This window comes from Sphaerisporangium melleum, from assembly GCF_014646695.1.
In the GTDB taxonomy this organism is placed as follows: domain Bacteria; phylum Actinomycetota; class Actinomycetes; order Streptosporangiales; family Streptosporangiaceae; genus Sphaerisporangium; species Sphaerisporangium melleum.
In genome coordinates this window covers 1-52879 of the sequence record NZ_BMNT01000010.1, presented here as the reverse complement: position 1 = coordinate 52879, position 52879 = coordinate 1, and the positions used below count along the sequence as shown (strand labels likewise).

Below are 52879 nucleotides of genomic sequence, written 5' to 3'. Positions count from 1 at the left end.
CTCGCCCAGCGGCTGGGCCTGGAACCCCCAGGGAGTGATCGCCGCCGGGGTCCCCGCGGGCAGCGGTGGCACCATGACGGCGCCGGGCGGTCAGATCCACTTCGCGGACATCAACGGCGACGGCCGCGACGACTACCTCGACATCGTCCCCTCGAACGGCGCGGTCTGGGCCTGGACCAACACCGAGCCTTTCTGAGCAGGGGAACAACGACGGCGCCGTCCGCGGGGAGAACCCCCGCGGGCGGCGCCGCGTGTGCTCGATGGCCCGGCGGGACGCGGCGCCGTCCGGCCCCGTCCGCGTGCCTCGCGTGGTGCGGCCGGACGGTGCCCGGCCGCGTCCGCGTCAGACCTGGCCGGCCTTCTCCAGGGCCTCGCAGCAGGTGCCCACGATCAGGCGGGTGACCACGTACGGGTCGACGTTGGCGTTCGGGCGGCGGTCCTCGATGTAGCCGTGCTTGTCCACCTCGACCTGCCACGGGATGCGCACCGACGCGCCGCGGTTGGACACGCCGTAGCTGAACTCGCTCCACGGGGCGGTCTCGTGCATGCCGGTGAGCCGCTTCTCGATGCCCGCGCCGTAGCCGGCGATGTGCTCCTGGGCCTTCTCGCCCAGGGCCTCGCAGGCGGTGATGATGGCGTCGTAGCCCTCGCGCATGGCCTTGGTGGAGAAGTTGGTGTGCGCGCCCGCGCCGTTCCAGTCGCCCTGCACCGGCTTGGGGTCGAGCGTGGCGGAGACGCCGTAGTTCTCGGCGATGCGGTAGAGCAGCCAGCGCGCCACCCAGAGGTGGTCGGACACCTCGAGCGGGCCGGCCGGGCCGACCTGGAACTCCCACTGGCCGGGCATGACCTCGGCGTTGATACCGGAGATCGCCAGGCCCGCGGTCAGGCACGCGTCGAGGTGCGCCTCGACGATCTCGCGGCCGTACACCTCGTCGGCGCCGACGCCGCAGTAGTAGAAGCCCTGCGGCGCGGGGAAGCCGCCGACCGGGAAGCCGAGCGGGCGGCCGTCCTTGAAGAAGGTGTACTCCTGCTCGATGCCGAACCAGGAGTCCTGCTCGGCGAAGCGCTCGGCGACCGAGGCGAGCTGCGCCCGCGTGTTGGTGGGGTGCGGGGTCATGTCGGTGAGCAGCACCTCGCACATGACGAGGACGTTGTCACCGCCGCGGATCGGGTCCGGGCAGACGAACACCGGCTTGAGTACACAGTCGGACGCCTTGCCCGGTGCCTGGTTCGTGCTGGAGCCGTCGAAGCCCCAGATCGGCGGCTCGGCTCCGTCTGCGAGAATCCTGGTCTTCGACCTGAGCCGCGCGGTCGGCTCGGTGCCGTCGGTCCAGATGTACTCGGCCTTGTAGGTCACGACGATCCCTTCAGCAAGGCAGACCCCACTCGTGTCCGCAACGCCGAGATTTCCAATTCGCCGTTTCCGACCTGTTGCCCGATTATGAACGCCATGTGAAATGGTGGGCGGGAAGGGTGGCCTTGCTCACATAATCGCGCTGGTCAGCCGATGTGATCCCGATGAGTGCCACCTCTATGAGATTACGGTCCGGCCGGGGGACACTGATCGCTCGGGTCCTCGGTCCTCGATCAAAGGACTAAGTACCCTCAACCCGAGCATGACCGCCCAGAGATGCTTCAGGCACGTGAACGCTGCCCGAAGGATGTGACCGGCGATGACGACCACCTCCGCCCCTGACGTGCTGCCCGTATCCACGGGCGCGAGGGTCAGGGCACTGGTCCTGGCCACCGTCGCGTTCGCCGTGAACTTCTGGGCGTGGGCGCTGCTCAGCCCGCTCGGCCCCGTGTACAAGGACCTGCTGCGCCTCAGCCCGCTGGAGGTGTCGGCCCTGGTCGCCGTGCCGGTGATCGTCGGATCGCTCGGCCGCATGGTGTTCGGCGCGCTGACCGACCGGTACGGCGGCCGGCTGATGTTCGGTCTCGCCAGCCTCGCCGGGGTGGTGCCGGTCGTCTTCCTCGCCTTCACCGACGACTACCCGGGCCTGATCGCCGGCGGCTTCGTCCTCGGCGTCGCCGGAGCCACCTTCGCCATCGGCGTGCCGTACGTCAACGCCTGGTTCCCGCCCGAGCGCCGGGGCCTCGCCCTCGGCCTGTTCGGCATGGGCACCGTGGGCACCGCGATCTCCGGGTTCGTCACCCCGTGGCTGGCCGGCCGCTTCGGCCGTCCCGTCCCGTTCCTCGTGGTCGCCGCCGCCCTGGTGGTGGTCGGGGTGACGTTCCTGGCCGCCGGCCGCGACGCGCCGGGCGTCCGGCCGGCCGCCGAGCCGTTCCTGGCCCGCTTCCTGGCCGCCGCCCGGCGGCGGGTCGTGGTGGAGCTCGCCGGCATGTACGCGCTGAGCTTCGGCGGCTTCGTCGCCTTCGGCGTCTACCTGCCGCTGTACCTGCGCTCGGTGTACGGGCTGACCATCGCCGACGCCGCCGCCCGGTCGGCCGGCTTCACCATCGTCGCGGTCCTGGCCCGCCCGGCCGGCGGCTGGCTCGCCGACCGCGTGGGCGGCCTTCCCGTACTGACCGGCACGTTCGCCGGCGTGGCCGTGTGCGCGGCCGTCGTCTCCTTCGCCCCGGCGATGCCGGTGGCCACGGTGGCGTTCCTGCTGATGGCCGCCGCCCTCGGCGGCGGGGCCGGCGCGGTGTTCGCGATCGTCGGCCGGGCCGTCCCAGCGGGCACGGTGGGCAGCGCGACCGGCGTGGTCGGCGCGGCGGGCGGCCTCGGCGGCTTCCTGCCCCCGATCGTGATGGGCCTGATCTACCAGGCGACCGGCACCTACACCATCGGCCTCCTGATGCTCGCCGCGGTGGCCGTCGTGGCGCTGCTCTACTGCCGATTCATCATGCGCGTGACCGGGTAGGGCCTACCTCTCATAGTCACCCGCCACATCTCCGGCCTCGCGAAATCCCGGGAAAGAGGAGCTTCATGTCGGTAATGGACGGGCCGTTCGAGGACGCCCTGATCCGGTTCGGGAAACACCTGCGCCCCGGAAAGGTGGCCCCCGACCTGCGGACGCTGCACCAGATCGGCGGCCGGCAGGGTGATGTGTTCTACCGGGACCGCTGGAGCCACGACAAGGTGGTCCGCTCCACGCACGGCGTGAACTGCACCGGCTCCTGTTCCTGGAAGGTGTACGTCAAGGACGGCATCATCACCTGGGAGACCCAGCAGACCGACTACCCGAGCGCGGGCGGCGACCGGCCGGAGTACGAGCCGCGGGGCTGCCCGCGCGGCGCGGCGTTCTCCTGGTACACCTACTCGCCGACCCGGGTGCGCTACCCGTACGCCCGGGGCGTGCTGGTCGAGATGTACCGCGAGGCCAGGGCGAGGCTGGGCGACCCGGTCGCGGCGTGGGCCGAGATCACCGCCGACCCGGACCGGCGCCGCCGCTACCAGTCCGCGCGCGGCAAGGGCGGCCTGGTGCGGATCACCTGGGACGAGGCCACCGAGATCGTCGCGGCGGCCCACGTGCACACGATCAGGACCTACGGCCCCGACCGGGTGGCCGGTTTCTCCCCCATTCCCGCCATGTCGATGGTCTCGCACGCCGCCGGAGCGCGGTTCATCTCGCTCATCGGCGGCTCCATGCTGTCGTTCTACGACTGGTACGCCGACCTGCCGGTGGCCTCGCCGCAGGTGTTCGGCGACCAGACCGACGTGCCCGAGTCGGCCGACTGGTGGGACGCGGCCTACCTGATGCTGTGGGGGTCCAACGTCCCGGTCACCCGTACCCCCGACGCGCACTGGATGGCCGAGGCGCGCTACCGGGGGCAGAAGGTCGTCGTGGTCGCCCCCGACTACAACGACGCGGCGAAGTTCGCTGACGAGTGGCTGGCGCCGCGTCCGGGCACCGACGGGGCGCTGGCCATGGCGATGGGCCACGTCATCCTCAAGGAGTTCTTCTTGGACCGGCCGGTCCCCTACTTCCTGGACTACGTCCGGCGGTTCACCGACCTGCCGTTCCTGGTCCGCCTGACCGAGCACCCCGGGCCCCGGGGGAACGCGGAGACTGGGCAGCTCGGGCGGGCGTACGTGCCCGGCAAGTTCCTCACCGCGGCCGACCTGGGCGAGGCCGGGCGGGAGGCGGCGTTCAAGACCGTGCTGCTGGACCGGCGGACCGGCGCGCCGGTGGTGCCCGGCGGCTCGCTCGGCTTCCGCTACGCGCCCGAGGGCGAGGGCCGCTGGAACCTGGACCTGGGCGAGGTGGACCCGGCCCTGACCCTGTACGGCGCGGCGCCCGGTGGCGGCGTGGCAGACGGCGATGGTGGGCCGGGCGGACATGGCCTCGGCCAGGTGGCGGGCCTGCCGGGCGCGGCCGAGATGGTGATGGTCGCGCTGCCCCGCTTCGACCAGGCCGGCGGCGGCGAGGTGCTGTACCGCGGCGTCCCCGCCCGCCGCGTCGGCGGGCACCTGGTCACCACCGTGTTCGACCTCATGCTCGCCCAGTACGGGGTGGCCCGCGACGGCCTGCCCGGCGCCTGGCCGGCCGGCTACGACGACGCGGCCGAGCCGTACACCCCGGCCTGGCAGGAGGCGCTCACCGGCGTGCCGGCGGCCAGGGCCGCCCGGATCGCCCGCGAGTTCGCCCGCAACGCCGAGGAGTCGAACGGCCGGTCCATGATCATCCTGGGTGCGGGGACGAACCACTGGTTCCACTCCGACACCATGTACCGGTCGTTCCTCGCCCTGGTCACCCTCACCGGCTGCCAGGGCGTCAACGGCGGCGGCTGGGCGCACTACGTCGGCCAGGAGAAATGCCGCCCGGTCACCGGCTGGGCGCAGCTCGCCTCCGCCCTCGACTGGTCGCGCCCGCCCCGGCAGATGATCAGCACCGCCTACTGGTACCTGCACACCGACCAGTGGCGCTACGACACCTACCGCGCCGATGTCGTCTCCTCGCCGCTCGGCACCGGCGCGTTCGCCGGCCGGGCCACCGCCGACCTGCTCGCCCAGTCGGCCCGGCTGGGCTGGATGCCGTCCTACCCGACCTTCGACCGCAACCCCCTCGACCTCGCCGACGAGGCCGCGTCGGCGGGGGAGGGGGACGAGGCCGCGTACGTGGCCGAGCGGGTGGCCGCGGGGGACCTGCGGTTCGCCTGTGAGGACCCCGACGACCCGCGCAACTGGCCGCGCGTGCTCACCGTCTGGCGGGCCAACCTGCTCGGCTCCTCGGCCAAGGGCGATGAGTACTTCCTGCGCCACCTGCTCGGCACCGACCACTCGGTGCGGGCCCGGGAGGCGGGCCCGCAGGACCGCCCGGCCGGCGTGCACTGGCGGGAGGAGGCGCCGGACGGCAAGCTCGACCTGCTGCTGTCGCTGGACTTCCGGATGACCTCCACCACGCTGTTCTCCGACATCGTGCTGCCCGCGGCCACCTGGTACGAGAAGCACGACCTGTCCTCCACCGACATGCACCCGTTCGTGCACGCCTTCACCCCGGCCATCGACCCGCCATGGCAGACCCGCACCGACTTCGCCGCCTTCCATGCCATCGCGGCGGCGTTCAGCGCGCTGGCCCGCACCCACCTCGGCGTCCGCCGGGACGCGGTCGCCGTGCCGCTGCTGCACGACACCCCCGACGAGCTGGCCAGTCCGCACGGCCGCGCCGACGACTGGCGCGAGACGGGCGAAACCCCGGTGCCCGGCCGCAACTTCCCCAAGATCGTCCTGGTCGAGCGGGACTACGGGGCGATCGCCGAGAAGATGGCCGCGCTCGGCCCGCTCGCCGACCGGCTCGGCGCCACCACCAAGGGTGTGACCTTCGACGTCGCGGCCGAGATCGACCTGCTGCGGCGCACCAACGGCGTCGTACGAGGCGGCGTCGCCGCCGGCCGGCCGTCCCTGGCCCGCGACACCGACGCGTGCGAGGCGATCCTCGCCCTGTCGGGGACGACCAACGGCCGGCTCGCCGCTCAGGGGTTCGCCACGCTGGGCCGCCGTACCGGCACGTCCTTCGATGGGCTCGCCGACGAGCACCGCCGGATCACCTTCGCCGACACCAAGGCCCGGCCGGTGCCGGTGATCACCTCGCCGGAGTGGTCGGGCAGCGAGACCGGCGGGCGGCGGTACTCGGCGTTCACCACCAACGTCGAGCACGCCAAGCCCTGGCACACCCTCACCGGCCGCCAGCACTTCTACCTGGACCACGACTGGATGCACGAGGCGGGGGAGGCGCTACCGCTGTACCGGCCGCCGCTGAACATGACGGCCCTGTTCGGCGAGCCGGCCATCGGCGAGGGCGGGCCGGAGCAAGGGATCACCGTGCGCTACCTCACCCCGCACTCCAAGTGGTCCATCCACTCCGAGTACCAGGACAACCTGCTCATGCTCACCCTGTCGCGCGGCGGGCCGACCATCTGGATGAGCCCCGCCGACGCCGCGAAGGCCGGTGTCGACGACAACGACTGGGTGGAGGCGGTCAACCGCAACGGCGTCGTCGTCGCGCGGGCCGTCGTCTCGCACCGCATGCCGGAAGGGACCGTGTACATGTACCACGCGCAGGAACGGGTGGTGGACGTGCCGATCAGCGAGACCTCCGGCCGGCGCGGCGGCATCCACAACTCGCTCACCCGCCTGCTGATCAAACCGACCCACCTCATCGGCGGGTACGCCCAGCTCTCCTTCGCCTTCAACTACCTCGGCCCCACCGGCAACCAGCGCGACGAGATCACCGTCATCCGGCGGCGCTCGCAGGAGGTGGACTACTGATGCGCGTGATGGCCCAGCTCGCCATGGTGATGAACCTCGACAAGTGCATCGGCTGCCACACCTGCTCGGTGACGTGCAAGCAGGCGTGGACCAACCGGTCCGGCGTCGAGTACGTCTGGTTCAACAACGTCGAGACCCGCCCCGGGCAGGGGTACCCGCGCACCTACCAGAACCAGGAGAAATGGCGCGGCGGCTGGGAGCTGAGCAGGCGCGGCCGGCTGCGGCTGAAGGCCGGCGGACGGCTCCGCAAGCTGGCCACGATCTTCGCCAACCCGCTCATGCCGTCCATCCAGGACTACTACGAGCCCTGGACCTACGACTACGACCGGCTCTTCTCCGCCCCCGCGCAGCAGGACACGCCGGTCGCCCGGCCGAGGTCGCTCATCACCGGCGAACCCACGAAGATCACCTGGAGCGCCAACTGGGACGACAACCTGGCCGGCGCGCCGAAGCTCACCGCCGCCGACCCCGTGCTCGCCAAGGTGTCCGACCAGGTCAAGCTGGAGTTCGAGCAGGCGTTCATGTTCTACCTGCCGCGCATCTGCGAGCACTGCCTCAACCCCTCGTGCGTGGCGTCGTGCCCGTCCGGCGCGATGTACAAGCGCAGCGAGGACGGCATCGTCCTGGTCGACCAGGACCGCTGCCGCGGCTGGCGCATGTGCGTCACCGGCTGCCCGTACAAGAAGGTGTACTTCAACCACCGCACCGGCAAGGCCGAGAAGTGCACCTTCTGCTACCCGCGCGTCGAGGTGGGCCTCCCCACCGTGTGCTCGGAGACCTGCGTCGGCCGGCTGCGCTACCTCGGCCTGATCCTCTACGACGTCGACCGGGTCGCGCAGGCCGCGTCCGTCCCCGACGAGAAGGCGCTGTACGAGGCGCAGAAGAGCGTCATGCTCGACCCCCACGACCCCGAGGTGATCGCCGCCGCCCGCGCGTCCGGCATCCCCGAGGACTGGCTGGAGGCCGCCCAGCGCTCGCCGATCCACAAGCTGATCTTCGAGTACGGCGTCGCCCTGCCACTGCACCCGGAGTACCGCACCATGCCGATGGTCTGGTACATCCCGCCGCTGTCCCCGGTCGTCGACGTGCTCGCCGGCACCGGCCACGACGGCGAGGCGGCCGGCAACCTGTTCGGCGCCATCGACACCCTGCGCATCCCGGTTGCGTACCTGGCCGAGCTGTTCACCGCCGGCGACCCCGAACCGGTCCGGGCCGTGCTGCGGCGCCTGGCGGCCATGCGGTCGTACATGCGCGAGGTCAACCTCGGCCGCCCCCGGGACGAGTCCATCGCCACCGCCGTCGGCATGACCGGCGACCAGGTCGAGGAGATGTACCGGCTGCTCGCCATCGCCGCCTACGACGAGCGGTACGTGATCCCCACGGCGCACGCCGAGCGGGCCGAGGCGCTGGAGGAGTCGGTCACCGGGTGCAGCCTCGACTACGAGGGCGGGCCTGGGATGGCGGGGCCCTTCGGCGAGGCCTCCGGGATGCCCGCGCCGGTCGCCGTCGAGAGCTTCCACGCACTGCGCGAACGCCAGACCGCCGACGAACCGGAGCGGGCCGACGAGCTGCGCGGACGGGTCAACCTGCTCAACTGGGACGGCAAGGGCATCCCCGAAGGCCTGTTCCCCAGCCGCAAGGAGAAGCGATGAACGACCACGGAAACCCGCGTGGGATGCCCGGACGGGGAGAGGCGGCCGTGCGGACGGTGCACATGGCGGCGTCGATCATGCTCGACTACCCCGGCGAACGGCTGGCCGAGGCGCTGCCCGCGCTCGCCGCCACCGTGGCCGCGCTGCCCCGGGGCGAGGCCGCGACCCGGCTGGCCGCCTTCCTGGACCACGTGGCCGCCACCCCGCTCGCCGACCTGGCCGCGCACTACGTGGCGACCTTCGACCTCAAGCGGCGCTGCTGCCCGTACCTCACCTACTACGCCTACGGCGACACCCGCAAACGCGGCGCCGCGCTGCTGCGCTTCAAGCACGCCTACCGCACCGCCGGGTTCGAGCCCGCCGACGACGAACTGCCCGACCACCTGGCCGTGGTCTGCGAGCTGTCCGGCCGGGGCGGCACCGGCCAGGCGACGCGGCTGCTGCGCGAGCACCGCCCCGGCCTGGAGGTGCTCCGGCAGGCACTGCTGGAGGAGGGCTCGCCGTACGCGCACGTCGTCGCCGCGGTGCTCGCCACCCTCCCCGAACCCACCGCGCGGGAACGCGCCGCCGCGGCCCGGCTGGCCGCGCAGGGCCCACCGGAGGAGGAGGTCGGCCTGGAACCCTTCGACACTCTCGCCGACCACCGGCTCGCGCCCCCCGCGACCGGACGTCCGCCAGGACATCCGGCGGAAGGCCGGCTACCAGGAGGAGCACGCCGATGAACGCCCTCGACACGCTGCTGTGGGTGGTCGCGCCCTACCTGGCCCTCACGGTGTTCGTCCTCGGCCACGTCTGGCGCTACCGCTACGACAAGTTCGGCTGGACCACCCGTTCGTCCCAGATGTACGAGTCACGGCTGCTGCGCATCGGCAGCCCGCTGTTCCACTTCGGCATCCTCGTCGTCCTGCTCGGCCACGTCGGCGGCCTGGTGATCCCCAAGACGTGGACCGAGGCGGCCGGGATCGGCGAGGAGGCCTACCACCTGGGCGCGGTCGTGCTCGGCACGATCGCGGGCGTCTGCACCATCGCGGGCCTGGCGATCCTCATCTACCGCCGCCGTACCGTCGGGCCGGTCTTCACCGCCACCACCCGCAACGACAAGCTGATGTACGCCCTGCTCGCGCTCACCATCGTGCTCGGCCTGGCCGCCACCCTGGTGGCCAACGTCCTGGGCGGCGGGTACGACTACCGGACCACCGTCTCACCGTGGTTCCGCTCCATCTTCATCCTCCAGCCCGAGCCGGCGTTGATGGCCCGGGTGCCCGTGCTGTTCCAGCTGCACGCGGCCAGTGCCATGGTGCTGTTCGCGGTGTGGCCGTTCACCCGGCTCGTCCACATGCTCACCGCGCCGATCGGCTACCTCACCCGCCCGTACATCGTCTACCGCAGCCGCGACGCGAAGACCGCCGGCACCCGTGCCCCCCGCCCCGGCTGGGACCCCATCACTCGCCGCTGACGTGGTCAGCCGCCGGGATTGAGGGGCACGCGGAGCCAGGCGGAGGAGCGGACGCCGGGGAGGTAGGGGCTGTCCAGGCGCTTGGCGAGGACGGCCGGGAGGCCCTGGTCCTTCGCCACCTGCAGCACGGCCTTGCCGTCGCCGGGGAACCACGGGGTCGGCTGCCAGTGGCGGTCGCGCAGGGACAGGTGGTCGAGCGTCCTGCGCCGGTCGCGATAGGACCTGCCGAGCAGGTCACCGGTGTTCAGCCGCAGCACGTCGGAGATCATGTACACGGTGCTGCCGCCGATGTCGGCGATCCGGCCGTCCAGCACGGCGGGCAGTCCCCAGGCGGCCTTGCCGAGGCCGTCGAGCCGGTCGAGCCCGGGCGTGGACTCCGGAGTGAGCGGCGTGCCGTCGGCGCCGATGAAGCGCACCTTCCCCTCGCCGAGGATCGCCAGCGCCCGCGTACCGCCGAGGTCGAACTCGAAGCCGTACGCCTCCTGGTCGCGGGGCAGCCGCTTGCGTTCCTCGGCCGCCATGGGACGCAGCTCCGCGGCGGGCGGCAGGCCGTTCTCCGGCGGCGGGTCCATCCGGTGGATCATCCAGTTCTTGCCGTCGGTCGGGAACAGCACGTACCGGCCCGAGGACCGCGAGCCGTGCAGGACGAACTTGACCTCGCGGTCGGTCCACTTCTCGGTCTCGTAGGTGCCGCGATCCCAGATGAGCATCAGCCCTCCGCCGTACTCGCCCTGTGCGATCTCCCCCTCGAACGTCGCGTACTCCAGCGGGTGGTCCTCGGTGTGCACGGCGAGGTGGTTGGTCTTCCGGTCGAGCGGCAGGCACTTGGGGATCGCCCAGGACACCAGCACGCCGTCCCGTTCCAGCCGCAGATCCCAGTGCAGACGGCGGGCGTGGTGCTCCTGGATGACGAAGGTGTCGTTGTGCCCGGTGGGCAGGGGGCCTGGCTCGGGAACCGGCTCGGGGGTGCGTGCGGCGTCGCGCTTGCTCCGGTACGTATCCAGTTTGTCGGGCGACATTGCCGTTCAATACCCACGCGGCGCGACCCGCACCCCGCGCGGGTCGATCTCCGCGATGCCCCGGTGGTGCGAGGGACGCAAGCGCCCTAGGACGTCCCCTTGCCGGTCGCGGTGGTCGCGTCCATGGGCGAGGTGGTGTCGTCCCTGGTCGCGACGGTGTCGTCCCCGGTCGCGGTCTGTTCGCCGGGCGGGGACGCGGGCGCGGGCAGCGGCGTCCACGCGGCGGTCAGCGCCCCGCCGAACAGGCCGAGCACCGCGCCGAGCAGGAACCCGCCGATGTTGGCGTAGAGGATCGACGCGATGGACAACAGGATGGCCGCCACGCCGAGGAACACGCGCTGCGCCGGCTGGCACAGGGTCAGCAGTCCGATGATGATCATCATGATGGAGAGCAGGTACGCGAGCCCCGCCTCGATCGAGTGGATGATCAGCGGCAGCGCGTCCGTGGAGAAGGGGAAGCTCAACAGCTCCGCCCCGGCCAGCAGCGTGAGCGAACCACCCCAGAACGGCCGCGAACGCCGCCACTCCTTCATGGTCCCGGTTCCCTCCCCTCTCCTGGCCGCCCGTTTCGCCCTTCTGCGTGCCCGCTCCGCGCGCCGCCCCGCCCGGCGCCGTCCGCTCGGCGTGTCCGCTCCGTCAGGCGTGTCCGCTCTGCTCTCCGTATCGGCTTCGCTCGCCGTATCCGCCCCGCTCGGCATATTCGCTTTGTCTGGTGTATCCGCTCGGTCAGGTACGTCGCTCAGCCGCCCCGCATACCACCGGTCTGCGCCCGCCCCGGTGGCCGCGTCATCCGGATCCGGCGCCTCAGGCAGGTCCGGCGCGTCCGGCCGATTCGGTGCGTCCGCGGCGGCCCGCGACTCCTCCCGCCCGTTCGCGCCATCGCCCGGCAGGGCACTGGCCTGGGTCTCCGCGCTGTCCCGGGCGCTGGGCACGGACCGCCCCGGTACGTGGCCACCCTCGGGCTCCTGGCCAGGTCCGGATCCCCGCTTCGGACGCGGGTTCGGCTCGTCGGAGACTAGAAGCATTCGTGGACTCCGAGCAGGACGCGCAGCCGGAGGTCCGGCAGGTCGAGTCGCGCCGAGCTCGTCGCCAGGAAGACCTGCCGGGCGTTGCGCGCCACCACGGCGGTCGCCTGCACGCCGGGCACGCCGGCCGGTCCACTGATGCCCGGCACCTGGTCCAGCGTGCTCGCGTCCCGGCCGAATTCGAAGTCGGTGTAGGTGGCGTGGCCCGCCTCGAGCATCGTTGCCTTGGTGACCTGGTGCTGGGAGACGACCGGCCGCCCCTCCGTGCCGGCGACGATCCGGATCGTCACCGGCCCGACCGGGCTCGGCAGCAGGTAGCTCTGGCAGAGGTTGTAGCTCTCGACCCGCCGGTTCGCTACGACATAGACAGGGATCTCCCGTCCGTCCTTGGTCTCCACGAAGCTGCCGAACTCCGCGGCGCCGTACGATTTGACCAGTTCGGCCGACGTCTTGATCGGGGTGCCCGCGACGACGAACGACGCGCCGATCGCGCCCTGCACGGCCGCGCCCACCAGGAACGTCGCCGCCGCCGCCGCGGGCACGAAGATCAACCCGAAGCGTCTCCACCGTACGCGACCCTGTTCACGCATGGCCACACTCCATGTCGCCGGCGACCTGACTGACGGACCTTCCGCCGCGACGAGGGGCGCGGCTCCAGGCGATCATCTGGACCGGTCCGTCTCCGATCAACCGGCCACGCCGGATATCGGCGCACGTTTGCCCAGATCAACGGCAGGTGACGGAGAAATGGCACCACCCCGCGAATACCTTGGCAGCCCCAAGAGTTTCTCCGTGGCGCCGGCGCGGCACCCGCACAGGGAGTCTCGGGAAGTCGCACGATCACCTGCTTACCGGAGACCCGAGCAGGGAGAAATACCACGCGCGGGAGGTAGAGTTGCCGACGGCGAGGGCGCCCGGCTGCCCTGTTACCGCCGTTCCGGGGCATATGGCGCCCCCGGCGAAGACCTTCCCGCACGCCCCGGCCTGCCGACGGCGCGTGCCCGAGCACGACAGGTACGCATCTCCTTGTCTTCTGCTGCCGCGACTCCCGCCGTGCGCCTGCGCGGCCTCAAGCCCGACTGGCTGAGCAATCCGAAGGTCTGGCGCACCGAGGTCCTGGCGGGCCTGGTCGTCGCCCTGGCCTTGATCCCCGAAGCGATCTCGTTCTCGATCATCGCGGGCGTCGACCCGGCGATCGGCTTGTTCGCCTCCTTCACCATGGCCGTCGTCATCTCGATCGTCGGCGGCCGGCGGGCGATGATCTCCGCCGCGACCGGCGCCGTCGCCCTCGTGATCGCCCCGCTCAACCGTGAGCACGGCCTGGGCTACCTGGTCGCCGCCGTCATTCTGGCCGGCGTCTTCCAGGTCGTCCTGGGCGCGCTCGGGGTGGCGAAGCTGATGCGGTTCATCCCGCGCTCGGTGATGGTCGGCTTCGTCAACGCGCTGGCCATCCTGATCTTCATGGCCCAGATTCCCGAGATGACGGGCGTCCCGTGGGCCGTGTACCCGCTGATCATCGGTGGCCTGGCACTGATGGTGTTCTTCCCCAAGATCACCAAGGTGATCCCCGCCCCGCTCGTCTCGATCGTCGTCCTGACCGTCATCACCCTGGCGGCCGGCATCGCGGTGCCGACCGTGGGCGACAAGGGCGACCTGCCGTCCTTCCTGCCCGTGCCGGGCCTGCCGGACGTGCCGTTCACTCTGGACACGCTGACGACGATCGTCCCGTACGCGTTCGCGATGGCGCTGGTCGGCCTGATGGAGTCGCTGATGACCGCCAAGCTGGTCGATGACATCACCGACACTCACTCCAACAAGACCCGCGAGTCGATCGGCCAGGGCATCGCCAACATCGTCACCGGCTTCTTCGGCGGCATGGGCGGCTGCGCCATGATCGGCCAGACGATGATCAACGTGAAGGTGTCCGGTGCCCGCACCCGTCTGTCGACCTTCCTGGCCGGCGCGTTCCTGATGGTGCTGTGCATCGTCTTCGGCCCTGTCGTCTCCGACATCCCTATGGCGGCTCTAGTCGCCGTCATGGTCATGGTGTCCTTCGCGACCTTCGACTGGCACTCCATCGCTCCCAAGACGCTGAAGCGGATGCCCACCGGAGAGATCGCCGTCATGGTGATCACCGTCGCCTGTGTGGTCGCCACCCATAACCTCGCCGTCGGCGTCGTCGTGGGCTCGATCACCGCCATGATCGTCTTCGCCAAGCGTGTGGCCCACCTGGCCGAGGTCACCGCCGTGGTCGACCCCGACGGCAAGACGGTGGTCTACCGGGTCACCGGCGAGTTGTTCTTCGCCTCCTCCAACGACCTCGTCGGGCAGTTCAACTACGCCACCGACCCCGACAGAGTCGTCATCGACCTGTCCGCCGCACACGTCTGGGACGCCTCTTCGGTGGCCGCCCTGGACGCGATCGAGACGAAGTACGCCCAGCGCGGCAAGACCGTCGAGATCACCGGGCTGAACGACCCGAGTGCCGATCTGCACGGCAAGCTCACCGGCGAACTCGCCGGCAGCCACTGACGCGGCACGTGAGCAGCGAGAGGACCCGGCACCTGGCCGGGGGCCTCTCGCTGTTCACCCGACGTCTGGCCCGGCCACACCGAGCGCTCGATGTTCGTGACGTTCAGCTGTGGGGCCGAGGTGGTCACACGTGCGCATGCGTGCGGAAGGCGGGGACGGCAGCCACGGGCGATACTGGCGGCATGGGACAAGAGCGGCTTGCGGTCGACTTCGACGCGTTCGAGCGGGCCGGGTGGCGGGGGCGCAGTGAGGCGTACGAGCGCGGAATGGCCCCGCTGACCACCCATCTCGTCGAACCGCTGCTCGACGCGGCGCGCGTCGAATCCGGCACCCGCGTCCTGGACGTCGGCTGCGGCCCCGGCGGGGTGAGCGCGGCGGCCCTGGCGCGCGGCGCGCACGTCACCGCCGCGGACGCCGAGCCCGAGATGGTCGCCGCCACCGCCCGGCGGCTGCCCGAGGTCCGCGTCCACCACGCGATCCTGCCCGTCCTCCCGTTCGCGGACGGCGAGTTCGACGCGGTCGTCGGCAACCTCGTCATCAACCACGTCGGCGAGCCGCCCGCCGCCGTACGCGAACTGCGCCGGGTGGTCCGCCCAGGCGGCCGGGTGGCGCTGACCTCGTGGTTCTACCCGAAGATGCGCGCCACCGTCGTCTTCGACGAGGCGGTCGCCGCGGTGGGCGTGCCGAGGCCCGCCGACGTCCCGGCGACCAGCCCCTTCCAGCCGTACGGCCACCCCGAGACGTTCACCGCCCTGCTCACGGACGCCGGGCTCACCGGCGCCCGCACCGAGATCGTGGAGTGGCGGCACGACGTGGACCCCGACGCCTGGTGGACGGCCGTCCTCACCGGCACCGCGCGCACCGCCGCCGTCATCGCCCGCCAGAACCCCGCCACCCTCGAACGCGTCCGGGCCGCCTACCTCGACCTGCTCACCCCGTACCGCACCCCCGACGGCCGCGTCTCCCTCCCCGCCGCCGCCCTCCTCTCCTCCGCCACATCCTGACCCCATCCCACCAGCATCCGCGGTCGCCCTTCCTACGGCGTCTCCAACCGCTCGGCGAGCCTGCGTAACGCCATGGCCATCCGTGCGTTCCTGCTCTTCGCAGGACTGCCGAGCACAGGGGTCGCGGTCACCGACTTGTTGTACTCCTCATCGAGGATCGCGTGGAACCGTCGCGCCTTCCGGGTCTGAGAGGTCCTGATCCGCGCTTTGCGGGCGTCCCGCCAGAAAATTCTGCCGGGCCGGGCGCTGAATATGGCCGACGCGCCGTGTCTGAGATGGGTTTCGGAGAAGGTGCCGAGTTCGAATCTGGTCTGCCAGTAGGAGACGATCAGATTCGTGTACATCTGCTGCCGGATCGTTCGCTCGTCGGTCTCCGCGCTGAAAACTCCCCAGCACTCGCGATAGACATCGTTCTCCAGCGCCATCGTCATAAGTTCGTTGTGCGTCGTCCGTGACGCCTGTTCCCGGGCCAACTTGGTCTCCCGGGCCTGCAATACCAGGGAAACGGTGATGGCGGCCAGGGCGAAAACGGAGATGAGAGCGGCGGCTGCCCCATAGGTCTGCCCGATCTCACTTCTCCGCGACCAACCGCCACCGTCATCCAACGCGTCGAGAGCGAGTGGCGAAAGCACCACCAGACCGACCGCCATCAGGACGAGGGCGAACGTCAGGAAGGGAACCAGGTGACGTGCCGAAGACGGACGAAACTTGAACGTGGGGACACGCGGAGGATTCTGGGCTGTCATACCGCCTTTCATACCCCTTGGGGAGCGGGAGGGGGAAGGTGGGCGATCTTTTGGGGGAAGTATCGGAGCAGGTCTTCTCCCTGTTCCCAGTACGTCATGATCTCGTGTCGGCAGATCTTGATGAGATCGGGTTCGGTGAACTTGCGCGCGCCGGCTAGGACGCCGTTCTCGTACTGAATGTCGTACATCACCGGGTTCGCGGAGTCGTGTCCGAGGACCAGGACCTCGGGCAAAGTGCCCTGGGTTTCCCGAGGAGAGGCGGCGGCGGTGGGCAGGACCCTGATCTGCTCGCCGAGTTGAGCCCAGATCACGAGCAGGTGCAACTCCCACTGCAGGTACGGCGTCGGGGGGTCGCACACGAACCGGACGCGGCGCTGCGTGATGCCCTTACGGTCGAGTTCCCGCTGGTGCTCGTGCCTGCCGGCTCGCAGTTCCTCGGCCAACCGGAGCGACTTGTCCCAGTCGCCCTCGGCCATGGCCACCCAACTGGCGGAGGCGGGCTCCTTGAAGGTCACCTGCCGTTCCAGCTTCCAGGTGATATCAGACTTCCAGAAATTCTGGAGAAAGTCGGCCCTGTAATCATCAAGGGTCAACTCTTGCGCGGGTAGGCGAGGAAGCTGGTCAAGCATCTGGGATGTCCGGCTTAGCGGCAATGAGGAGGTGCCTGGGAATCATTACGAGGCGCTCGTCGGCGCGTACGGTCAAGTCATCGGGATGCCTGCCCGCGTAGCTCTCGGTGACGTCCCTGCCGACCACCACGATGTCCCCGTTTCTCATCTCCCATATGTCAGGACAGCCATCGGTGTTGGCGGTTCTGCCCAGTTCGCGCATCGACTTGCCCAGTCTGCGGTTGAACTGGGTCGTCGTCTCGGCTTCCCAAGGTGTTTCCATCGGCTCCCCTTCCCGGCGCGCCCTACCAGCCGGCTGCACCTGACATCCGGCACCCCACGCCTGACTGCCATCAGCGTCGCACCAGCACCGAAATGCGTCAACGTACGAAGGGCGTATGTACCTGGGGGCCGCTGACATGAATTGCAGATATGTAGCACATCCAGAATTATCTGGAGGAAAGTCCAGCTCTATGGCTATACGACCATCCGGCGAGCTGCAACAGCCCTGCTCGGGGAAGCAGGGCTCACCGGGTGCCGGCGCCGAACGCACGCGGGGATGCGGTCGTGAACCTTGGGGGGCGTTCTGGCGACTGTGATCGTGATGGTGGCGGGAGGAGGGGCAGATGGCAGACGAGTTGCTGGTGCTGCGGTGCCGCCTCGGGGAGCGCGAGGCGCTGGCCGAGCTGGTGCGGGCCTGGCACGCGCCCGTCTGGACGTACGTGCGCGGCATGCTCGACGCCGCGCGTGCCGACGACGTGGCGCAGGAGGTGTGGCTGGCCGTCCTCCGAGGGCTTCCCCGGCTGAAGGAGCCCGCGCGGTTCGCGCCGTGGCTGTTCACGATCGCCAGACGCGCGGTCGCCGACCACCTGCGCGAGGAGTACCGCAGGGCCGAGACGGCGGCGACGCCGGAGCTGGGTGAGCAGGCGCCCGGTGAGCAGGCGGACGTGGTGGACGTCGTGGAGGCCCTGGTGGAGCGGGCGGAACTGCTGGCCGCGCTGTCCGGGCTGCCGGTGACGGAGCGGGAGATCCTCGTCCTGTTCTACCTGGAGGACCTGTCGATCGAGGACTGTGCCGAGGTCTGCGCCATCCCGTCCGGCACGGTCAAGTCCCGTCTGAATCGTGCTCGCCGCCTGCTCCGCGAGCAGCTGGCGGAGAAGGGGTACAGCCGATGACACCCGAACCGAACGGACCGAAGAAGCCGGACGAGCCCTGGCTCAGTGCCGAGGAGATGATCGGACGGCTGTCGGGGGTGCTGTCCCCGTGGCAGCGGATCCGCGGTGCCGTCGCCCTGCTGGCCGGGGTGGCCGGAGCGGTCTTCATCGGGTCGCTCTGGGCGACCGAGCCGGGCCCGCTGCCGGTCGGCACCCGGCTGGCCTTCGCCGGGCTCGCCGTGTTCTGCCTGGCCTGGGCCGGTTATGGGGGCTGGCTGGTCACCCGGCGGGTGCCGCTGTTCGCCGCCGACCAGGTGTACGCGGGCCGGCTGGCCCTGGTCGCTTCGACCCTGACCATGGCACTCACCGTGGCCCTCACCGTCCAGCGCGGTACCGGCGTGCTCGCCGCGGTGCTGCTCGGCGCACTGTTCGTCGCCCTCGCTGCCACGCTCACCGTGCGAGCCCACCGCACCCGTGCGGCGCTGCTGCGCCGCAGACGCGAACTGCTCGACCAGCGCGCGACCGGCGACCGGACATCGTGACGGGGCACGAACCCGGCTCGCCACGGTGCTCGAGGCAGGACCGGCTTGGCACGTGACGAAGTGAACGCTCGACGAGACGACTCGATGAGTAAGCAGCGACAGTGAAAAGGAGCACGAGAATGGTGCATAACGCACGTCTGATCCGCCGGCGGTTCGGTCGTACCGCGGTGATCGTGGTCGCCGTGCTGGCCGCGCTGGCCCTGCTGGCCGGACTCGCGCTGCTCCTCACCTGAGCCGCGGTCCGGTCCACCCGCCGACAGGGTTAGCTGGCCTCGCTGATCGGTTCGAGTCGTCGTCGGCGGGGCGGTACGCGACCCGCTAAGCCGCCTGGCGTATTTCGCCTGCTCCGGTGGCGTACAGGAGAAATGTCAATATACGCGGCTTTTGACGTAATTGACCGGAAACTTGATCGCCGGATGGCCGAAACAGATCACGCACACACTTGCCTCCAAAGATCTTGGAGGTGTCTGTGGAGTACAGCAGGCGTGGATTCCTCACCGCGGTCGGGGCCTCCGGAGGCGCCGGCGCGCTCATGGCCACAATGGGCGCGCTGGGCCTCGCACCGACCGCCGAGGCGGCGAGCCGTACCAAGTTCATCCCCCCGCAACCATCCGATTTCACCCTCACCGGCCGGGCCACGAAGAAGGTCGTCATCCTGGGCGCGGGCGTCGCGGGCCTGGCCACCGCGTACGAGCTCGGCAAGGCCGGGTACGACTGCACGATCCTCGAAGCGCTCGACCGCGTCGGCGGGCGCAACTGGACGATCAGGGGAGGCGACCGGATCACCGAGCTGGACGGCTCGACGCAGGTCACCCGGTTCTCCGACGGCATCTACATGAACGCCGGCCCGGCCCGGCTCGCGCAGTGGATGGTCACCATGGACTACTGCCGCGAGCTGGGCGTCGAGCTGGAGGTGTTCACCAACTCCAACGCGCAGGCCTACATCTTCAACGCCGCCGCCGGGATGACCAGGCCGGTCACCTGGCGTACCGCCAAGGCCGACGTCTACGGCTACATCTCCGAGCTGCTCGCCACCGCCACCGACGGCGGCGCGCTCGACGCCAAGCTCGCCGCGCAGGACAAGGAGCGGCTCCTCACCTTCCTGCGCGGGTTCGGCGCCATCGGCACCAAGGCCAACGGGTACGCCTACACCGGCGGTGAGCGCCGCGGGTACAGCGTCGATCCGGGGGCGGGGGAGCAGCCCGGCACCGTCCTCGGCCCGGTCCCGTCCCTGTCGGAGGTGCTCGCCAGCGGCGTCGGCCAGCGCTTCTCGTTCGAGCTGGGCTATGACCAGGCGATGCTGATGTTCCAGCCGGTCGGCGGCATGGACGCGATCCCCAAGGCGTTCGCCGCCGCCATCGGCCGGCACAAGATCATGCTGCGGTCGAACGTCACCAGGATCACCGACCTGCCGGACGGCGTGGAGGTCGAATACCAGGACAAGAACGGCAAGACCCGGAGCGTCAAAGCGGACTTCTGCGTGGCCGCCATGCCGCCGCACATCCTGGCCAAGACCCCGCACAACCTCGGCCCCGACGTACAGGCCGCCCTCGCCACCCCCACCGTGACCTCCTCCGGCAAGATCGGCCTGGAGTACCGCAGCCGCTGGTGGGAGACCGACGAGAACATCTACGGCGGCATCACCAACACCGACCTCGACCTGTCCGTCGTCTGGTACCCCTCCTACGGGTACGGCGGGCGGCGCGGCCTGATCATCGGGTACTACAACAACGGGTCGAACCAGGACTCCTACGCCGCGCTGCCGCACGCGCAGCGGGAGAAGCGCGCCGTCGAGCAGGGCATGAAGATCCACGGCCCGAAGTACCGCGACGAGCTGGCCACCTCGGTGTCGGTCTCCTGGCGGCGCCAGCCGTACATCGAGGGCGCCTGGGTCGGCTGGCCGTCCCGCACCGGCGCCTACCAGCTCCTCAACCGCCCGGCCGGGCACGTCCACTTCGCCGGGGACTGGCTCAGCCACATGATCGCCTGGCAGGCCGGCGCCCTGGAGTCCGCCCGCAAGACCGTCACCGAACTCCACCAGCGCGTCCTCACCCACTGACCGGCTTCCCCGCCGCAGCCGGCCCACCCGTTCCGGACCGGGTGGGCCGGTGGTGCGAGAGAGGAAGGCGGACGGTGATCGTCTAAGGGGTGAACGTTGGCGGACGCCGCCCGCCGGGCGGACGAAGATCGGCTAGGGTCCGCTCTGCCCGTGGCCGGTCACCGTGACCGGCCGCATCCCTTTGAGCCCATGAGGACGCTTGACCACGCAGGAACTCCAGCCGCCCGCCGGTGAGTCGTCGCACCCGCACGGGGATGCCGTACCGGTGGACGTTCTGGGCCACGTCCTCGCCGGCCGCGTCCGGCCCGGCGCGCGGGCCGTCCGCGCCCGTGCCGGGGCGGCGATCATGGCGGCGCTGCTGGCCGTCGCCGGACTGACCGCCGGGGACGCCATCGCCGGGTTCTTCCCGTTCGGCGGGATCTCCCGCAGTGTCAGCGACCTGGGCAACCAGTACGTGCCCTTCTACGCGTACTACTGGGACGTCCTGCACGGCCGGGCCCGTGGCGACCTGTTCGTCAACTGGGCCTCCGGCCTCGGCTCCAGCTACCTCCCCGACCTGTTCTACTACCTGGCCAGCCCGTTCTCACTGCTGGTCGCGCTGTTCCCGCGCGAGCAGGTGGACCTGGCCGTCTACGTCGTCACGGTGGCCAAGATCGCGACCGCGGCGGGCGTCATGGCCTGGTACCTGCGCCGCATCTCGTCCCGGCCGCTGCGGTTCGGCTCCGGCGTGGCGGCCGTCTTCGGCGCCGCGTACGGCTTGTGCGGCTGGGCGGTGACCGACGCCGTCTACAACCCGATGTGGCTGGACGGCCTCATCGCGTTCCCGCTGCTCTGCCTGGTCGTCGAGTGGGCGCTGACCGAACGCCTCGCCGTGCTCGGCGTGGCGTCGGTGGCCTTCGTCTGGATCTGCGACTTCTACACCGCCTACTTCGCGACGCTCGGCGCAGCCGTCGTCCTGCTCGTCCGACTGGTGGCCGAACCCGCGTCGCTGCCCGCCCGGCTGCGCGGCTGCGCCCGGGCCGCGCTGTACGCGGCGTTCGGCATGGGCACCGCCGCACCGGTCGTCCTGGTCGTCTACGCGGCGGCCAAGGACGCCTGGCCGGTCGCGCCGCGGCCGTTCGTCCCGCCTGAGGCCGGCACGCTGCTCGGCCGGCTGCTGCCGGGCGGTTACCAGTTCAGCTCGCCCGCGCTGTTCGTCGGCACTTTCGCGCTGTTCGCCGCGCTCACGCTGCCGTTCAACCGCGCCGTGCCGTTGCGCGCCCGCGCGGCCTGGACGGCGGCGATCGGCCTGGTGCTGGCGTCGATGCTGTGGCAGCCGGCCGTCCGGTTCTGGTACGCGTTCACCAACCCGAACGGCAGCTTCTACCGCGAGGCGTTCGTCCTGTGCGGCCTGCTGGTCGTCGCCGGCTGGACGTCGCTTTCGCGCGGCCTCCCGCGCCCGCCCGCGCTGGCCGGAGCCGCGGCGCTGCTCGCGGGCGTCGTGTGGACCGCGTCGGGCTGGGAGCAGACCACGCCGCGGATGATCGAGCGGGTCGCCGCCGTCGCCGTGGCCGGGGCCGTGCTGTACGGCATGCTCGTGCTCGCCCGCCGCCGCGGGGAACGGGTGCGGCGCGGCGTGGCACTCGCCGCGCTGGCGGGGCTCGCCGCCGTGCAGACCGTCGAGGCCGCGGCGAACGTCGCGTCGGTCGACGTCAAGCGCGCCGTCCACCTGGACGAGCACGCCGCCTGGGGGCCGTGGCACGCGAAGCTGCGGACGGCGGTCGCCGCGGCGGACGGCTGGCCCGCGTATCGCACCGACCCGGGCCGGGCGCAGGTGAGCGCCAACGCCCCGCAGCTCGTCGGCGGCGAAGGCGCTCAGTACTACAGCAGCATGACCTCCGCCGTGCTGATCGACACCCTGCACCGCCTCGGCTTCGGCTGGGCGTCGCGCGGCCGTGCTCCTGCGAGCCTGGACAATCCGGTCACCGACGCCGCCCTCGGCATCGCCGCCCGCGCCCACTCCGTTCCCGCGCCGCCGCTTACGGACAGAGGAGCAGCGCCGTCCTGGCCGGCGGAGGTGTGGCGAACGCTGTCGCAGGCCATGACGCGAGTACGACCCGGCCCTCTGGCCACGACCGGAACGCCGTCGCCCATGACCGTGGCCGAGGGCACCGCTCGGCCCACGCGCACGATCGGTGCGTCGCCCCGGGACGCCGCGGTCACCCTCGTACGGCGGCCCGCCGCGCCCCTGGTCACGGTCCGCCCGCCGTCCCACCCCGTCCCCGCGTACGGGGCGTCGCCGTTCCACAACCAGGAACTGCTGCTGGGGAGCCCGGTCTACGACGTCCCGGACGTGCGCTACCTCGCCCACGACCGCACCGAGCTACCGCCGGACGCGCAGGGGGCGCTGGCGATGACGCCCGACCTCGTCCCGAGCCGCTCCTACCCCTACGTCCTGCGCGCGACCTGCCGCCCTGGCCTCGAGGTGTACCTCAACGCCCCCGAGCTCGCGGGCGTGGCGACGCTGGCCGGCAACGAGCCGGTGCCGTTCGGCGGCGTCGCCGGGCAGCGACGCGCGCCGGTCCAGCGGCTCGGCGTGGTGCCCAAGACGGGACGGCTGAAAGTCAAGCTGCGCCCGAGCCTGCCCGGCAGCGTGCCCCGCCAGGCGATCGGCTGCCTGGACCCCGCCCGCCTGGCCAAGGCCGTACACCGCCTGCGCGACACCGGCGCCACCAAGGTGCGCGTCTCCGGCCACACCCTCAGTGCCACGCTGCCGCCGGGCAGCACGGGCACGGCGATCGTGGCGGTCCCGGCCATCCGCGGCTGGACCTGCGCCCTGGGCCCCGGCCGTCACCGCCCGCTCCGACACCACCTCGGCCTGCTCGCCGTCCCCCTCGACGGCACGTCCACCACTCTGACCTGCACCTTCACCCCACCCGGCCTCCGCACCGGCCTCCATGTGGCTGCCGCCTCGCTGGTTCTGGCGGTGGCCACGCTGCTCATCACCCGGCTCCGGCGACGACGCATCCGGCCTGGACGGCGAAGCGACCGCCTGCACCAAGCCACATCGCATCACCGATCGCATTGACAGCCACCCCCTGGCCCGCGATGCCGTGTCATGAGCGGAGAGGGTTATCAGATAATCTGATTTCATGAAGGTGATGACAGCGACCGAGGCATCTCGGAGCTTTGCGGCGGTTCTCGACGAAGCCGAGCGAGGCGAGACGATCGTGGTGACCCGGGGCGGAAGGCAGATAGCGGTCATCGGCCCCGCGCCAACGGCGCCTGGGCGTATGGTCAAGGCGTTTCTCGCCAGAAGCGCGGGAACATTGGACGCCGACTTCGCCGCTGACATCGCGGAGGCCAGGGAAGCGGTTGACGACGAGATGAGGAGCCTGTGGCCCGACGCTTGATCCTGGACACAGGTGTGCTCATCGCCGCTGAGCGAGGCAGGGCTTCGGTGGACACGGTGATCGGTGACGCTGACGATGTCGCGATCGCGGCGATAACCGTGGCGGAGTTGCTCGTCGGGGTAGAGATGGCTGATGCGGCCCGCCGTCCTAACCGGCAGGCATTCGTGGATGACGTCCTTGCCTTGATTCCGGTCGAGGAGTACACAACCGACGTCGCACGGGTTCATGCCCGCCTCATGGCGCACGTCCGACGAGTGGGAAAGACGCGGGGAGCGTACGATCTGCTGATCGCCGCGACAGCCGCGGCGACTGCCAGAACGATCGTAACGATGGACTCCTCCGCCGCATTCGATGATCTGCCCGGGGTGCGGGCACAAGTCGTCCCGCACTGAACGGTCCCCGACGGCCGGTGGCCGTCCCCATGCCCGGCGTGCGGCCTGCTCACGCCGGACGGCTGATGACGCTCCTCTCGCCGCGCCACGTCAACGTTGAGCAGAGCAGCGGTCCCGCTCAGGGGCGGGCGTAGGCGGGGCGGGCGCCGCGGACGTTCAGCATGATCGCGTACACCGAGGTGGTGGCGGTCATGAACAGCCAGTTGCGCTTGAGGCCGCCGAAGACCAGGTTCGAGGTCTTCTCCGGCAGGAGCAGCTTGCCGATCAGTGTGCCGTCCGGGGCGAAGCAGTGCACGCCTTCGTGGGTGGCGGCCCAGATGCGTCCGGTGTCGTCCAGCCGGATGCCGTCGAACACCCCCGCCGTGCACTCGGCGAGCACCTTGCCGCCGGACAGCGTGCCATCGCCGTGCACGTCGAACACCCGCAGGTGCCTGCGCGGGGTGTCGACGACGTACAGCAGCCGCTCGTCCAGCGAGAACGCCAGCCCGTTCGGCCGGTCGAAGTCGGCCGCGACGACGCGCACCTCGCCGGTGGCCGGGTCCACGCGGTAGACCTGATCCGCGCCGATCTCGCTGTCGGCCTGGTGGCCCTCGTAGTCGCTGACGATCCCGTACGACGGATCGGTGAACCACACGGAGCCGTCCGACTTCACCACCACGTCGTTCGGGCTGTTGAACCGCTTGCCCTCCCAGCGGTCCGCGATGACGGTGACCGAGCCGTCGTGCTCGGTACGGGTCACCCGGCGCCGCCCGTGCTCACACGAGATGAGCCGGCCCTGCGCGTCCAGGGTGTGTCCGTTGGTGTACCCGGCGGGGACCCGGAACGGGCCCACGTGCCCGGTCAACTCGTCCCAGCGCAGCATCCGGTCGTTCGGAATGTCGCTCCACACCAGATATCGCCCGGACGGCACGTACACCGGCCCCTCGGCCCAGCGGCAGCCCTGCGCGATGCGCTCGACCTGCTTGTCACCGCCCACCGAGGCGAACCGTTCGTCCAGCACTTCCAGCTCGGTGGGAATGGTCTCAGTCATGCCGCCAAGCAAATCCCACCGACCCTCATCCCGTCCATCGCATGGGTGCCGGCCCCCAGGCCGTCGTCGCCCACCGCCTGGTCGGCGGGGCGTTCGCGGGCTCGTACGCGGCCGCACGGAGCCGATCACCCCTGGTACGCCGGCGTGTCGGCGATTTCGCACCTGGGAAGCGCATGATCCCCTATTGTCGGACCGACACGCTGGAGGGGTGGATGTCCGACCTGTCCCCGTTACGTGCCGGTGAGCCGGGCCATGTCGGTGACTACCGGGTGCTCGGCCGCATCGGTCAGGGTGGGCAGGGAACGGTGTATCTGGCCGAGTCGCCCGCGGGGGACCGGGTCGCCATCAAGGTGCTGCACCCGCACCAGGCGATGGACCAGGACGCCGAGCGTAGATTCCTGCGGGAGGTCGCCACCGCGCGGCGGGTGGCGACGTTCTCCACGGCGCGGGTCATCGAGGTCGGTACGGCGAACCACCAGCCGTACATCGTCAGTGAGTACGTCGAGGGCGTCTCGCTGGAGCAGCGGGTCCGCGGACGTGGGCCGCTGACCGGTGACGAGCTGGTTCGGCTGGCGTTGGGCACGGCCGGCGCGCTGGCCGCGATCCATCAGGCGGGTGTCGTCCACCGTGACTTCAAGCCGAGCAATGTGCTGCTCGGCCCGGACGGGCCGCGGGTGATCGACTTCGGCGTCGCCCGCGCCCTGGACTCGGTCACGGTCACCGGCAGCGGCGGCGGCGTCGCCGGTACCCCGATGTACATGGCGCCGGAACAGATCGCCGGTGAGCAGGTCGGCCCACCGGCCGACGTGTTCGCCTGGGCGGTGACCATGGTCTTCGCGGCCACCGGCCGTCGTGCCTTCGGCGGCACCAGCGTGCCGGCCGTCCTGCAGGCCGTCCTCACCGCCGAACCCGACCTCACCGAGCTACCCGGGGCGCTGCGTCCGCTCCTCGGCCGCTGCCTCGCCAAGGACCCGCAGGCCAGGCCGACGGCGGCCGAGATCATGCTCCAGTTGGTCGGCCACGACGCGGCCCCGCCGCCGGGCGTCGCGGCCGGCGTCTCGCCCGCCACCAACGGCGCCGCGTCACCGGCTTCGCCGGCGGGGCCCACGGTCGGTCCACCCCAGACCGGACGACACCGCCGCGTCAGGCCGCGCGCGACGGTCCCCGTGCTGAGTGCGCTGTTCGCCCTCGCGGTCATGGCCGGCGTCTGGCTGTGGAATTCGCCCGGCGGCCACCCCGTCGACTCCGCCGGTCCCGCCGCCACTCCCGCTGCCTCCCGCCGAGCCACCGCCTCCTCGTCCGCCGTCGCCGCCGTCGCCGGCAAGCTGGACAAGGTCGGTGTCGCCCTGGACATCGGCGGCCGGGGCGACATGTGGTTCAACGACTCGGCCGTCCAGGGCCTCGAACGCGCCAAGCGGGAACTCGGCGCACGCGAGATCAAGGAACTGGCGGCGAAGGCCGGTGAGACCGAGGAGCAGAAGGCGCAGCGGCTGAGAGGACTCGCCAAGAGCGGGTACGACCCGATCATCGCCATCGGCTACGCCTACTCCGAGGCGGTCAAGGCCGTCGCGACCGAGTTCCCCGGCACCACCTTCGCGATCGTCGACAGCGAGGAGGCGAAGGGCGGCAACATCTCCAACCTGGTCTTCGCCGACCAGGAAGGCGGCTACCTCGCCGGCGTGGCGGCGGCCCTGAAGTCGAAGAACGGGCACGTGGGCTTCGTCGGAGCGGTCAACGACGAGGGACCGATCGAACGGGCCGCCGCAGGCTTCGTCGCGGGCGCCCGGTCGGTCAAGCCGGACATCAAGATCGACGTGAAGTACGTGACCCGCTCCCCGGACTTCGGCGGCTTCAACGACCCCGACCAGGGCGAGACCGTCGCGGCCGGCCTGTTCCGCGCGCAGGCCGATGTGCTCTTCCAGGCGGCGGGCGACTCCAACCTCGGCGTGATGCGAGCCGCCGAGGCGGCCGGCGGGCACGTCATCGGCGCCGATGGTGACGAGGCCCACACCGCGGACGGCGCGATGCGCGATGTCGTCCTCACCTCGATCATCAAGCGCATCGACATGGTCGTCTTCGACTACCTCGAAGACTTCGCCACCGGCTCCACCAAGCCCGGCCGCATCGTCTACGGCCTCCAGGCCCACGGCTTCGCCTACACCACGACCGGCGATCAGATCGGCGACATCACGGCCCGCCTGGACGAGGTGGAACAGAAGATCGCCAACGGCCGGATCGACGTCCCGAAGCAGTGATCGGACACATCGACCCCTGTGACCGCGACGCACCGCCCGTGATCTGAGGCACGGCGAGACGGACAACGGCTTCCTGCCGGACGACGCCGTCTATATCCCGTTTGTCCACTAAATGTGGACTAGAGAGCAATTCGTGCTTGGTTGGGCATTCATCCGCGCCTGTTGTACTTGCCGGCGGCGTCCGCACGATCATCGGCGCCTCCCGCCACACCCTCGACTCCCGGAAAGGGCAACCATGCGTCTGGGTATGAAGCGGCGGCTGCTGCTGTCGCTGTCCCTCGCCGCCGCCGTCATCGCCGGCACCTCGGCGATCGCCTCCGCGGCCGACGACCGGCACGACAACGGGCATCCCGCACGGGACGGCGCCACCGCGCAGCTCCTCACCAAGGTGGCCCGCGGCACCTCCTGGACGCAGAGCGCGGCCCCGCTGAAGCTGAACTTCGAGACCTACCACCCGCAGGGCATGCTCCGGGTCGGCGACCGGTACTACATGTCGTCCGTCGAGATCATCAAGCCGACCACCCCGTGCAACCCGGCCTGCGACGGCTACGACCGCACCCCGGGCGAGGGCCTCGGCCACCTCTTCGAGTACGACCAGGCCGGCAACCTGCTGCGCGACCTGACGTTCAAGGACGGCAACGCCTACCACCCCGGCGGCATCGACTACGACGGCCGGTACCTGTGGATCCCGGTCGCCGAGTACCGCCCGAACAGCAAGGCGATCGTCTACAAGGTGGACCTCGCGAAGTTCCGCGCCACCGAGGTGCTACGCGTCGACGACCACATCGGCGGCGTCGTCCACGACCAGAAGAACAACCGCCTGGTCGGCATCAGCTGGGGCTCGCGCACCTTCTACACCTGGAACATGGACGGCAGGCTCAAGCGGACCGCGAAGAACCCCGAGCAGTTCACCGACTTCCAGGACTGCGACTACCTCGCTGAGGGCAAGGCCGCCTGCACCGGCGTCGCGAGCCTGAACGTCGGCGGCCAGTCGTTCCAGCTCGGCGGCATCTCCCTGCTCGACCTCGACTCGCTGACCGCGATCAACACCGTCCCGGTGACCGCGCTCAGCGCCGCGGGCAACTCGATCACCCGCAACCCGACCTGGATCGAGGCCAAGGGCAACGCCCTCCAGCTCACCGCCGTCCCCGACGACAGCCAGTCCACCCTCCTCACCTACACCACCCCCGCCCTCTCCTGACCCCGGCCGCCCCGAGATCGTCCGCCCGCCTGTGGCCCCGACAGGCGGGCGGACGCCATGGCGCCCGGGATGTGCCGGGCATGCCACGCGACTCGCTAGCCTTGGCCGCGATGAACCGTTTCGCGACGCCGAGAGGTGAGTTCGACCTCACCCGATTCCCCGAGAACCCCCGTGATCAGCTTCGCGCCTGGGACGCCGCCGACGAATACCTGCTGCGGTGGCTCGCGGGGATCGACGGCGAACCGACGGACCTGTCGGGCACCGTGGTCGTGCTGGGTGACCGGTGGGGCGCCCTGGTCACCGCGCTCGCCGACCACCGTCCCGTACAGATCACCGACTCCTTCCTCACCCAGCAGGCCACCCTGGCCAACCTCGCGCGGGGCGGCGTCCCCACCGGCACGGTGCGGCTCACCACGACCGCGGACGCGCCCCCGGACCGCATCGACGTGCTGCTCATCCGGGTGCCGAAGAGCCTCGCGCTCCTTGAGGACCAGCTGCACCGCCTCGCACCCCACGTCCACCCGGGCACCGTGGTCATCGGCGCCGGGATGGTCACCGAGATCCACACCTCGACGCTGAAGCTGTTCGAACGGATCCTCGGGCCGACCAAGACATCGCTGGCCGCGAAGAAGGCCCGGCTCATCTTCTGCACACCCGACCCCGCGCTGCACCCGGGCGACAACCCCTGGCCGCTCGGCTACGCGCTGCCCGCCGGCGTCGGAGCCGTCTCGGTCCTGACGGTCACCAGCCACGCGGGCATCTTCTGCGCCGACCGCCTCGACATCGGCACCCGCTTCTTCCTCCAGCACCTGCCGGAGCGCAGCGGCCCCGAACACGTCGTGGACCTGGGCTGCGGCAACGGCGTGCTCGGGCTCGCCGCGGCACTGTCCAACAGCGAGGCCCAGGTGACGTTCATCGACGAGTCCTACCAGGCGCTGGCGTCGGCGGAGGCGACCTTCCGGGCGAACGTGCCCGAGGGCACCACCGCGACGTTCCTGGCGGCCGACGGCATGTCCGGCGTCCCCGCCGGCACGGTCGATCTGGTACTGAACAACCCGCCGTTCCACGCGCACCGCGCGACGACCGACGAGACGGCCTGGCGCATGTTCAACGGCTCCCGCGCCGCCCTCCGCCGCGGCGGCGAGCTGTGGGTGGTCGGCAACCGCCACCTCGGCTACCACGCCAAACTCCGCCGCCTGTTCGGCAACTGCGAAGTAGCCGCCAGCGACCCCAAGTTCGTCGTCCTGCGCGCCGTCAAGCGCTGACCCCCGCACTCGCCTTGGCTCGACCGCTGCTACGAGGCCCGGCAGCGGGGCACGCGCGGGTCGATCCGCGCCCCACCGGTCAGCCGTTCGACCGGGCCGGCCAGGAGACTCGCGAGCCGGTGCCTCAGGGCAAGGCGTCCGATCATCACCGATCGCCCCTCGGGTGCTTCATGCGCCGGTGTAAAGCCGGCTCAGATCGACAAGTTGAACGGTCGGGTCGCGCCGGGCCACGGCGCAGAGATCGTCACTGAAGCCGGTGCCACTGAACAGGAGCAGTCGTGTGCTCTGGGCGTTGACGCCTTCGCGGGCGCGGAGCAGGTCACGGATCCGGTCGAGCCGCTGCAGATGTCCAAGGCCCATGATGTCGTTCCACTTGCATTCGCCGATGGCGAGGAGTTGCTCGCGGCCGGTCTCGTCATGGCCGAAGGCCGCGACATCGATCTCGTGAGCGGTCCGGTTGGCGGGGTCGGGGACGGTGCCGCCGGCCACGGTCGAGGGGTGGCCGTCCAGGGTGCCGGGCTCGCAGTACCAGCGGGTCCACTCGCGGCAGATGCGCTCGAAGTGAGGCCCGACGACCTTGCTGCGGAAGGTGGGTTGCAGGCGGCGCCAGACGTTCGGCGCGCGGCCGGGGCGTTCCAGTTCGCCCCAGGCGGGTCGCATGACGGCGTGGTAGAAGGCGAGAAGGGGTTCGGCGATCCGGTAGGCGGAGCGGTTGCGGCGGAAGGCGTCCTGCTCGTGGGTGATCATGCCGACGTCCTGGAGGACGGCGAGTGGGTGCGCCAGGTCGGTCGACTTGCGGCCGAGGTAGGAGGCGATGCCGCCGCGGTTGTGATTGCCGTCGGCGATCGCGGCCAACACAGAGTGGTAGAGCGTTGTGTCATGAAGCTCGGGTTCTTCGGCCAGCAGGTAGCGGCCTTCGCGGAAGAGCGGGCGGCCGGGGTTGAGGACGGCACGGATGATCCAGGAGTCGAAGTCGTCGGCCCCGGCGGGCGTGTCCCCTTGGGCGAACTCCCGGCGGTAGGCGGGAGTGCCGCCCACGACGGCGTTGGTCAGCGCGGCGGTGCGCGGGTCGTCGAGCTCCCAGAACCGGGCGGCGAGGCGGAAGTCCAGGGTAGGTACGACCAGTTCGAGTCCGGCGCGGCCGCGCAGCGGGGCGTTGCCGGACAGGATGCGTCCCATGAAGGACAGGGCGGATCCGCACAACAGCAGGCGGACGGGGGTGTTGCCACGCTGGGCGGTGGGATCCAGCGCGCGTTGGATGATGGACGGCAGGGCGGGGGAGGCCTTGGCGAGGAACGGGAACTCGTCGATCACCGCGACCGTCGGCCCGGTGGTGGCGATGCGCAGGAGCCGGGCAATGGCCTCTTCCCAGTTGACGAAGCGGAACGGAGTGGGCTCGCCGACGTACGCGGCCAGCGCGTCGCCGAACTGCCGCAGCGCGTCCGCCTCGGTGGTCTCGGTGCCGGTGAACATGAAGCCGCCGGTCGCGGTGGTGAGCGCATCGAGCAGGAAGGTCTTGCCCTGGCGGAGGCGCCCGGAGACCACGCCCAGGGTCGCCTCGGGCGCCGAGTAGGTGGCGAAGCGACTCAGCTCCGCCCACTCGAAGTCCCGGTCGAACATCCCGCTGGGCTTGTCCATGAACACCTCCATCATGGATAGTCCCAGCTATTATAGCTGTGCTTATAAAACTTATGGTGACCGAACGAGAGCACTCCCGCACCAGCCCATGTCGCATGTACCAGCAGGCCCGAGCCGGTGTGCTGTCGCTTTCTCGCGCGAGGGAGCACCGGAACCCCTAGTGTCGGACCGACACGCTGGAGGCGTACATGTCCGACCTGCCCCCATTACCGGCCGGCGAGCCCGGCCACATCGGCGACTACCGGGTGCTAGGCCGCATCGGCCAAGGCGGCCAGGGAACGGTGTACCTGGCCGAGTCGCCCGCGGGAGAGCGGGTCGCCGTCAAGGTGCTGCACGCCCACCAGGCGATGGACCAGGACGCCGAGCGCAGGTTCCTGCGCGAGGTCGCCACCGCGCGGCGGGTGGCGACGTTCTCCACGGCACGGGTCATCGAGGTAGGTTCGGCGAACGGGCAGCCGTACATCGTCAGCGAGTACGTCGAGGGCGCCTCGCTGGAGCAACGCGTCCGGGACCGCGGGCCGCTCACCGGCGACGAGCTGGTACGCCTGGCGCTCGGCACGGCCGGCGCCCTGGCCGCGATCCACCAGGCGGGCGTCGTGCACCGCGACTTCAAGCCGAGCAACGTGCTCCTCGGCCCCGACGGGCCGCGGGTGATCGACTTCGGCATCGCTCGCGCCCTTGACTCCGTCACGGCCACCGCCAGCGGCGTCGCCGGCACCCCGACGTACATGGCGCCCGAACAGATCGCCGGCGAGCAGGTCGGCCCGCCGGCCGACGTGTTCGCCTGGGCGGTGACCATGATCTACGCGGCCACCGGCCGTCGTGCCTTCGGCGGCGCGAGCATCCCGGCCGTCCTGCACGCCGTCCTCAGCGCCGAACCCGACCTCACCGACGTGCCCGAGTCGCTGCGCCCGCTGCTCGGCCGCTGCCTGGCCAAGGACCCGCAGGCCAGGCCCACCGCCGCCGACATCATGCTCCACCTGGTCGGTCACAGCGCGGCTCCGTCATCTGGGGCGACGGCCGCCGAGCCGGCCCGTGTCCCACCCTCCACCGCCGCCGTCTCTCCGTTCTCGACGCATTCACCGCATGAGACCCTGCCGTCCGCAGCGACGGCGACGACGGCGAAGGCAGGGACGGCGGCCACGGAGGCCGATCCATCCCAGACCGGACGCTCTCGCCGCGTCAAGCGGCGCACGATGGTCCCCGTGCTGAGCGTGCTGCTCGCCCTCGCGGTCACGGCCGGCATCTGGCTGTGGAAATCGCCTGGCGACCACCCCATCGATTCCGCCGGCCCGAACACCACTCCCGCTCCCTCCGGCCGAGCCAGCGCCTCCACTGTTGGCGTCGCCGGGAAGCTGGGCAAGGTCGGCATCGCCCTGGACATCGGCGGCCGGGGCGACATGTGGTTCAACGACTCGGCCGTCCAGGGCATCGAACGCGCCAAGCGAGAGCTCGGCGCACGCGAGGTCAAGGAACTGGCGGCGGAGGCCGACGAGACGGAGGACCAGAAGGCGCAGCGACTGAGAGGGCTCGCCAAGAGCGGGTACAACCCGATCATCGCCATCGGCTACGCCTACTCCTTGCCGCTCGCCACCGTCGCGACCGAGTTCCCGGACACCACGTTCGCGATCGTCGACAGCGTGGAGGCGAGGGGCGGCAACGTCTCCAACCTGGTCTTCGCCGAGCAGGAAGGCGGCTTCCTCGCCGGCGTGGCAGCAGCCCTGAAGTCGGAAAAGGGGCACGTGGGCTTCGTCGGAGCGGTCAACGACGGCGGACCGGTCGACAAGGCCGCCACCGGCTTCATCGTCGGCGCCCGGTCGGTCAAGCCGAACATCAAGATCGACGTGAAGTACGTGACCCGCTACCCGGACTTCGGCGGCTTCAACGACCCCGACCAGGGCGAGACCGTCGCCGCGAACCTGTTCCGAGCGGGGGCCGACGTGCTCTTCCAGGCGGCGGGCGGCTCGAACGTGGGCATTATGCGGGCCGCCAAGGCGGCCGGCGGGCACGTCATCGGCGCCGAAGGCGACGAGGCCCGCACCGCGGACGACGCGACGCGCGACGTCGTCCTGACCTCCATCATCAAGCGCGTCGACACGGTCGTCTTCGACTACCTCAAGGACTTCGCCGCCGGCTCCACCAAACCCGGCGCCACCACCTACGGCCTCAAGGCCCACGCCTTCGCCTACACCACCACCGGCCACCACATCGACGACATCACACCTCGCCTGGACGAAGCAGAACAAAAGATCGCCACCGGCCAGATCACCGTCCCGTAAGGCTGAACGAGGCCTGGCCCGGCCTGCGCAGGGTCGCAGTTCCGGGCCGGGTGGACCAGTGCGAGCAGGACCGGCTGGGCGCGGTCGAGCCGCCGCCGGGGCGAGCCGATCGTCCTGCGGTGGCAGCGGACCGGTCCGGCCCGGTAATTCAGCGTCGAAAAGGACAAATCGCCGGCGGCTCGGTAAAACGGCATCCAAAACCCCTGATTACTGACGGATCGATTATGGCGATCAGTCCGTCTAGCAGGGGTTCTTCTACGTGGTGAGCTGACCACTCATAAATCGATCAGCTGCGATCTCCGGCTCACCGTCCGGAGATGCGAAGCGTTCGCTGAAACCTCATCGCGCTGTCGTTTGGCAGAATCGAAGTGGGGGCCGGACGCCTGTCGTCGCAGTTCCACAGCCAGGGGGCAGCCTCTATCCGTGACCGCTGAGGTTCCTGATGGCGCGAGAGGTGGATATGCGGAAATTCCGGATCTCCCTTGGCCTGGTTCTCCTCGCGCTGGCCGGGATCGTCGTCTGGATAGCTTGGGAACCGAGCGCGAACGCACTGATCGCATGGCTCGCGTTGTGGCCCGCGGCGGCGGTACTCGTCTGGAAGGCTTTCGCGGCTTTCGCGGGCAGGATCACGCCCTCGCGGACCGCTCCGCAGTCACCCCTGCCCACTCGGCCCGGCATGCCTCAGACACCGACAAATCCGCCGTGGTCACCGGGCTCGCCTGATGCCCTTTCCTCCCCTATCGTCTCCCCGGACCAGAAGCCGCTCGACACCGGCACGCCCCCGCCCGCGGTGCGAACGGACTATCTCGATGTCATGCAGGAGGCGGGGAAGGCCGCCAAGAGCGCCCTGATCGTCATGGCTCGCGTCATGGTCGTGCTCGTCCTCTGCATCTTCGTTCCAGGGATACTGATCGTATTCTTCGTCGGGATGAGTTCGCTCTTCCAGGGCAAGATTCCAGAAGCCGCTAGTGCTTTCCTGGTGGTCGGCTGGCTTGGATGGTACTGCTGGGGCCCGCTGCGCGATTTCTGGAACGCCGGCGGCGATGCCGAGACGCGGACCGACAAGCATGAGACGGCACCGTCGGGCAGAACAGTGGCCGTGTCCACCCCGCGGACCGACGGGCGTGAGACGGCATCGTCGAGCAGAACGGCGGCCGTGGACGCCCCACGGATGTCCCTGCCGGAAGAGTTCCTCCTCCTGTCTCACGGCCGACACGGGAATGTCCATGACCACGACCGGAGCGTGGTCGGGTGCGCGGCTGCGGAACTCGGCGAACTGGCGTTGCGCCGCAGACTGCGGCTCGCCCCTCATTGGATGATCAACTTTTGGGGGATCACGTGTTTCTTCACAACCGCCGAGATCCACGTGCTCGACCTCACTCCCACCGGCATCGGCTGGGCCGATGACCTTCTCACCGAGCTGGGCCGTCTCTCGGCTCCTGAAGGCCACCCGGCCTCCGACCCGACTCGAACGGCATCCCCGAGCAGGCCGATACTCCTGCAGAGGTGGCTTCGGCTGCGCGGCGATCGAGCGTTCCTCCTGCACCGGGAGGCAATGATCGAACGTGGCCTGCTGTTCTACAGTCCGGGCTTTCGCCCAGAACATGAAGAACGTCACTATCCGGACGCCGCTCTGCGCACCATGCTGATCGACTGGCTCCGGGCCGTCAACAGCGCAGAGGTCCCTGCGGATGAGCAGTCGCTGCTCCTGCGGGACCTGGTAGACGGAGCCGGGCTGAACAAAGAACTGGGGCTGAACCGCAGCATCCGCCAACTACGCGACCAGATCCGGAGGACCGGGACGGTAGCCGCTGTACCGAAAGATATGGAGAACACCAGCGACTTGCTCACCTTGAGCTTTCCCCGTCGAATGCCTGTCGGGACCAACGCCGATGCAGGTAACGATGACGGCGATGACGGCGGGGAGTAGTCGCCGGCCGAACCTCCGCCGCCCGCCGTCGTAGGCCGCGGCGGATGCGCATCCCCTGCTCGCAGGCGTCGGCTGTCGGCGAGGACGCGTAGCGTACGCCCCATGGCCACACACCGATTCACGATCACCTCGGAGGGCCCGTTCGACTTCGGCTCCGCGCTGCGGTTCGTCGAGGGCTGGCCGGCCACCAGTGCGCTGCCGTCCGACGGGCGGGCGCTGCGGTTCGCCTACTGCGCGGAGTCCGACTGGCTGCCGATCGGCGTGACCGTGACAGCCGCGCCGGGCGGGGTCGCCGTCGCCACGACCCGCGCCGCCGGTCCCGCCATTCGGGGGGAGATCGCGCGCATCCTCTCCCTCGACGTGGACGGCAGCGGCTTCGCCAAGGTCGGCGAGGCCGATCCGGTGCTCGGCGAGCTTCAGCGGCGCAGCCCGGGGCTGCGGCCGGTGTGCTTCTGGAGCCCATGGGAGGCGGCGTGCTGGGCCGTCATCGTGCAGCGCTCGTCGATGCTGGTCGCCGCCCGGCTCAAGCAGCGCATCGCCGAGCGGTACGGCGCGCGAGTGGACGTGGACGGGCGCTCGTACACCGCCTTCCCGCCGCCCGTGACGCTGCTGGACGCCGGTGGGCTCGGCCTGCCGGCACAGAAGGAGGAGTGGCTGCGCGGCCTGGCCCGCGCCGCGCTCGACGGCACGCTCACCACTGAGCACCTGCGCGGGCTCGCCCCGAAGGAGGCCCTGGCCGAGCTGCGCGCCCTGCCGGGCGTGGGGCCGTTCTCCGCCGGGTTGATCCTGATCCGCGGCGCGGGCGCGCCGGACGCGTTCCCGGGCGACGAGCCGCGCCTGTTCGCGATCCTCCGCGAGGCCTACGACCTGCCGGAGGACGCGCCCCCGTCCGCGTACCGCAAGGTGGCCGACGCCTGGCGGCCCTACCGTTCCTGGGCGTCCTTCCTTTTCCGGGCATCCGCGTACGGCAGCACAAACATGGGTGACTGAGGCGGCGAGCCGATCGCCAGAGCATGATCCGTCCACCGAACCGGACGCCGTGGACCCAACACACTGGAGACCCTGTGACCCATCCGAGTCGTGGCATCGACCAGTCAGAGGAGGAACCGCTGGTCGGTGACGGCGTCACCCAAGGCATCGTGCGGGTCGGCGACACCGTACGCCGCCCGGTCCGGCCCTTCACGCTGACAATCCAGGCGTACTTGGCGCACCTGCACGCTGCGGGCTTCTCCGGGGCGCCGGTCCCGCTCGGGCTCGACGAGCAGGGCCGCGAAGTGTTGTCCTTCGTTCCGGGTGACGTCCCCCGTGACCCGCTCCCGCCGGAGACGGCGAGGGACGATGTGCTGGTCGCACTGGCACAACTGATCCGGCGACTGCACGACGCCGCCGAGGGCTGGGTCCCGCCCGAGGACGCGGCCTGGAGCGGGATCCCCGGAATGCGAGCCGGCGACGCAACCCCGGACGGTGAGCCGCTGCTGGTGAGCCACCGCGACTACTGCCCCGGCAACGTCGTCTTCCGCGACGGCCTGCCCGCAGCCCTCATCGACTTCGACCTGGCCAAGCCCACCACGCGGGTCGACGACATCGCCAACGCCCTGTACTACTGGGCACCGCTGATCCACCCCGAGGACCGGGCCCCCGCCTTCCGCGACCTTGACATCCCACACCGCGTCGCGCTGTTCGCCGACGCTTACGGCATGACCCCGGAGCAGCGCCGCGTCCTGGTCCCCGCAGCCACCACGATGATCGGCCGCTTCCACACCAACATGCGCACCGCAGCCGACCGAGACCCGGTATTCCGGCGCTTCTGGATCGAGGGTGCGAAGGATCGGCTACCGCGTGCCGAAGCGTGGATGCAGCAGCAAGGCCCGTCCATCACAGCCGCAATCGCCCGATGACCATTGCTTGATCACGGAGTTGGTGGGGTGCGAGCGTCGCAGTGCAGTCGGTTGGCCTCACAGGGGAACGGGTATCAGGTGATCTGATCATCACGCGTCACGCTCGGTCGGTAGGAAGATCGTCTCCCGGTTCTTTCGAGCGATGCGGGCCGCCAGGATGCGGGCGGCGGTCGCAGTTGTCCTGTCTCGTTGGACGTGAGGCAGTCCCAGTGATCTGAGGTATCCGGCTATTTGTCTCACAGACCTGAGGCGTGATCGCTACTCTCCTGGTCTTCGCGAACGCCTTTGGGCCTCATCCGAACCACCTACCGGGCCCCTTGCAGCCAACACCCGACCGCCCTGGAGCAACCGTCATGACAATGCCTGAGCACATCCCGACCTGGCGCGACGCTCGCTTCGACATGCCTGTGAGCCAACAGTTGGAGCGCTACAACGAGCTAGCGGCCAAGCACACATCGGCTCGCGCCCGGATTGAGCTGGTGGACCGAGGGATCTATGACCCCGCCCGACATGGAGCTGATGACCGGCCTCCACTTACCGCAGCCGAGCACATCGAACTGCTAGCCCTGGCAGAGTGCATCGCACGCACCGTGCGCCATCCCGCCAACGTCCACCACGCGTTGCTGGCCGGAGTCACCTGGGCCGATATCGCCCGCATTATCGACTCCGATGAGCTCACCGTCCGACGGGACTACCAGCAATGGGTTGACGACCAGCACGACCTCAACCGGTACGACCCCAACCTCGGCATGACCGCCGACGAACACGCCGCCGCGACCGCCAGAGCTTCGGAGGGAATCAGGGACACCTTCTTGCGGACCGAGACACCCACAGATCTGCCTCATGATCAATGAGATGCGACCGCATTGATTTGTCTCATCCATTCTGAGGCGCCGCACCTCACGAAGGCCTCATACCTGAAGTTCAACGAGACAGGACAGCAGCGGGCAGCTTGGTGGCCGCCTCCTCCCACGGCCAGAACCGGGCGGCGTCGAGCTCGTCGTCCTGCAGCCGGATCCGGGCGGGATCGGTGACGGTGCCGCCATCGAAGATGAAGTTCATGATCGGCCGCTGCCGATCGCCCATCGCCGGCACCCAATCGACCACGAGCAACGCGCCGGACCGGACCTCCAGGCCCAGTTCCTCGCCCACCTCGCGCGCGGCACACACATGGGGCGGCTCACCGTCCTCCACCATCCCGCCGGGCACCGCCCAGTAGCTGCGGTAGTTGGGCTTGACCAGCAGAACGCGATCAGCGTCGTCAGTGAGCAGCATGCAAGCCGAAACATGAACCGTCGGCAGGCTGGCGTACCACTCGGTCGGCGGCAGGTAGGACCGGGTCACCTCGCCCACGCTATCCCCGCACGCCCCGGCCCGTCGGCGGCCACCCGCCTGTGATGGCGGGTTCTGCTGCTACGGCGCTGCACATTGATTGAACGCACTTGCGGATGTCCGCATGAACATCGGCGGGCATGATGCCTTGACCGAGCCTTGAGGCCCACACCGACTCCCTCGAGTATCGGTCAGGCGCGCTGCGCAAGCTGGGTGTGTGAGCACGTTGCGCACGGCGTAGGCACCGCCGCGCTAGAGCAAGGGCGATGAGCCGCTCCCTCACCGCCGCTTTGGCGTAGCCTCCAGTATGCCGGGATCTGCTAATTGGAGACAGTGGCACGTATGTATGCAGGAAGCACTTCAGCAAGAAACTGTGCTTCAGATTGGGTAAGCCCTCGTGGAAGTTCCAGATGGACTACGCGAGATGACGACGGAATAGCTATTTCTATATGATACTTACTAGATATCTGCGAATCGCCCCGCACTTCTCCTGGAGCCTCCTGCTCCGATGTTTGCTTACGGCTCTGTGATGCCACTGGGCGGCGACTGGCGACCGGAGGTTCCCATCCTGCTGGATCCTCAAGATATTGCAAGAAAGAAGGTACGGCTTTTCTGAAATACCGCTCGTACTGATCTCTGGTGTTCGGAGCAAGGTCGCGACCCGGCCCAGCATGAAATTTCCGGATAGCTTCATCAATATTGAAAGTGCGAAGATCGATCCTGGTCCAGTAGTCATACGATTCAAGCACTTTGACGCATGCGTTCCGTACCGCCGCGGCAGTTCCAGGACCCATCAGATCACCGTGCTCCCGCATGCTGTCCCAGAACTTGATCATGGCATCCGCTGACGTCCTGAGCACTGACACGCTCCACTGTCTCGGTCTAGGGTGGCGCAAGCTTACACACTGATCCACCGACGTAGAAGGTATTCAGCCCTTATAGGCGGAACCGAGACGTTCTGGGGCTTAGATGGTCCCCTAGGACGGATGAACATACCGGCGTGCGGCCTAGAAAGTGTCTGACAATTCGAAGTGGCGGAGCCAGGGCGTCAGGCAGTCGATGGTGGCGCCAGCGAAGTAGCAGGTGGCAATGCAACGGCTTACCACTGCTCGTGCTTGCCGAAGCAACGTTCCACCAGGTTGCGCTGCTTGTAGGTCTCAGCATCGAAGGCATAGGGGCGGCCACCATGGCTGCGCTTGCGGTCGGCGATCTGGTCCTTGCGTTCGGGAGGACCGCCAGGATGCCAAGCCGACGCAGGTGGGTCGGGATCTTCTTGGAGGAGTAGCTCACGATCGCCTAGAAGGCGGTGCAGTCCACCATCCTGCCTGCTGTCTGGTGCAGCGCTATGACAGGCTGCGGGTTCGGTGATCAGTTGGAGTTTGGTGGCAAATCCTCCCCAGGGCGGTCGAGCGCCTGCTGCTTTTGCGACTAATTCGCGTTGACCACCATCTGTCGTCGCCCTTTCCGGTGCCGACGGTGTTATGACGGGCGCAGGAGGCGCGGGAGATGGTGGTCGATGCCGAAGGCCAACTCCACGTTGCCGACTGAGTTGTCCTACATCTACATCTACTTCAGCAGGTGCACCCAGGTGCCGTTGATGTCCCAGCGCTTGGAACCGCGCGTAGCAGGTCTGCCAGGGACCGTAGCGTTCGGGGATGGCGCGCCAGGCACCCGGTCCGTTAACTTATTCTAGAGCGGTACTTTAGGAATTGCTCATGACGCAGGTGGTCGTCTTGGCCGCGGAAAGCCCTAAATTCGCCGAGCTTGTACTTGCGGCTTCGCGGCGATTCCGCGATATCGATCTCGAAATCAAGGGCCAGATGGTTGATATGCAGTTCTATGTCCTTGGGAGTCATAGGTAGTCCGGTGGCCCTCGCGATCTGCGAGAGCGAGAGGTAGGTATCGGCGTCTCGAAGTACCTCATAAACCGGATCGTGCACCGACTGGGTGCGTTGGTATGGCTCCACCTCGCGGTAAAGTGCTGCCTTGATTGATCTGCCAAGTGCCTCGGCAACCGGCGGCGGGAATGCATTCCCAATCTGGCGGTACACTGAGGTCTTACCGCCTTCGAAATGCCACCTATCTTCCGGCTTCCACCCCTGGAGGAGCGCCACCATCTCACAAGTCAGTTTTGGGCCGAAATCATATCGGCTGCCAGGCTGAGGTGGCTCATTAGCGATGCCAAGAGCATCAACGCCCAGCAATTTCCATGCTGCCTTTGCCCGCGTGGGGCCAAGATCGGCCCCTCCGTGCTTCTTTGAACCGCCCACGATGGTGGGAGCTACCTTGCTCGCCTTCTCTGCCCAAGCATCAGCTCCTTCCCATCCGCAGGAGGCCATTAGGTCACGGAGAGTCTCTCCTACCGTCGGAGGGGTGCCCACAGGCTTAGGCCAGTAGAAGTACGGGGCATCCTCCTTCTGCAGAGCGACAAGTACGAAGCGTGGGCGTAGCTGCGGAACTCCGAAATCGGATGCCTGCAACAACTGCCACTCAGCGACATAGCCGAGATTGAGGAACTTGTTCAGCACATGCTGGCGGTAGGCGGCAAAGCGTCGATGGCTGAGGCCACGAACGTTTTCGAGCATGACAGCCCGAGGCTTTAGAATACCTACCTGTTCCACTGCCCACGCAAACAGATCACGTTCGTCGTTGGCTCCGAGCTGCTTGCCGGCGACTGTGAACGGTGGACAGGGAACGCCGCCAGCGAGTAGATCAATCGGATCACGGTCGGGGTTCTCGTCGCCCGGCGCGTAGTCGGCTGGATCCCATACATTGGGATCGGCTACATCGCCTTGCACAACCTTCCAGGCAGGCCGGTTGCGCCGGAGCGTCCTGACGGCGTTAGAGTCCAGTTCGATAGCAAGCTCGTGCTCGAAGCCGGCCTTCTCTAGGCCGAGGGCTTGGCCGCCCGCGCCAGCGCAGATCTCGATGACGCGAAGCTGCTGCTCGCCCACGGTAGGTCCTTTCGCATGTGCTATACCGCATGGCTGGAACGCCATATATCTTGTCGAAGAAAACCGGAACTGGTGAGGCTATAGTGAAGAAAGGTAGGGAGCAGGCCCGTGAAGAGGCGCATGCTAAGGGCCTCTACCCCGCGCCGCTGAACAGTGGACGTTCGCGCAACATGCAGGCGAACAAGAGAGCCAATACCAAGCCTGAGGTCCTGTTGCGGTCTGCTCTCCACCGCTTGGGCTTCCGTTACCGGAAGGACTTCAGGTTGGATGTGGAGGGGCTCAGGGTCCGACCCGACATCGTCTTTACGGCACGCAAGGTGGCTGTGTTCGTTGACGGCTGCTTCTGGCACGTCTGTCCACAACATGGGCGCGAGCCAACAGTCAACGAGTGGTACTGGACGCCGAAGCTGCGACGGAACATAGACCGAGATCGCAGGGTAAACGCGGCTCTTGACGCTGCCGGATGGCATGTGGTTCGTCTGTGGGAGCACGAACCGCTCACGTCTGCGATTGTGGCTGTGGTAGCAGCAGTACGACCCGAACTGCTCGAACATGTTGTCGAATCTAGTCCTCAGGCCGACGCTTAGCGAATTCGACCGCTCATGGCGCGAAGCCGGTGGAGAACCTCCGCCGCCACGAGGCTCGTCAACCTGGGGTCGTGTTCATCGCTGAGATGCTGGCAGGTGAAACCCATGGTGCAGACGGTATCAAGTCCAGTCGGTGATGCCTAACCCTGGAGCCGTATGACACTGGCCGCAGGGACAGACTGATGAGCTAGGCCATCAGCCACACCGGACGAGCTTCGGTGGTTCCGCCGCGCAACAAGTGACCTTCGCCGAAGTGTTCAGCCAGTTCGACGATGCCCTTATGTACTGCGGTTGGGGGGATGTCGAAGCGCGTAGACTCCCAGCGGCCGAGGCTAGACGCGTCACGCGGTACATGCTGCATGATCCAGTCGGCGCGGACCGTTCCGATGGCCTCTGCCTTGCGCTCCTGCCCCACAAGGACAACTACCAGACGCCAGTGCGGATCGCTGAGCATGACTTCGAATTCGTTGCGTGAGACGTACACGGTGAGGCGTCCGCGGCGTGTGGTCGCTTTGACTTCAAGGTTGAGGCGAATGCCGTCGCCCGCCACTGCTACGTCATAGCCCAATCCGTCAGCGTACTCTGCGACATATGTGACACTGAGGCTATTGAGATCTCGCAGAAGGCGCACGAGAGCCTGCTCTCCGGCTGAACCGATGTTCTCCCTGATGCTGGTGTCAACCTTGCCCCAAGCTGCTCGAACTGCCGCCAGAGTTTCCTGAGGGCTCAGTCCCAGAGTTTCGCCGGCTGAGGCGGCATCCTCCGGTAGGTCGTCGGAGTTGAAGATCAGTTGATCGGCATCGCGAAGCCAGAGCGGATCGGCTCTGGCGATCGCGGTTTGGAGGATAGTCAACTCTATCTTGCTGTGAACGGCAGTTAATCTACCCTCGTTAGTCACTAGGCCAGTACGGCGCAACCAGTCCAAGGCAGCCCCATACTGTGTCATGGTGAGGTCCGTGTAATCAGCATGGGACGCGAATACGGCCTGCGAACGGGCTATGGATGAGTGTCGCAGATGGTTCAGCCAGCGTGCCGAAGCTAGCAATACCGGCTCAGGGGTTAATGGGGTCATCGAGATATCCCAGCAAGGCGCGAATATCTGCCATGTCCATGACGCCGCCTACGGCCGGCTCTTCTTCTAGGTCAGCCAACTGCTCGACCTCTGGGTCATCAAGAATTGAGCCCATAAAGCGTAGCTTGGTCTCCAATCGCTGCTCAACAAGCTCATCGATAGTACCCTCAGATGCGAGGATCGTGACGTTGGTGGTGGTCTTCCTCTGCAAACCTAGCCTGTGAATGCGGTCCAAACTCTGAAGGTAACGTCCAGCAGCGAAGTCGCGATCCACGTAGACAGCGTCGTGGCAAACCTGATGCAAGCTGATGCCCTCGCCCAGAGTCGCAGGATTGGAAAGTAGGACCAGGCAGTCAGGATCTTCTCGAAAGCGCTTGATCTGATCTTCTCGATCAGGGGTCCCGCCGTGCACCGTAGCTGGCTGAAATCGGGCGAACATAGCAGACATGGTAGTGAGGCTTCGGACGAACGTCGACCACACGATAGTCTTACGTCCAGATTCGGCGTTGCTGGCCACTATGGACAACGCTTCTTTATATTTCGGAGACATCTCGTGGTCAGGAAGATCTCGAAGCAGCTGGTAGAGTGTGGCGCCCGCCGGTACTTCGATAGGGGGAACTCGATAGCTCAAGGGCTCGTATTTGGTTGTTCCCAACGTAATGAGTGCGGGGCTAGTCGCTGCCATGAGCAGATACATCACCACTCGTCCTAGAGCGTCGAAGTTGCTCTGATTTTCTGCTGCGCGGACACTCATTATGCCGGTGAGAGCCGAGTAGATCTCGCGATGGAGTGGTGGGAGTTCTACTCGCCGTACACGGGTTGTGACAGGCGGGAGATCGAGCTCCTTCTTAGTGGTGCGGGCGAAAAAAGGTCTGAGTGTTTGGCTGGCATATCGGAGATCTCCGCCAGCAACGGCCCGACTGACAGCTTGGCGGCCCTGCCCAGGCAGCACGAAAGCAAAAAGGTTTTGGATATCTTGTACGCCGTTGGGTGCGGGAGTCCCGGTGAGGATCAGACGCCTTTTGGCTCGTGGTCCCAGCGCGAGACACGCGGCGCCGTAAACTCCCGAAGTGCCGCGCTTCATTCGGTGAGCTTCATCCAAGATCATCACGGACGGCTCGGCTGATAGCCATTTTGCCAGCGCAGTCTCGTTGACTGATAGCCTTTCGTAGTTTACAAGAATTAATTCGGCGTTCGGATCGGCTTTACCGTCCAAAATTTGCAAGCGAAGTGGTCGCGAGAAGCACGTCCTGTTCTCGAACTGCCAGCTTTCATACGCCGCCTTTGGGCAGACCACTAGAAGGCGCTGAACTTCTCCTCTGGTACGGAGCGCCTGAAACGTCGCCAAGCCAACTCTGGTCTTGCCGGCCCCCGGCACGCTGAAGTTGGCGCCGTGTCGGAGTGACAGCAGCTTGATGATGTCCCGGGACTGGAAGGCGGTAAGTTCTCCTGTCCAGTCAGCACCTAGGGCTTGCCGGAGCTCTTCGTCCGACATAGGTTCCCGGGCGTTGGCCCTGTCTTCGAGTTGAGCCTCTGCCTCAACTGCTGCCTGCAAGCTGTCTTTTACCAGCGCGGCTAGCTCGGGCTGCCACTCCACATCTTCCGTGGGCCAGTGACTGAGTTCCCGGAGATTAACAAGAAGGTCATCGAGTTCCAGCTCGACAATACCCGGCCCTCTTTGTACTGCCGTACGAAACCGTGGCGTGAGCTGGCGCAGCTCGACCAAGTAAAGCTCTGAAGCCTTCAGGAGAACGGCGGTCCCGGATGCCTCAAGTTCGAGTAGGAGGCTTGTCACGCTTGCGCTACCTCCGGTCCGCGGTAGCGTTCTGGATCCAGATAAGCCCCTCGCCTGGATCGCTGACACCTCGCGATGCTTGCTGCGCAAGCTTCCGAAGTGTATCCCGCAGGCCTAGAATTGCGTCATCGAGGGCTTCGTGGTCGAAAAGACCCTGGCTGCGTGCCTGGACAATGTCGTCAATACACAAGAGCAGCAGGTCGTTCACGTCACTGAGTCTCTCCGGCGCAGCCAGCTTGCGCTTTCGCAACCTGATGTCACGGCCGGCTGTCGTTAGCCCGGACTCCACTGCGTTTTCGGCTGCTGAGATGATCCTATTGGCCTCAGAGCTTTCCTTTGGGGTCAGCCGGGCCGCGGCTGTCGTCTGAGCTGTCGCTCTGAGAACCATGTCCGTAGTTGCGCGTGCCTGTTTGATTTTGGTCGAAGTATCGCGGACGTTGATGTCTAGACCCGGAACCTTGACCGTGTCCGATCCTCTTATCCCCTCGGACTTGAGTTCGGGAGCCAGCCTGGGCTCAAGGTACCTCTCAAGGAAGTTCTCCTCGATAAGGCGCACGTCCGTCTTGCTCTTACCTAGGATAATCGCCAGTAGTCTCGCTTCCTTTAGGGCGTCTGCCTTCTCCTGATCCTTAATGTTTGTGTACACGCGGTGCAACTCTTTGAGCTTCTCTTGGTCCTGCTCGAAATCGACCAATCGCATGCTTACAGTGCTGCCGTCCGAAAGCTTGATGCGGCTCCGGTCAATCGCCTCACGGATAAAGCTTAGGATCCATCTGGCTTGCTGGACGGTCTTCTGATGGATGCGGAAGCTCTTGGCGATTTCTGCTACGCCTCGGCCGTTCGTCTCCTCCTCGTCGATGGCGAGGAGCCAGTTTATGTACGAGTAGTCACGTCTGTGCTCCTTGCGAAGCTGAAGCTCCAACTCCACAGCGCCGATGTCCTGCCAGGACCAGTCGCTGGGTAGTACGCCGACGCGAATATTAGGAGAGCCAAGATCCTTGAGAGCCGCACGTCGAGTGTTGCCGTTGACTAGAATGCCACTCGGAGTGATTATTCCAGGGTCTTTCTGGCCATATTCTTTTAGATCATCCCGAAGCCCGGCAAATTCGGGGTCTTCCCGATCGGGGTCCGCGGGATTGGCCTTGAGAAGGTCGTGCAGGTAGTCTTGACTTTCCTGGCTCCATGGATCAGAGGTCAGATACGCGTCCCGAGCAGGATCATGCTCGCGCTGTGCGCGGATCCGATGGGTCTCCGGGTTGTAATACAGCATCTCCACGGGCACGTCAATAACGTCGATGCTCAGCGGGCGACTCCGCCACTCGATGGTGACGGACTCCCGCGCGCCCTGACCTCTCTGGACTTCGGCCAGCCGCCGCGCTACCAATGTCCTGACATCGTTGCCGCCAGGGGGTTCCGGCAGGGCCATTGATGATCTCCTAAGGGTGACCTCGTGTGTCGGATGGTACGTATCATCGTAGGGATTGCCGTAGGTGTGAGCCTTCGGGACGAGTTACGTTTCGACGAAGGGATCCGGGATGGATCTTCCTGCCTGGGACGACACTAGCGCCAAGTACGGGACCAAGATCCGAGTTGCGCTCTGGCTGGTCTCGGTGGTCGGAGAGGGGAACCTGTTCACGAAGGCCCAGCTGCGAGACGCGTTCCCAGGGGTAGAGCAGGTCGATCGTCGGATGCGTGACCTCCGGCCGCACGGCTGGCAGATCATGACCAACAAGGAGGATGCTTCGCTCAGCTCCAACGAGCTGCGCTTTCTCAAGGCCGGCGAGGAAGTCTGGGACCCCCAGAAGTCCAGTCCCGTAGGGGACGCATTGTCGAATAAGCAGCGCATGGCAGTCTTCGCCGGCGACGATTTCATGTGTGTCGTCTGCGGGATCGCAGGTGGCGAGACGTACGCGGAGTCTAGTCATGAGACGGCCCAGTTGACGGTAACACGTCGGACAGTGGAGGGGGCAGACGGAGAGTCTGCCGTCCAATACGTGACTGAGTGCCGGCGATGCAAGTCGGGTGCGTCGGTCAACAGGGGGGCTAGTCTTCCTGAATTGATAGACAGTATCTCTGTCCTGGACGCTGCTGAGCGGGAGACCTTGGCCATATGGGTGGCGGCCGGACGTCGGCGGCCGACCACCGTTGAACGGATATGGTCGGAGTATCGTCGCTTCCCGGTAGAGGCGCGTAAGGCCATAGCGGATCACCTCAAGTTCTCTCTTGAGTCGTAGACCCGTAAGTTGTACGTATTATTCGGAAGTGTGGTAGCTCAGGGTATGGGCTCGGTGAACGTTTTTATTCACTCTCTGCATTAGCTTCTGTAGTTGGCGCTTGGCGTCTCGATTATCGCCCGCACTCGCAACGGTAAGCCAGCGGGCCGCGGTTCCGTTCTCGCCGCGGCTTAGGAATAGGTGTGCAAGATGGTACGCGGCATCAGAATGGCCACGATTCGCTGCGTACGTATAGTAAAATTCTGCCCGTCCTAGGTCTCCTATCCCGTGGTGTGCGGTGTACCCCAGTCGATAGGTATGCTCGACGGCCAGGGCTAGGCCTGCTTTGGTCGTAACGTCTCCCGTCAGGAGCTGGGAAGCTGCTAGATGCTGAGACTCGGTTGCCGCGGCAAGCCAAGGGATGGCTCGGTGTGGCTGCCGGTCCGCAGCCAGAACAGAGCCCAGGCAGTAGGCCGCCTCGCTGTCGCCGGTTGCCGCCGCCCTGTGCAGGTCAGCCCCCAGTTGTCCATAGGTGTTCAGATACCAGCGATGTTCGGCTGAAAACTCATCCCCAGGCCGAGCTGGAGGGATGACTGCCCTCCCCTCCGGCTTTGACGGCTTCGCGATGACATCCGCAGCAGGCGGGGGCTGTGTTATGTCGGTGGAGTTTATGTTCTGCTCAGGCTGTTGGGAGAAGCTCAGCTTCGTCAGTACTTCCCACGATGTGCGCGCCTCGAGGGCAGGATCCACCTCGGGCATCAGGCCAGTGTCCTTAGCGTACTGGTAGCAGGCCCAAAGTATCGGTCCTGCGACGTCCCAGCCGGGTTGCGCCTGCACTCCGTTGAAGAAGTTGCCCACTGTGGTCTTGGTCAGGGACGGCTTGCCGTGCTTGTGACTACCGACGCCTAGAGGCGAGTCGGATGCGATCTTGCAGATGGCCTCGTACTTGGGTCCACCGCACGCAGTGCGAATCCTCTGTCTTTCCGCAACGACGAGATGTGAACGGTCGTCTTGCTCTTTTCTGGGCACGGAAAGTTGAGCCCCCTCTGTCGTATGTGTGAGCAGGCGCTGATTGGGCTGATCGTCGCCAGCGTGACGCGACAATAACACGCATTCGGGGCTTGAGTGACATTACCCTCGTTTCCGTAGGTAGATGGTAGTGGGCATCTGTCGATGGCGGGCGGGCGCTGGTGGAGAATGGTGCTGAGCATGTGATATATGCCATTTTAACTCGAATGTCTGATGTGTCCCTAAAAGGGGATCTCCCCGCCGAGTGCTATGCCGGTCCAGTGTCAGCTGCGAATTTTCCCGATCCTTCCCGATCCTTCCCGATCTCTACCGATTCCCCTCCATGCTTGCCGGTTGCCACTGGCCCATGACTTACTTGTCGTATCGCCCGGTTCGACTAGCCATTTCCGCCGAGGCGCGATATCTTTGCTCTTCGCCCCATTCGTCAACTGGAATGCTTGGGAGGTTGCCTGTGACATGGGCTGGGTGCGGGGACGAGGCCAGTGACAAGTCCTCCATAGGGCGACTGGAGGAGGTTCCGCTTCGGCACCTGTGGGCGCATGAAGCCAGGGACTTCACGCCCTGGCTATGGCGCCACCCAGAAGAGTTGGGCCGCGCTCTCGGCATGGACTTGGCGTGGGATCGTAGAGAGTACGGTGTGGGCCGATACGCACTGGATCTGATTGGCTCAGACCGGCTAACTGGTGGTGTGGTGATTGTCGAGAACCAGTTGGAGACAGGGGACCATCGTCATCTAGGTCAACTGATCACATACACGGCCGGAACAAATCCCGCGACTGTTATTTGGGTAGCCAAGGCATTCGAGACCGAGCATGTCGACGCCATTCAGTGGCTGAACCAGTACGCCGAGGCGCGTCATCGGTTCTTCGCGGTTGAGGTAAGTGCCTGGCGCATCGGACAATCACCTCCAGCGCCCAAGTTTCAGGTGAAGGTATCCCCGACGGGCTGGGCCAGTACCAGTAGAGGCCGAGGGCGCAAGGTGGCCAAAGAGCTTTAATGGCTTAAGCGACGTAGCTGCCTGATGTTCTTGGAGTGGCGGCGGACGGGTTCGCAACTACGCTCGGCGGATTTGGTAATCAGCTCACGGTGGATTTGCCCTCGGCGGAGGCACAGGCAGAAGTGGCCGTCATTACGCGCGACAGGCCTCGGCTCGCATCATCGAGTCGCCCTACCTGTCAAACATGCAGACGAGGGACACTATCCTCGCTTGATCTGCGTAAGGAAAGCCCTCCATTCTGGTCGTTGGATAATCAGGACGGTGCCCTCCGGGACTTTGGAGTCGCGTACTGCGATGTGGCACTGGACCTTGGCGACCTCTATGCAGTTGTTGCCCTGACCCTGGCTGTAGCTGCTCTTCTGCCAGGTGGCGTGTGACAGGTCCAGCTCGACGTTGCTGCTCATCTCTCGCCTCGATTCACTCGTCATGGCCGAGTCCGTCCATGGTGGCTCTGATGAACTTGATCGACTCGGCGGGTCCAAGGGCGATCGCTCGGAGGTGGTCGAACATCAGCGTATATCGCATGATCTGCTCCGTCTCCTCCAAATACATGCCGTCTGGCGCGAGCTCGAGGTAGACGACGGGCGCGAAGAAGGCCGGGTTCGGGAAGTCGAGGATCACGAAGGGGCCGGTCAGGCCCGGATGGGCGCCGGCCGAGTTCCTGATGACCTGGATCGTGATGCGGGGCTCGTCGCTGAGCCGCACCAGGTGTTCCAACTGCTCGCACATGACGTCGGCGCCACCCACTGGGCGGCGGATCGCCGCCTCGTCGATGACGACCCACAGTTGAGGGCCTTCGTCCTGGTGGATGAGGCGCTGCTGGCGGGCCATGCGAGCGTCCGTACGGCGTTTGACCTCCTTGGGGTCAACGACGGGCGCGGCGCGGATCACCGTCCGCGCGTACGCCTCTGTCTGCAGGAGGCCCGGGATCAGCAGTGGTTCGAAGTTCCTGAGCATCGAAGCCTGTGCTTCGAGGTCGTTGTACGAACCGGTCAGGACGTCGCGATACTCGCTCCACCAGCCCTTCTGCCTTGCCTGTCGGGCGAACGCGATGAGAGCTTCGCGATGCGGCTCGTTGGCCTCGTAGAGATCGAGAAGGTGGCGTAGATCGGCCGTTGTGACGCTGGATCGGGCGTTCTCCATCCGCCACACCTTCGTGGCGTGCCATTCGAGGCGCGCTGCGACGTCCTCCCGAGTGAAGCCGGCCGCCTCCCTGAGGCGCTGCAATTCCGTGGCGAGCCGACGCTGCCGGATGGTGGGGCTTGCTGATGCCATCTCGGAGATTGTCCCTTCTTGTCGCTTTAGCTGGTCGGTGCTGGATGGGATGAACCCGGCAAACTTCCTCATCGGCCGGCCGACTCGGCATGCAATCCAGCATCAAGATCTATTGCAATTTTCTATGGAATCTCGATTCCGGTTGCAGATTAGTAGTCAACCAGTCACGCTCGGTAGAGCTTGCCATCGAACCTGCTGTGAGCGCAGGGAATCGGAGCATCTGGAGGTGACTGGACGATGACCATGGACCAGGCGGAGTCCGCAACGGGGCACGTCTCGGTAGGGGAGCTCAGCGGGGCGCCGAGTGGGTGGAGTCTGGTGCCGAACCCGCCGGTGGCCGGGGAGGCGCTGCGGGTGCGTACCTTCCGGCGGGAGACCTTCCGGGCCACCGGGGATCAGGTGTCCTGCGCGCGGCAGGTCACGCAACAGACGCTGCTCGATCACCCGGCCGCGGAGATCGCGGTGCTGCTGGTGTCCGAGCTGACGTCGAACTCCGTCCGGTACAGCGGGTCGTCTTTCTTCACCCTGGCGATCGTCCGTACGTTCACGGAGGACCTGCACATCAAGGTCATGGACGAGGGGAACAACGGCCTGCCGCGGCTGCTGCGGGACGACCAGGGCGCCGAGAGCGGGCGGGGCATGCGCCTGGTCGACGCGCTGGCCAAGCAGTGGGGGATCACCCGGCGGCGCGGCGACGGGATGGCCGTGTGGTTCGACGTGGACGAGAAGCTGCCCGAGACGTGGGTGGACCTGCTGCTCGTCGGCGAGAGCTGAACGGAGGCGGCCGGATGTGTCACCTCACCGATCGCGACCGCCAGGCGCTCCGCCTGGCCGCCGAGCTGCGCAGGCGCATGCAGGACTGGCTCGGCCGCCGTGGCGTTCCCGCGGCCCTGGCCGTGTCGCCGTTCGTCGACCCGGCCGGCGATGCGAGCGTATTGATCAGGATGAACGCTCACGCGGCGCTGGCCATGATCCTCGGCTTCGAGGAGCAGCGCCGAGGGGACGAAAGGACGCGTGACGCCCGGATCTGGCCGCCGGAGGAGGACGCCGGTGGCCGTGTCCCGGACGGACGGTGAGGAGCCGGGGCTCTGCTCGACCGGCGGCAGGACTACGACCGGCTCTCGTACACGGTGATCGAGCCTCCGGCCGGCCTCGCCGAGGGCTGTCTCGCCTACCTCGACGCGCTGGGCCTGCGCTTCGGCGCCTTTGATTTCGCGCTCACCAGGGACGGTGTTCCGATATTCCTGGAGTGCAATCCCAACGGCCAGTGGGCCTGGTTGGCAGACGCCACCGGGTCACCCATCGCCGCCGCCATCGCCGACCTGCTCTTGGAGGAGCCGACGTGACCGTTCATAAGGCCGTACGGCTCCGACGCGCGCTTGCCGACCGGCTCGCCCAGGCCGGGTTGCTGCACGACCCCGGCTGGCGGGATGCGGTCGAGTCCGTGGCCCGAGAACGCTTTCTCGGCTCGGTGGTCGCCGAGGCCACCGAGTACGGCGACCGGTGGAAGGTGATCCACCGCAAGGAGGTCACCGAGGACGAATGGCTGGAGCTGGCGTACCGCGACCAGACCTGGGTGACGCAGATCGACGGGGACTCGGTCGAGGGTGCGTGCGGCACTGTTCAGGGAGCGCCGACATCCTCCTCGACGTCGCCCGGCCTGGTGGTGCTGATGCTGGCGGCGGCGCAGATCGCAGGCGGAGACAAGGTGCTGGAGGTCGGCACCGGCACCGGCTATTCAACCGCGCTGATATGCCACCGGCTCGGCGACAGGGCCGTCACCTCGATCGAGTACGACGCCGCCGTGGCCGGCCGCGCTCGCGACGCGCTCAC

Annotated in this window: 44 protein-coding genes; 28 read left to right on the top strand and 16 right to left on the bottom strand. The window is 67.7% G+C overall.

The annotated features are described in order from the left end of the window. Positions 1-196: hypothetical protein (locus IEY93_RS10640; RefSeq protein ID WP_229691029.1), on the top strand; the 196-nt coding region annotated here is incomplete at its 5' end. A gap of 147 nt (positions 197-343) precedes the next feature. Here the strand turns inward: IEY93_RS10640 and glnII are convergent. Next, a complete protein-coding gene (glnII, locus tag IEY93_RS10635) occupies positions 344-1357 on the bottom strand; it encodes a glutamine synthetase (protein WP_189162835.1) in 1014 nt (337 codons plus the stop codon). Between the two features lie 316 nt (positions 1358-1673). Between glnII and IEY93_RS10630 the strand changes: the two genes are divergently transcribed. From IEY93_RS10630 to narI, 5 genes are all read left to right on the top strand, one after another. Then, a complete protein-coding gene (locus tag IEY93_RS10630) occupies positions 1674-2867 on the top strand; it encodes an MFS transporter (RefSeq protein ID WP_189162834.1) in 1194 nt (397 codons plus the stop codon). Positions 2868-2932: 65 nt separating this feature from the next. Next, the gene (locus tag IEY93_RS10625; RefSeq protein WP_189162833.1) at positions 2933-6715 is read left to right on the top strand and encodes a nitrate reductase subunit alpha; all 3783 of its coding nucleotides are present in this window, start codon (positions 2933-2935) and stop codon (positions 6713-6715) included. Then, on the top strand, positions 6715-8367 hold the full coding sequence (narH, locus tag IEY93_RS10620; RefSeq protein ID WP_189162832.1) for a nitrate reductase subunit beta: 1653 nt from the start codon (positions 6715-6717) through the stop codon (positions 8365-8367). The genes IEY93_RS10625 and narH overlap by 1 nt, the downstream gene beginning before the upstream one ends. Further along, a complete protein-coding gene (narJ, locus tag IEY93_RS10615; protein ID WP_229691028.1) occupies positions 8364-9089 on the top strand; it encodes a nitrate reductase molybdenum cofactor assembly chaperone in 726 nt (241 codons plus the stop codon). The genes narH and narJ overlap by 4 nt, the downstream gene beginning before the upstream one ends. Next, positions 9086-9823 (top strand): respiratory nitrate reductase subunit gamma, encoded by a 738-nt coding sequence (gene narI / locus IEY93_RS10610; protein WP_189162831.1) that lies wholly within the window; start codon positions 9086-9088, stop codon positions 9821-9823. Before narJ ends, narI begins: the two co-directional genes overlap by 4 nt. 5 nt (positions 9824-9828) lie before the next feature. Here narI and IEY93_RS10605 read toward each other — a convergent pair whose 3' ends face one another. The 3 genes from IEY93_RS10605 to IEY93_RS10595 all read right to left on the bottom strand — a co-directional run bounded on the left by IEY93_RS10605 (position 9829) and on the right by IEY93_RS10595 (position 12457). Continuing rightward, complete coding sequence (locus IEY93_RS10605) at positions 9829-10842, bottom strand: DNA polymerase ligase N-terminal domain-containing protein (RefSeq protein WP_189162830.1); 1014 nt, start codon at positions 10840-10842, stop codon at positions 9829-9831. Between the two features lie 86 nt (positions 10843-10928). Then, positions 10929-11375 (bottom strand): DUF6114 domain-containing protein, encoded by a 447-nt coding sequence (locus IEY93_RS10600; protein WP_189162829.1) that lies wholly within the window; start codon positions 11373-11375, stop codon positions 10929-10931. A gap of 482 nt (positions 11376-11857) precedes the next feature. After that, complete coding sequence (locus IEY93_RS10595; RefSeq protein WP_189162828.1) at positions 11858-12457, bottom strand: DUF6230 family protein; 600 nt, start codon at positions 12455-12457, stop codon at positions 11858-11860. A 463-nt stretch (positions 12458-12920) separates the two neighbouring features. Here IEY93_RS10595 and IEY93_RS10590 point away from each other — a divergent pair, with 463 nt between their 5' ends. Then, positions 12921-14399 (top strand): SulP family inorganic anion transporter, encoded by a 1479-nt coding sequence (locus IEY93_RS10590; protein ID WP_203968274.1) that lies wholly within the window; start codon positions 12921-12923, stop codon positions 14397-14399. Positions 14400-14581: 182 nt separating this feature from the next. After that, positions 14582-15403: a class I SAM-dependent methyltransferase gene (locus IEY93_RS39325; protein WP_189162826.1), complete on the top strand. Its 822-nt coding sequence runs from the start codon at positions 14582-14584 to the stop codon at positions 15401-15403. A gap of 32 nt (positions 15404-15435) precedes the next feature. Here the strand turns inward: IEY93_RS39325 and IEY93_RS10580 are convergent, their stop codons facing one another. The 3 genes from IEY93_RS10580 to IEY93_RS10570 are packed head-to-tail and all read right to left on the bottom strand — an operon-like array spanning position 15436 to position 17040. Then, the gene (locus tag IEY93_RS10580; protein ID WP_189162825.1) at positions 15436-16149 is read right to left on the bottom strand and encodes a DUF6082 family protein; all 714 of its coding nucleotides are present in this window, start codon (positions 16147-16149) and stop codon (positions 15436-15438) included. A gap of 8 nt (positions 16150-16157) precedes the next feature. Then, the gene (locus tag IEY93_RS10575; RefSeq protein ID WP_372444456.1) at positions 16158-16778 is read right to left on the bottom strand and encodes a DUF6879 family protein; all 621 of its coding nucleotides are present in this window, start codon (positions 16776-16778) and stop codon (positions 16158-16160) included. Continuing rightward, complete coding sequence (locus IEY93_RS10570; RefSeq protein ID WP_189162823.1) at positions 16771-17040, bottom strand: hypothetical protein; 270 nt, start codon at positions 17038-17040, stop codon at positions 16771-16773. The genes IEY93_RS10575 and IEY93_RS10570 overlap by 8 nt, the downstream gene beginning before the upstream one ends. Positions 17041-17383: 343 nt before the next feature. Here IEY93_RS10570 and IEY93_RS10565 point away from each other — a divergent pair, with 343 nt between their 5' ends. The 6 genes from IEY93_RS10565 (at position 17384) to IEY93_RS10540 (ending at position 24296) form a co-directional block, all read left to right on the top strand. Next, on the top strand, positions 17384-17932 hold the full coding sequence (locus tag IEY93_RS10565) for an RNA polymerase sigma factor (protein WP_189162822.1): 549 nt from the start codon (positions 17384-17386) through the stop codon (positions 17930-17932). Further along, positions 17929-18453 carry a hypothetical protein gene (locus IEY93_RS10560; protein WP_229691027.1) on the top strand — a complete coding sequence of 175 codons (525 nt, stop codon included), beginning with the start codon at positions 17929-17931 and terminating at the stop codon, positions 18451-18453. Before IEY93_RS10565 ends, IEY93_RS10560 begins: the two co-directional genes overlap by 4 nt. A 469-nt stretch (positions 18454-18922) precedes the next feature. Then, positions 18923-20512 carry a flavin monoamine oxidase family protein gene (locus IEY93_RS10555; protein WP_307837561.1) on the top strand — a complete coding sequence of 530 codons (1590 nt, stop codon included), beginning with the start codon at positions 18923-18925 and terminating at the stop codon, positions 20510-20512. A gap of 199 nt (positions 20513-20711) precedes the next feature. Next, positions 20712-23579, top strand: coding sequence for a YfhO family protein (locus IEY93_RS10550; RefSeq protein ID WP_189162821.1), 2868 nt, complete (start codon positions 20712-20714; stop codon positions 23577-23579). 64 nt (positions 23580-23643) lie between these two features. Beyond that, a complete protein-coding gene (locus IEY93_RS10545) occupies positions 23644-23904 on the top strand; it encodes a type II toxin-antitoxin system Phd/YefM family antitoxin (protein WP_189162820.1) in 261 nt (86 codons plus the stop codon). After that, positions 23889-24296 (top strand): PIN domain-containing protein, encoded by a 408-nt coding sequence (locus IEY93_RS10540; RefSeq protein WP_189162819.1) that lies wholly within the window; start codon positions 23889-23891, stop codon positions 24294-24296. The genes IEY93_RS10545 and IEY93_RS10540 overlap by 16 nt, the downstream gene beginning before the upstream one ends. 118 nt (positions 24297-24414) lie before the next feature. Here the strand turns inward: IEY93_RS10540 and IEY93_RS10535 are convergent, their stop codons facing one another. Beyond that, positions 24415-25326 (bottom strand): SMP-30/gluconolactonase/LRE family protein, encoded by a 912-nt coding sequence (locus IEY93_RS10535; protein WP_189162818.1) that lies wholly within the window; start codon positions 25324-25326, stop codon positions 24415-24417. A gap of 173 nt (positions 25327-25499) precedes the next feature. Between IEY93_RS10535 and IEY93_RS10530 the strand changes: the two genes are divergently transcribed. The 3 genes from IEY93_RS10530 (at position 25500) to IEY93_RS10520 (ending at position 30047) form a co-directional block, all read left to right on the top strand. Further along, a complete protein-coding gene (locus IEY93_RS10530) occupies positions 25500-27581 on the top strand; it encodes a BMP family ABC transporter substrate-binding protein (protein ID WP_203968264.1) in 2082 nt (693 codons plus the stop codon). A 235-nt stretch (positions 27582-27816) separates the two neighbouring features. Beyond that, positions 27817-28782 (top strand): DUF6454 family protein, encoded by a 966-nt coding sequence (locus tag IEY93_RS10525; protein WP_189162816.1) that lies wholly within the window; start codon positions 27817-27819, stop codon positions 28780-28782. A gap of 110 nt (positions 28783-28892) precedes the next feature. Beyond that, entirely contained in the window at positions 28893-30047 is a 1155-nt protein-coding gene (locus tag IEY93_RS10520; protein WP_189162815.1) for a methyltransferase, read from the top strand. 168 nt (positions 30048-30215) lie between these two features. Here the strand turns inward: IEY93_RS10520 and IEY93_RS10515 are convergent, their stop codons facing one another. Further along, on the bottom strand, positions 30216-31685 hold the full coding sequence (locus tag IEY93_RS10515) for an ATP-binding protein (protein WP_189162814.1): 1470 nt from the start codon (positions 31683-31685) through the stop codon (positions 30216-30218). Between the two features lie 188 nt (positions 31686-31873). On the opposite strand from IEY93_RS10515, the gene IEY93_RS10510 reads away from it, so the two are divergent. The 5 genes from IEY93_RS10510 (at position 31874) to IEY93_RS10490 (ending at position 38646) form a co-directional block, all read left to right on the top strand. Then, positions 31874-33964 carry a BMP family ABC transporter substrate-binding protein gene (locus tag IEY93_RS10510; protein WP_189162813.1) on the top strand — a complete coding sequence of 697 codons (2091 nt, stop codon included), beginning with the start codon at positions 31874-31876 and terminating at the stop codon, positions 33962-33964. Positions 33965-34406: 442 nt separating this feature from the next. After that, positions 34407-35894 (top strand): GPP34 family phosphoprotein, encoded by a 1488-nt coding sequence (locus IEY93_RS10505; RefSeq protein WP_189162812.1) that lies wholly within the window; start codon positions 34407-34409, stop codon positions 35892-35894. Between the two features lie 102 nt (positions 35895-35996). After that, complete coding sequence (locus IEY93_RS10500) at positions 35997-36884, top strand: DNA-3-methyladenine glycosylase family protein (RefSeq protein WP_189162811.1); 888 nt, start codon at positions 35997-35999, stop codon at positions 36882-36884. Between the two features lie 74 nt (positions 36885-36958). Next, complete coding sequence (locus tag IEY93_RS10495; protein ID WP_229691025.1) at positions 36959-37792, top strand: phosphotransferase enzyme family protein; 834 nt, start codon at positions 36959-36961, stop codon at positions 37790-37792. Positions 37793-38151: 359 nt separating this feature from the next. Then, positions 38152-38646, top strand: coding sequence for a hypothetical protein (locus IEY93_RS10490; RefSeq protein ID WP_189162809.1), 495 nt, complete (start codon positions 38152-38154; stop codon positions 38644-38646). A gap of 70 nt (positions 38647-38716) precedes the next feature. On the opposite strand, the gene IEY93_RS10485 is transcribed toward IEY93_RS10490, so the two are convergent. Beyond that, a complete protein-coding gene (locus tag IEY93_RS10485; RefSeq protein WP_189162808.1) occupies positions 38717-39136 on the bottom strand; it encodes an NUDIX domain-containing protein in 420 nt (139 codons plus the stop codon). 1667 nt (positions 39137-40803) lie between these two features. Further along, the gene (locus IEY93_RS10480) at positions 40804-42078 is read right to left on the bottom strand and encodes a DNA cytosine methyltransferase (RefSeq protein ID WP_229691024.1); all 1275 of its coding nucleotides are present in this window, start codon (positions 42076-42078) and stop codon (positions 40804-40806) included. Positions 42079-42107: 29 nt separating this feature from the next. Between IEY93_RS10480 and IEY93_RS10475 the strand changes: the two genes are divergently transcribed. Then, the gene (locus IEY93_RS10475) at positions 42108-42665 is read left to right on the top strand and encodes a very short patch repair endonuclease (protein ID WP_189162806.1); all 558 of its coding nucleotides are present in this window, start codon (positions 42108-42110) and stop codon (positions 42663-42665) included. 187 nt (positions 42666-42852) lie between these two features. On the opposite strand, the gene IEY93_RS10470 is transcribed toward IEY93_RS10475, so the two are convergent. From IEY93_RS10470 to IEY93_RS10460, 3 genes are read right to left on the bottom strand one after another with little or no spacing between them, the layout of a single operon-like run. Beyond that, positions 42853-43737, bottom strand: coding sequence for a protein NO VEIN domain-containing protein (locus IEY93_RS10470; RefSeq protein ID WP_189162805.1), 885 nt, complete (start codon positions 43735-43737; stop codon positions 42853-42855). Then, on the bottom strand, positions 43718-45532 hold the full coding sequence (locus IEY93_RS10465) for a DEAD/DEAH box helicase (protein WP_189162804.1): 1815 nt from the start codon (positions 45530-45532) through the stop codon (positions 43718-43720). Before IEY93_RS10465 ends, IEY93_RS10470 begins: the two co-directional genes overlap by 20 nt. Positions 45533-45539: 7 nt before the next feature. After that, positions 45540-46958, bottom strand: a complete 1419-nt coding sequence (locus IEY93_RS10460; protein ID WP_189162803.1) for a ParB N-terminal domain-containing protein — start codon at positions 46956-46958, stop codon at positions 45540-45542. A gap of 109 nt (positions 46959-47067) precedes the next feature. Here IEY93_RS10460 and IEY93_RS10455 point away from each other — a divergent pair, with 109 nt between their 5' ends. Then, positions 47068-47766, top strand: coding sequence for a KpnI family restriction enzyme N-terminal domain-containing protein (locus IEY93_RS10455; protein WP_189162802.1), 699 nt, complete (start codon positions 47068-47070; stop codon positions 47764-47766). 2205 nt (positions 47767-49971) lie between these two features. Here the strand turns inward: IEY93_RS10455 and IEY93_RS10450 are convergent. Continuing rightward, positions 49972-50175 carry a DUF397 domain-containing protein gene (locus IEY93_RS10450; protein ID WP_189162801.1) on the bottom strand — a complete coding sequence of 68 codons (204 nt, stop codon included), beginning with the start codon at positions 50173-50175 and terminating at the stop codon, positions 49972-49974. Between the two features lie 13 nt (positions 50176-50188). Further along, positions 50189-51046 (bottom strand): helix-turn-helix domain-containing protein, encoded by an 858-nt coding sequence (locus tag IEY93_RS10445; protein WP_189162800.1) that lies wholly within the window; start codon positions 51044-51046, stop codon positions 50189-50191. 237 nt (positions 51047-51283) lie between these two features. Between IEY93_RS10445 and IEY93_RS10440 the strand changes: the two genes are divergently transcribed. The 4 genes from IEY93_RS10440 to IEY93_RS10425 all read left to right on the top strand — a co-directional run. Next, positions 51284-51820 (top strand): ATP-binding protein, encoded by a 537-nt coding sequence (locus IEY93_RS10440; RefSeq protein WP_189162799.1) that lies wholly within the window; start codon positions 51284-51286, stop codon positions 51818-51820. Between the two features lie 14 nt (positions 51821-51834). Further along, positions 51835-52122: a hypothetical protein gene (locus tag IEY93_RS10435; RefSeq protein ID WP_189162798.1), complete on the top strand. Its 288-nt coding sequence runs from the start codon at positions 51835-51837 to the stop codon at positions 52120-52122. Between the two features lie 54 nt (positions 52123-52176). Further along, the gene (locus tag IEY93_RS10430) at positions 52177-52392 is read left to right on the top strand and encodes an MvdC/MvdD family ATP grasp protein (RefSeq protein ID WP_189162797.1); all 216 of its coding nucleotides are present in this window, start codon (positions 52177-52179) and stop codon (positions 52390-52392) included. Next, a partial coding sequence (locus IEY93_RS10425; protein WP_506344917.1) for a methyltransferase domain-containing protein occupies positions 52389-52879 on the top strand: 491 nt, incomplete at its 3' end. The genes IEY93_RS10430 and IEY93_RS10425, both read left to right, overlap by 4 nt.

Excerpts from the sequence above, each read along its gene's own strand:
- IEY93_RS39325 (WP_189162826.1), top strand. The coding sequence starts at position 14,582 with ATGGGACAAGAGCGGCTTGCGGTCGACTTCGACGCGTTCGAGCGGGCC.
- IEY93_RS10560 (WP_229691027.1), top strand. The coding sequence starts at position 17,929 with ATGACACCCGAACCGAACGGACCGAAGAAGCCGGACGAGCCCTGGCTC.
- IEY93_RS10535 (WP_189162818.1), bottom strand. The coding sequence starts at position 25,326 with ATGACTGAGACCATTCCCACCGAGCTGGAAGTGCTGGACGAACGGTTC.
- IEY93_RS10470 (WP_189162805.1), bottom strand. The coding sequence starts at position 43,737 with ATGACCCCATTAACCCCTGAGCCGGTATTGCTAGCTTCGGCACGCTGG.
- IEY93_RS10580 (WP_189162825.1), bottom strand. The coding sequence starts at position 16,149 with ATGACAGCCCAGAATCCTCCGCGTGTCCCCACGTTCAAGTTTCGTCCG.
- narJ (WP_229691028.1), top strand. The coding sequence starts at position 8,364 with ATGAACGACCACGGAAACCCGCGTGGGATGCCCGGACGGGGAGAGGCG.
- IEY93_RS10460 (WP_189162803.1), bottom strand. The coding sequence starts at position 46,958 with ATGGCCCTGCCGGAACCCCCTGGCGGCAACGATGTCAGGACATTGGTA.
- IEY93_RS10500 (WP_189162811.1), top strand. The coding sequence starts at position 35,997 with ATGGCCACACACCGATTCACGATCACCTCGGAGGGCCCGTTCGACTTC.
- IEY93_RS10625 (WP_189162833.1), top strand. The coding sequence starts at position 2,933 with ATGTCGGTAATGGACGGGCCGTTCGAGGACGCCCTGATCCGGTTCGGG.
- IEY93_RS10575 (WP_372444456.1), bottom strand. The coding sequence starts at position 16,778 with ATGCTTGACCAGCTTCCTCGCCTACCCGCGCAAGAGTTGACCCTTGAT.
- IEY93_RS10595 (WP_189162828.1), bottom strand. The coding sequence starts at position 12,457 with ATGCGTGAACAGGGTCGCGTACGGTGGAGACGCTTCGGGTTGATCTTC.
- IEY93_RS10530 (WP_203968264.1), top strand. The coding sequence starts at position 25,500 with ATGATCCCCTATTGTCGGACCGACACGCTGGAGGGGTGGATGTCCGAC.
- IEY93_RS10440 (WP_189162799.1), top strand. The coding sequence starts at position 51,284 with ATGACCATGGACCAGGCGGAGTCCGCAACGGGGCACGTCTCGGTAGGG.
- IEY93_RS10525 (WP_189162816.1), top strand. The coding sequence starts at position 27,817 with ATGCGTCTGGGTATGAAGCGGCGGCTGCTGCTGTCGCTGTCCCTCGCC.
- IEY93_RS10510 (WP_189162813.1), top strand. The coding sequence starts at position 31,874 with ATGTCCGACCTGCCCCCATTACCGGCCGGCGAGCCCGGCCACATCGGC.
- IEY93_RS10520 (WP_189162815.1), top strand. The coding sequence starts at position 28,893 with ATGAACCGTTTCGCGACGCCGAGAGGTGAGTTCGACCTCACCCGATTC.
- IEY93_RS10505 (WP_189162812.1), top strand. The coding sequence starts at position 34,407 with ATGGCGCGAGAGGTGGATATGCGGAAATTCCGGATCTCCCTTGGCCTG.
- IEY93_RS10475 (WP_189162806.1), top strand. The coding sequence starts at position 42,108 with ATGGCTGGAACGCCATATATCTTGTCGAAGAAAACCGGAACTGGTGAG.
- IEY93_RS10545 (WP_189162820.1), top strand. The coding sequence starts at position 23,644 with ATGAAGGTGATGACAGCGACCGAGGCATCTCGGAGCTTTGCGGCGGTT.
- IEY93_RS10605 (WP_189162830.1), bottom strand. The coding sequence starts at position 10,842 with ATGTCGCCCGACAAACTGGATACGTACCGGAGCAAGCGCGACGCCGCA.
- IEY93_RS10570 (WP_189162823.1), bottom strand. The coding sequence starts at position 17,040 with ATGGAAACACCTTGGGAAGCCGAGACGACGACCCAGTTCAACCGCAGA.
- narI (WP_189162831.1), top strand. The coding sequence starts at position 9,086 with ATGAACGCCCTCGACACGCTGCTGTGGGTGGTCGCGCCCTACCTGGCC.
- IEY93_RS10455 (WP_189162802.1), top strand. The coding sequence starts at position 47,068 with ATGGATCTTCCTGCCTGGGACGACACTAGCGCCAAGTACGGGACCAAG.
- IEY93_RS10600 (WP_189162829.1), bottom strand. The coding sequence starts at position 11,375 with ATGAAGGAGTGGCGGCGTTCGCGGCCGTTCTGGGGTGGTTCGCTCACG.
- IEY93_RS10515 (WP_189162814.1), bottom strand. The coding sequence starts at position 31,685 with ATGGACAAGCCCAGCGGGATGTTCGACCGGGACTTCGAGTGGGCGGAG.
- narH (WP_189162832.1), top strand. The coding sequence starts at position 6,715 with ATGCGCGTGATGGCCCAGCTCGCCATGGTGATGAACCTCGACAAGTGC.
- IEY93_RS10490 (WP_189162809.1), top strand. The coding sequence starts at position 38,152 with ATGCCTGAGCACATCCCGACCTGGCGCGACGCTCGCTTCGACATGCCT.
- IEY93_RS10450 (WP_189162801.1), bottom strand. The coding sequence starts at position 50,175 with ATGAGCAGCAACGTCGAGCTGGACCTGTCACACGCCACCTGGCAGAAG.
- IEY93_RS10445 (WP_189162800.1), bottom strand. The coding sequence starts at position 51,046 with ATGGCATCAGCAAGCCCCACCATCCGGCAGCGTCGGCTCGCCACGGAA.
- IEY93_RS10630 (WP_189162834.1), top strand. The coding sequence starts at position 1,674 with ATGACGACCACCTCCGCCCCTGACGTGCTGCCCGTATCCACGGGCGCG.
- IEY93_RS10435 (WP_189162798.1), top strand. The coding sequence starts at position 51,835 with ATGTGTCACCTCACCGATCGCGACCGCCAGGCGCTCCGCCTGGCCGCC.
- IEY93_RS10565 (WP_189162822.1), top strand. The coding sequence starts at position 17,384 with ATGGCAGACGAGTTGCTGGTGCTGCGGTGCCGCCTCGGGGAGCGCGAG.